This is a genomic window from Luteimonas sp. BLCC-B24, from assembly GCF_028550595.1.
In the GTDB taxonomy this organism is placed as follows: Bacteria; Pseudomonadota; Gammaproteobacteria; order Xanthomonadales; family Xanthomonadaceae; genus Luteimonas.
The window spans coordinates 1-57,056 of record NZ_JAQQGN010000007.1; the positions used below are offsets into that span (position 1 = coordinate 1).

Below are 57,056 nucleotides of genomic sequence, written 5' to 3' on the forward strand. Positions count from 1 at the left end.
TCGGCTGGACGGGGACATGGGATGCGGTCGCGCATGCATGCAGATACCGCCGTTTTCGAAGCGAAATGCATCGGCGCTCGGCGCCGCCGTCACGGCGTGCCGCACCACGTCGATTAATGCGAGGCCCGCAGCCGAGCGCGGTGAGTAATCGCGGGTCGACTCTCGCAGGGGCGATCTCGCGTCTCTCGCGCCCGCGGGGTCGACGGCTGCGAGTTGATGCGCCCGGTCATTTACCTCGAACGCCGACGGGCCTGGCACGTCTTGCTGCGTCTGGTGGCAGGTGCGGGAGCGGCACGCCGGGCTTGGACCGGGCTGCAATCGTGCAGCCATGCGTGCACTGGCGTCGAATCCCGGGCGACGAACAAGTGCGAAGCGCTTCGCGAACTCGGTCTGCCACCCGGGTCGGAAGCAGGCTCGGGACCCCGGGACTCGGACGGCGGCACACCGGTATCCCGGTCCGTCGCTGCGTGTGCATTGCGGCGCTAGCCCCGTGGCTTACAGCGCACCCGGCCGACTTGCTAGCATTGCCGGCCCGCGGGCCTATAGCTCAATGGTTAGAGCAGAGGACTCATAATCCTTTGGTTCCAGGTTCGAGTCCTGGTGGGCCCACACGTCTGCTTCGCGTGAACCTTACATGCGGGCCGCTACAGTGCTCCAACCTGAATACGACCTGGGGTGCCTGTGAGACGACGCGAACTGCTGGCTGCGGCGATCGGAACGCCGCTGCTCGGACACGGGTGGTCGGCATTCGCGCTCGAGGCGTCCGGCGTCGCCTCGCCGTTCGACGACGGCACCGTGGCGGCGCTGGCCCAGGCGCTGGCCGCGCGCGACTACACCGCGCCGGACACGGCCCTTCCCGCGGTCCTCGAAGAAGCAAACTACGACGCCTACCGCGATTTCCGCTATCGGCCGGACCGTGCGTTGTGGCGTGAGCACGGGGACGCGCGGTTCCAGGCCCAGTTCTTCCATCGCGGTTTTCTCTTCCGTCCGAAGGTGGAGCTGCACGTGGTCGAGAACGGGCAGGCACGGGCGTTGCCGTTCTCGACCGACCTGTTCGATTACGCACCCAACCCGGCGCCGGCGCTCGGCGACATCGGATTCGCCGGCTTTCGACTGCACGCGCCGCTGAATCGCGCGGACTACTTCGACGAACTCTGCGTATTCCTGGGCGCGAGCTACTTCCGCGCGGTGGCACGCGGCCTCGGCTACGGGCTGTCGGCGCGAGGTCTGGCCCTCGGCAGCGGCGAACCCGCGGCCGAGGAGTTTCCGGCGTTCCGCGCGTTCTGGCTGCATCGCCCCGAAGCCGGGAGCGCGTCGATCACCATCGACGCGCTGCTCGACAGTCCGAGCGTCGCCGGTGCGTTCCGCTTCGTGGTGACGCCCGGCGACGAGACCGTGTTCGACGTGGATGCGCGCCTGTATCCGCGCGTCGCGCTCGACAAGGCGGGTATTGCGCCGTTGACGAGCATGTTCCACTTCGACGCCTCCGGGCGCCGCGACGTCGATGATTACCGACCTGCCGTGCACGATTCCGACGGGCTTGCGGTCTTCGCCCGTACCGGCGAGCAGATCTGGCGGCCGCTGCACAATCCGCGGTCGATCCAGCACAGCGGCTTCCAGGGGCGTGCGCCCGTCGGCTTCGGCCTGATGCAGCGCAAGCGCGACTTCGCCGATTTCGAGGATGCCGAGGCCCATTACGAGCGTCGGCCCTCGGCATGGATCGAGCCGCTCGGCGACTGGGGCGACGGCGAGGTGCATTTGGTGGAGATCCCGACGGCGGATGAGTACCACGACAACATCGTGGCGTTCTGGCGCCCGGCGTCGCCGCTGCCGGCGGGCCGGGAAAGCCGGTGGCGGTACCGCGTGCACTGGACGGCCACGCACCTCTGGCAGCCGGCGTTGGCGCATGTCGTCGCCACGCGGATCGGCGCTGTGCCCAAGACCACACGCGGTGCGCGGCTGATCGTCGTCGATCTCCATGGCGGGCCGGAACCGGGCGTCCCGGCGCTCGGCGCCGAGGTGCGCGCCTCGACGGGGGCCGTGCGCAACGCCGTGGTCCATGCGCGGCCCGGCGGCGGCTGGCGGGTCGGATTCGAATACGAGCCCGACGGCGCGACCGTCGCGGAATTGGCGATGCGTGTCGTACTGGAGGGGCGTGCGGTGTCGGAAACCTGGTTGTACCGGTGGCAGGCGTGACCGGCCTCACCTCCGCATCGCGCGACGCCGTGACGATGCCGCCCGAGTCGGCCCTTCCGATGCCGGTGCAGAGCCTGCGGGACGGGCGCCTGGCGGAGACGCCGTTGCCGACCTCGCCCCCCGGCATGGCGTGGCGACGCGGGTCGATTCTGGTGACCACGGCGGTGTTGACGCTCTTCGCGGGCTACCAGATCTGGTGGCTGCTGCGCGTGGGTGGGATCGACGTGCTCGAAGGCCTGCTGCTGCTGGTGTTCGTGCCGCTGTTCGCGTGGATCGTGCAGTCGTTCGTCAGTTCGCTGGCAGGCTTCGTCCTGGTGATGCGGCGGCGCCCCGCGCGACTGGGCATCGATCCGGACGCGCCGCTGCCCGCGCTGCGGGGACGCACGGCCCTGCTGATGCCCACCTACAACGAGGACCCGGGCCGGCTGTTCGCCGGCCTGCAGGCGATCTGTGAGTCCTTGATCGAAACGGGGCAGGCGGAGGCGTTCGATGTCTTCGTACTCAGCGACACGCGTGACGCCGGCATCCACGGCCGTGAGCAGGATGCGTTCATGCAGCTGCGGGAGGCGTGCCCCGGCATCCGCCTGTACTACCGCCGGCGCGACGACAACCGCGAGCGCAAGGCGGGCAACATCGCCGAATGGGTGCGCCGCTGGGGCGGCGCCTATCCGCAGTTCCTGATCCTCGACGCCGACAGCCTGATGACCGGCGACACCCTGGTGCGCCTGGCCGCCGCGATGGAAGGCCACGACGATGTCGCGTTGATCCAGACCCTGCCGGTCATCGTCAACGGCGCAACGGTGTTCGCCCGCATGCAGCAGTTCTCGGGCCGCATGTACGGGCCGGTGATCGCGCACGGCGTGGCCTGGTGGCATGGCGCGGAGAGCAACTACTGGGGCCACAACGCGATGATCCGCACGTCGGCGTTCGCCGCGCACGGCGGGCTGCCCGCGTTGCAGGGCACCACGCCGTTCCGCGGCACCGTGCTCAGTCATGATTTCGTCGAAGCGGCCTTGCTGCGCCGTGGCGGCTGGGCCCTGCACATGATTCCCACGCTCGGCGGCAGCTACGAGGAAGGCCCGCCGACCCTCACCGACATGCTGGTGCGCGATCGCCGCTGGTGCCAGGGCAACCTGCAGCACGGCGGCGTGCTGCCGGCGCGGGGCCTGCACTGGGTGAGCCGCTGGCATCTGCTGATCGGCATCGGTCACTACCTCACCGCACCGCTGTGGGCGATGCTGGTGCTCGTGGGTCTGGCGGTGCCGCTGCAGCACGGCATGCCGGGGGACGAAGGCTTTTCGGTGGCGCGTTACTGGATGGAGATCGACGACGGGCGCTTTCTGGGGGTGTTCGTGTTGACGATGACGATGCTGTTCGCACCGAAGATCCTCGGATACATCGCGACCGTGAGTGACCCGCAGCTGCGCCGCGGATGCGGCGGCGCGGGACGCGGCCTGGTGAGCCTGCTGATCGAAAACGTGCTCGCCGCCCTGATGGCACCGGTCACGATGTACGTGCAGTCGCGCGGCGTGGCCGAGGTGCTGGCGGGGCGTGACTCGGGCTGGGACGCGCAACGGCGCGACGACGGACGCCAGACCCTCGGCGACCTGTGGCGCAACTACCGGGGCACGACGCTGCTCGGCGTGCTGATGGGCATCGCCGCGTGGCTGATGTCGCCCGGATTGGCGCTGTGGATGTCGCCGATGATCATTGGTCTGGCCGGATCGATTCCCATCGTCATGCTGACGTCCTCGCGCCGCGTGGGCTTGGCCATGCGCCGGCATCGTCTGTTCGCCACGCCCGAGGAACAGGCGCCGCCGCCCGTGCTCGCCCGCGCCGGTGCCCTGCGTGAGCGGACCGCGGCGGCCGCGCAGCCGGACGTGCCCCCGGTGGCGATCGTCGTGCCCGACTGAGGGCCCGCACGGGCGACCGCTTACACTGGTGGGCGAACGTACCGAACGGGACCCGCATGAACGACTCCGCCGCACTGCTCGACTGCATCGAACGCGAGACCGGCCCTTCGCCTACGTGGGCGGTGATCTGGCTGCACGGCCTCGGCGCGGACGGACACGACTTCGTGCCGCTGGTGCCGGAATTCGTGCGCCCGGGTTGGCCGGCCATCCGTTTCCTGTTTCCGCATGCACCGGTGCGCGCGGTCACGATCAACAACGGCACGCGCATGCGCGCGTGGTACGACATCGTCGACTTCGATCTCGCCAACCGGGCCGACGAGGCCGGCGTGCTGGCGTCGGTCGCGCAGGTCGATGCGCTGATCGCGCGCGAAGGCGCCCGTGGCATTCCCGCCTCGCGCGTGATCCTGGCCGGCTTCTCGCAGGGCGGCGCGGTCACGCTGGCAGCCGGTCTGCGTCGCCATGAGCCGCTGGCGGGCCTGGTCGGCCTGTCGACCTACCTGCCGGCCGCGAACCGCGCCGAGGCCGCCCTGGTGGACGGCGCTCACCGGCAGCCGGTCTTCATGGCGCACGGCACGCAGGATCCGGTGGTGCCCTCGTTCGCCGGCCAGCAGAGCGCCGCGCTGTTGAAGCAGTTCGGATTCGACGTGCAGTGGCACACCTATCCCATGCCGCATTCGGTCTGTGCCGAGGAGGTGGCGGCACTGGGCGAGTGGTTCGGAACGCGGTTCGCGGCCGGCTGATCGGTGAGCGCACCCGTGTCCGACGGGATCTGGCTGCCGGACCTGTGCCGGCTGCCGCGCCTGTTGACGATGCTCGGCCTGGCGCAGCTGACCGTCGTGCTGGTGATGCTGGTGCCGATGGCGACACCGCCCTGGGATGGCGGGCAGTTCGTGTCGGCCAGCGGCTATGCCCTGTGGCTGGCGCTGTCGGTTTCGGTGCTGCTGTGCGCCGGTCGCCGACGGCTTTCGCGGCTGCCGATGCGCGTCGGTGCGGCCGCGGCGCTCGGGCTGGCACTCGGCATTGCAGTGGTGGCCTCGGCGGTGGTCCACGGGCTGTTCGCGAGCATCGCCGAGGATCCGGCGCTGCCGGGCTTCGGCCGTTTCGTCGGGGGCAGCGCCGCGGCCGTCGTCCTGCTGACCGCGATCGCACTGCGCTACTTCTACGTCATCGATCGCTGGCAGGCCCAGGTCGGTGCACAGGCACGCGCCGAAGCCGATGCGCTGCAGGCGCGCATCCGGCCGCATTTCCTGTTCAACAGCATGAACATGATCGCGACCCTGTTGCGCCGGGATCCGGACGTCGCGGAGCGCGCGGTACTGGATCTGTCCGATCTGTTCCGCGCGGCACTCGGCGCCGGTGACGGCACGTCGACGCTGGCCGACGAGGTGTCGCTGACGGAGCAGTATCTGTCGATCGAGCAGCTGCGCCTCGGCGACCGCCTTGAGGTGCACTGGGACACGGGCGCCGACCTGCCGTGGTCGATGCCGATGCCCCGGCTCGTGCTGCAGCCGCTGCTGGAGAATGCCGTGCTGCACGGCATCTCGCGCCTGCCCGAGGGCGGCACGATCGACGTGGTCCTGGCCGCCCGTGACGGCGTGCTCGAAATCGCCGTGTCGAATCCGTCGCTGCCGCCTGCCGATGCACCCGCACAGGGCGCTGGACACGCGCAGGCGAGCATTGCGCATCGGCTCGGCTATGCCTTCGGGCCGCGCGCCTCGATGCGCTACGGCTGGAACGCGGGTCGCTATGCGTGCACCATCCGGGTGCCGGTGGCCGATTCCGCACCGGTGCTTACGGGGAGCGGACGACCATGAAGGTGGTGATCGCGGACGACGAGCCGCTGGCGCGGGAACGGCTGCGTCTGCTGCTCGCGCAGCTGGGCGGCATCGACATCGTGGCCGAGGTGGGCGACGGCCGCAGCGCGCTGGAAGCGTGCGCCGCGCACGATCCGGCGCTGGTGCTGCTGGACATCGCGATGCCCGGCATCGACGGCCTGGAGGTCGCACGCCATCTGAGTGCGTTCGAGCCGCGGCCAGCCGTGGTGTTCTGCACCGCGTACGACGCGCATGCACTCAAGGCCTTCGAGGCGGCGGCGGTCGACTATCTGGTCAAGCCCGTGCGCCCCGAGCGCCTGCAGGCGGCGGTGGAGCGCGCGCGGACGTTCACCGCGGGGCGCGCGTCGAACGGCGAGGGCCGCGGCGCCAAGCGCCGCAGCCACCTGTGCGCGCGGCTGCGCGGCAGCCTGCGTTTGATTCCCATCGAGGAGATCCGGTATCTGCAGGCCGAAGAGAAATACGTCGTCGTGCACCACGCGCGCGGCGAGGATCTGGTCGAGGAATCCCTGAAGTCGCTCGAGGACGAATTCGGCGACCGCTTCGTGCGCATCCACCGCAATTGCCTGGTCGCGCGGCACGAACTGGTGGAACTGCGCCGCGATCTGGACGGCCACGTGCACGCGGTGCTGCGTCACGGCGACCGTCCGCTGGAAGTCAGCCGTCGCTGCGTCACCCAGCTGCGCGACACGATCCGGCAGCTCTGAGCGCGCCGCCAGGGCGCGCGCGTCCCGTCGCATCGGCCGATCGCCGATAATGCCGGCATGGACCATCTGCGTATCGCCACCCGCAAGAGCCCGCTCGCGCTGTGGCAGAGCGAACACGTTGCCGATGCGCTGCGCGCGACGCATCCGGGCCTGCACGTCGAGCTGGTGCCGTTGAGCACCCGCGGTGACGAGATTCTCGACCGCTCGCTGGCCGCGATCGGCGGCAAGGGGCTGTTCCTCAAGGAACTGGAAATCGCCATGCAGGCCGGCGATGCGGATTGCGCGGTGCATTCGCTCAAGGACGTGCCGATGACGCTGGAGCCCGGCTTCGCGCTGCCGGCGATCCTGCTGCGCTCCGATCATGCCGATGCCTTCGTCAGCGACAGCGCGGCATCGATCGACGATCTGCCCCGGGGCGCGCGTGTCGGCACGTCGTCGTTGCGGCGCCAGGCCCAGCTGCGCGCGCGCCGGCCGGACCTCGACATCCGCGACCTGCGCGGCAACGTCAACACGCGCCTGGCCAAACTCGACGCGGGCGAGTACGACGCGATCGTGCTGGCATGCGCCGGCCTGTTGCGCCTGGGCCTGGCGACGCGGATCCGTGCGCGGCTCGATGCCCCGGACTGGCTGCCGGCCCCGGCCCAGGGGGCGATCGCGATCGAATGCCGCGACGATGCGCCGCAGATCCACGCGCTGCTCGCCGCGCTCGACGATGGCCCGACGCGGCGCTGCGTCGAGGCCGAGCGCGCGATGAACCGGGCGCTGCACGGGAGTTGCCACGTGCCGGTCGCCGCCTACGCGCGGCTCGAGGGTGACCGCCTGCTGCTCGACGGGCTGGTGGGGTCGGCAGCCGATGGCCGCACCGTCCGTGCCAGCGGCGAGGGCGCCCCCGCCGAGCGCGAAGCGCTGGGCAGCATGGTGGCCGCCCGCTTGCTGGAACTGGGCGCGGGCGCGTTCCTGCCGGGCTGAGCGCCGGGCTCAGAAGGTGTAGCGGACCTTGACCGAGCTTTCGGTATCGGTGCGCCCGCGCCCGCCGTTGCCCAGCGTGTCGTGGCGCAGCTCGAAATCCGAGCGCAGTGTCCACTGCGGGAACATCTCGTAGTCGAAGGCGAGGGTCTGGCGCAGAAAGGTGTTCTCGCGCCCGGCTTCCACCTGCACCTGCTGGGTGAACGAGGCATGCCGGCCCAGTTCCTGGGACAGCAGCAGCCGACCACGCGCCACCGGGCCGGGAAGGGCAGTGCCGTAGTCGGTGTAGGGCTCGATGCGCAGTCCGGTGCCGAACTCCAGCTGCAGCAGCGTATCGGGACTGCGGATCGCCTCCAGGCCGTAGCTGGTGTCCCACTTCACGTGATTGCCGCCCGAGCGGATGTGCTCACGCGGCGCATAAGGCGAATGCAGCGGGGCGAGGCGCCGGTCAGGCCGTTTCACCACCGCGGGAGCGACAGCGCGGGGGCGCACGCCGGGCGCGCGCGGCGACCAGATGCGCTGGTACGACGCGACCGGCGTCCACTCGGCATCGGTGCAGGCCAGTCGATAGCACGGCAGGCGCAACGGCACCTGCCGCGCGGCGACCGCGACGACGGCGGGGTGGTCCGGTGCGGCCGGGAGCGGTGAGGTGTGGACGGGTAGGCCTGCGATGGCCAACCACCAGCCGGCGATCATGACAGCCATTCATGTAATCGATTCCATTCGATTATGCCGAGCCGGGATGACGCTTCCAAGCGCGACCGCCCGCGGGATTCAGGTTCCGGAATTTCCGGCCGCGGCGGGCGCGACCGGACACCTCTAGGCGGCGGCGTGCTCTGCTGTCGTCCTGTCGAGCAGCGCCGCGGCCAGCAGCGTGAGCGTCGCGAAGGCCAGCGACACCATCGCCGGCAGCCAGGCACTGAGCAGCAGTGCGAGCATCGGGCCGGCGACCAGCAGGGCGGGCACGCGCGTGCCCCGCCGCGACGCGCGCACCGGTCGATGACGGGCGGCGCCGGGCCGGCCGTCGATGACATGGCACACGGCGAGGACGGCGCCCAGACCCAGCAGGGTGGTCAGCATCAGGCGGCCGTCGCCCGCAGCGCCGAGACGCTGCTCCATCAGCAGGTAGAGCAGTCCCAGACCGGTCGCCATCGCGAACAGCAGTTGGATCGGCGCCTGCAGGGGACGCACGCGCGGCGCCGCGCGGTCCGGCACGACCGATGCCGCGGCGATCGCACCGAACGCGAGCAACAGCAGCACCACGCCCGCCACGCCCACCGCGTTGGGCGCACGCAGGGCGAGGCCGACATGCAGGGAGACCGCCAGCGCGGCAGCCATCAGGATCGCGCCCAGGCCCAGTAATCGGCTGCGCTCGCGCCAGGGCCGCGTCCGGCGCGTGGCCACGCTGCCGCCGGCCGCCAGTAGAACACCGAGCAGCAGGCCCGGGCCCTGGATGAGCGACAGCGCCGTCGCACCGCCCGGCCGCAGTTGCAGCAAGGCCGTCGTGATTCCGCACCACATCAGCAGCCCGAAGCCGGCCGCCGCCGCCGCGCCGCCAAGCGCCATTCCCGTCGATCGCATGTGTGCCCCGTCCGTGTCCCCGCCGCACAGCGTGCCATGTGCAGGCCGTGGGCAATACCGCCCCGGCGCCGTCGACCGACGAAGTCCCCCGGCGGGCCGACACGCGGATGGGATACTGGGCGGCCGCCGCCTGCACACGAGCCCGATGACCGACCTTCCTGCCGACGCCGTCGACATCGCCATCCTCGGGGGCGGCGCTGCCGGCGCGCTGGTCGCGCGGCATCTGCTCGCGCGCCGCGGCGTCCGCGTGGCGGTGGTCGAGCCGCGCGGTACGGCCGGGCTGGGCGCGGCCTATTCGACGGTGCGTCCGGAGCATCTGCTCAACGTCAATGCCGCGCGCATGAGCGCGTTCCAGGACGAGCCCGACGATTTCCTCGGGTTTCTCGCCGCGCGTCGCGGCGTGGCCCCGGCGGACCTGGCCGGCGTCTTCGCGCCGAGGCGCGACTACGGTGCGTATCTCGAGGACCGGCTGGCCGCCGTCGTCGCCCAGACCGGCCTCGATCTGCGGTCGACGTGCGCGCTCGATGTCCAGGCCGGGGCCGAGGGCTACTCGATCCGCCTCGCCGACGGCCACACGCTCGCGGCGCGGGCGGTCGTGCTGGCGCTGGGCAATCTGCCGGCGGCATTGCCGGCGCCGGTGCACGGTGTCCCGGCGAGTGCGACGGTCGAGGCCTGGGACTACCCGGCCATCGCCGCGATCGACCCCGCCCACGACGTCGCCATCGTCGGCGCCGGGCTGAGCATGGTCGACACCCTGCTCACGCTGCAGGCCAACGGGCATCGGGGGCGGATCGTCGCGGTCTCGCGTCATGGCCTGATGCCCCTCGCGCATGCGCCCGGCACCCGGCCGCAGCCGGGCGGCGTGGACGCCCTGCTGCCACTGGGCGTGCGTGCGCGCATGCGCCTGCTGCGGCAATGGGCCGCCGAGGCGGAGGCCCGCGGCGGGCGCTGGCAGGATGCGCTGGAGCGCCTGCGTCCACACGTCCAGGCACTGTGGCAGGCCTGGCCGGTGCACGAGCAGCAACGCTTTCTGCGCCACGCCGTGCGGCTGTGGGACATCCATCGGCATCGCATTGCGCCCGAAGTCGGCGAACGCATCGCCGCGCTGCAGGCCGACGGCCGGTTCCGGCTGCATGCCGGACGGCTCGACGCCATCGCGTCGACGCCCGACGCACGGCTGCGGGTCGGCTGGCGGCCCCGCGGCGGCATGGACCGCCGGCACGTCATCGTCGATCGCGTCGTCAATGCGACCGGCGCCGAGAAGCGCGTGGCTCGCGCTGCCGGCCCCCTGCTGCCGGCGCTGCTGGCGCGCGGGCTGGTCCGGCCCGGCCCGCACGCGATCGGGATCGATACGGACGCCTCGGGCCAGGTACTCGGCGCCGATGGCCTGCCCGTGCCGGGGCTGTGGACGCTCGGCGCCCTGCGCACCGGCACGCTCTGGGAGAGCGTCGCGATGCCGGAACTGCGCGGGCAGGCGGCAGGTCTCGCCGAGGCGGCACTCGCCGGCATCGACGCGCGGCGCTGAGCGCCGCTACAGGCAGTTCCGTCGCAGCCGTTCGAGTTCCCCTTCGGCCTGCGCCCGGCGGGCCCCCATGTCGGCGTTGGCGAGGTGTTCGCGGATGCGCGGGCAGGGATCACTCGGTCCGCCGCCGAACAGCGCGCCGATGCCGTTGACGACATCCTGCGCCGACACCGGACCCTGCATCGCGAACCGGCCGTCGGCCCGGGGCGGCGGCCGATGACGCAGCGGATCGGGGGCGAAGTCGCCCGCGGGCGTCGTGTCGCGAGCCAGCGCCCGGGCCTGGTCCTGCAGCGAGGGACGGCGCGGCGGCACGTCGACGACCGGCGGTGCGGGCACGTCGACGGCCTGCAGCGCAGGGGGCGGTCGTCGCGAGGGAGGCGGCGGAGCGGCTGCCGTCGCCGGCCGGCTGCGTGGCGGCGTCTGCGCCGCCGTGACCGGTGGCGGTGACGGCGGCGGGGCGTCGATCCACACCACCCGCAGCGCGGACTCCGGCCGCGCCGGGCGCGGCGCGTCACCCGTCAGGCGCCACAGTGCGACGCCCAGCGCGAGATGCACCAGCAGCGTTGTGCCCAGCGCGACCGCACGCGCGCGTCCACGTCCTTGCGACATCTCCGTCCCCGTCCATGGCCCTGTCGGCCGGCGCGACTGTAGACGGGGCGCGTTAATCACCGGTTATGCACGCCGCCGCCACGCCGCGCGCGCGGCGCTCGGGCCATAATCCGGCGCATGGACCGATACGAACGCATCCTCTCGCTGCACCGCATCCTCAAGACCTCGCGCTATCCGGTCACCGTGACCAAGTTGCAGGACGAGCTGGAATGCTCGCGTGCGACGGTCTATCGCGACCTGGCTTTCCTGCGTGATGCGCTGATGGCGCCGATCGTCGGCGACGGCGATGCCGGCTTCCGCTACGACAGCGACGAGGGGGGGCGCTTCGAACTGCCGGGCCTGTGGCTCAGTTCCGAGGAACTGCACGCGCTGCTGGCGGCGCAGCAGCTGATGTCGCGCAGCAGCGGTGGGGTGCTGTCGAGCGCGCTGGCGCCGTTGCAGTCGCGCATCGAGAAACTGCTCGACGAACACTCGGCCGGCAAGCAGTGGCCGGTGCAGCGCGTGCGGGTGATTCCGCATCGTGGCCGGCGCATGGACGAGCATGCGTTCCGCAACGTCTGCTCGGCGGTGCTGCAGCGCAAGCAGCTGTCGTTCGAATACCGCGCGCGCTCGACCGACGAGCGCACCAAACGCACGGTCTCGCCGCAGCGCATCACCCATTACCGCGACAACTGGTATCTCGACGCCTGGGACCAGGACCGCGACGCGCTGCGCAGCTTCTCGGTGGACCGGATCACCAACGCACGCGTGCTGGGCACCGATGCGCGCGACATTGACGACGCCGAGCTCGACACCCATCTGGCCGGCAGCTACGGCATCTTCTCCGGGCCGCCCAAGGGCGTGGCGACCATCCTGTTCAGCGCCAAGGCCGCGCGCTGGGTGGCGGACGAACACTGGCATTCGCAGCAGCAGGGCCGGTTCCTGCCCGACGGCCGCTATGAGCTGAAGGTGCCCTACAGCGGCGCGCGCGAGTTGCTGATGGACGTGCTGCATTACGGCGCCGATGCAGAAGTCGTCGAGCCGGTCGCGCTGCGCGAGCAGGCGCGATCGCTGCTGATGATGGCGCTGCAGAAGTACGAGGGCTGAGTCCCGTCCATCCACCTCGGCGCGCGCGTCCGCGCGCTCCGGCGGATGTGCGGGCACAGGTGCGCCATGTCACGGCGCCGGCCCGACGGTCGGCCCCGGAGGCCGGCCCGGGGGCACGCGCCGATCGGGTCGCAGCCTGTGAGATGACCGCCTCGCACACTCGCCGCACGGCCCGATCCGGGCATGAGACGAGGCGTCGGTCATGTCGAATGTCGAAACCACCCCGCTCGAGGCGCGCGCGCCGCTCGGTGCCCTGTTGCTGGGCCTGATGGCCGTCGGCGCGGTGGTGCTGCTGTCGTTTCCCGGCGCCCGCGCCGGCACCAGTGCGTTCGGTTGGCCGCCGCTGTGGCTGCTCGGCCTGCCGGCGACGTCCTGGCTCACGCTTCAACTGCTTCGCCTGCCACGCCGTCGCGGTCCGGCCTCGTCAGCGGGTCCGCGGCGGCGTCGGCCGGGCGTTTCGGTGCAGGCCCGTCGGCGTCCGGCGCGCCCCCGGCGCTCCGGTCTGGCGGCACGTGCGGCGATCGCGGCGGCCGGCCTGCTGCACGGGCTGCGCTGAGCCCGGCGCAGTGCACCGCCGCGCCAGTGACGTTGGTCATGGGGGCGGGGCGCGAGGCGCGTGCTAGCGTTGCGGGCTATCGCCAAGCGCCCTTCGGAGCCGCCATGTCCCAACTGTCCAAGCTCTGCCGCGCCGCGGCTGTCGCCGCCGGCCTGTCGATGGGCGCCGCATCCGCCCAGGAGGCCAACGTGTCCGATCCGCATCAGTGGCTCGAAGCCGTCACCGACGAGAAGGCCCTGGACTGGGTGCGCGCGCAGAACGCCCAGGCCGAGGCCGAACTGGCCGCGACGCCCGAGTTCAAGCAGCTCGAATCCGACCTGCTCGCCATCTACGACTCCGACGACAAGATTCCGGGCGTCTACAAGCAGGGCGAGTGGTATTACAACTTCTGGCGCGACCGGAACCACGAGCGCGGCATCTGGCGCCGCACCACGCTCGAGGAATACCGCAAGCCGCAGCCGAAGTGGGAGACCGTGCTCGACCTCGACGCCCTGAACCGCGCCGAGGGCGAGAACTGGGTCTGGCACGGGGCCAACTGCCTGCGCCCGGCGTACACGCGCTGCCTGATCGCGCTGTCGCGCGGCGGCGCCGACGCCGACGTCACCCGCGAGTTCGACGTGTCGACGAAGTCGTGGGTCGAGGGTGGCTTCTTCCGCGAGGAGGCCAAGGGCGCGCTGGGCTGGATCGACCAGGACAACGTCTACGTCTACACCGATTTCGGCGACGGCTCGCTGACCTCGTCGGGCTACCCGCGCATCGTCAAGCAGCTCGCGCGCGGCCAGTCGATGGACCAGGCGACGCTCGTCTACGAGGGCAAGCCGGACGACATGTACATCGCCGCGATGCGCGACGACACGCCGGGCTTCGAGCGCGATTTCGTCAGCCGCACGCTGGCCTTCTACAACGACGAGCTCTACCTGCGCGGCGCCGACGGTACGCTGACCAAGGTCGACGCACCGAACTCGGCCAACAAGTCGGTCCACCACGACTGGCTGATGCTGGAACTGCGCGAAGCCTGGAATGTCGGCGGTCGCGAGTATCCGGCGGGCTCGCTGCTGGTGACGAAGTTCGACGACTTCATGGCCGGCAAGCGCGAGTTCGACGCACTGTTCGAGCCGACCCAGACGACCTCGCTCGCCGGTGCGACCTGGACCAAGAACCACCTCGTGCTCAACGTGCTCGAGGACGTCAAGAACACCTTGACCGTACTGACCCCGGGCGCGAGCGGCTGGACGCGCAGCGCACTGACCGGTGTGCCGGAGCTGGGCACGGTCGCCGTGAGTGCCGTCGACAGCGACGAATCCGACGCGGTGTGGATGACCGTCACCGACTACCTCACGCCGAGCACCTTGATGCTGGCCGAGGTGGGCGGTGATCGCGCACCGGAGACGCTCAAGACCATGCCGGCGTTCTTCGACGCCAGCACGCACGAGGTCGAACAGCACTTCGCCACGTCCAAGGACGGCACGCGCGTGCCGTACTTCCTGGTGCGTCCGAAGAACATGCCGCTCGACGGCAGCAATCCGACCCTGCTCTACGGTTACGGCGGCTTCGAGATCTCGCTGACACCAGGCTACTCGGGCGGCGTCGGCAAGGGCTGGCTGGAGAAGGGCGGCGTGTACGCGGTCGCCAACATCCGCGGCGGCGGCGAGTACGGGCCGCGCTGGCACCAGGCGGCGCTCAGGCAGAACCGCCACAAGGCCTACGAGGATTTCGCCGCCGTCGCGCAGGACATGATCGACCGCAGGATCACGTCCCCGGCGCACCTGGGTATCCGCGGCGGCAGCAACGGCGGCCTGCTGACCGGCAACATGCTCACGCAGTATCCGGAGCTGTTCGGCGCGGTCGTAATCCAGGTGCCGCTGCTGGACATGCAGCGTTATCACCAGCTGCTGGCGGGTGCGTCGTGGATGGCCGAGTACGGCAATCCGGACAAGCCGGAAGAGTGGGAATTCATCCGCACCTTCTCGCCCTACCACCTGTTCGATCCGGCGAAGGACTATCCGCCGACGCTGATCCTGACCTCCACCCGCGACGACCGCGTGCACCCGGGCCATGCCCGCAAGATGCACGCGCTGATGTCCGCGGCCGGCAAGGACGTGCGGTACTACGAGAACATCGAAGGCGGCCACGGCGGCGCGGCGAACAACCGCCAGCAGGCGCACATGGATGCGCTCTACCTGACGTTCCTGTGGCAACAGCTGGGCAAGTGATTCCATCCTGCACCGGCCGCTGCGGGGCGTGTCACCGCTTGCCGGACAGGCCGCGCCACGCCCGTGCGGGTCCAGGGCGAGGAAGAGGGAGGAAGTGGACGTCCGCACGCCCGAATGATGACGCTGCACTGGGTTTGCACGGGCGTGGCCCTCCGGGTCGGGCCTTGCAGGCCGCCATCCGGCGTCGCGCGGCTTGACCTGACGGCCAGTCAGGCGCTGCGCCACGCAACACCCGCTGACGGTCTGCGAGACCCGACGCGACCTGTCCGGCAAGCGGCGACACGCCCTTGCCGGTGTTCTTTTCAGCGTTGCATCCGCCGCGAGTGGACCCACCTATGAAGACTTCTTTTCCCCGCGTCGCGCTGCTGGCGATGCCGATCCTGACGAGCCTGAGCCTGATGAGTGTTTCTCCTGCCGCCACCGCGGCCACGCCGGTCCCGCCCGACGCCGAACAGCGTCCCCACACCGTCGAGGCGCCGCACGGCGCCAAGCGCGAGGACGTCTACTACTGGCTGCGCGACGACGCGCGCGAGGACCCGGCGATGCTGGCCTATCTCAATGCCGAGAACGCCTACGCCGACGCGATGCTGGCGCCGCTCAAACCCGTCGAGGATCGTCTCTACGACGAGATCGTCGGCCGCATCCAGCAGGACGACAGCTCGGTGCCGTACCGCGACCGCGGCTTCTGGTACTACTCGCGCTACGAGACCGGCAAGGACTATCCGGTGCACGCGCGCCGCGCCGATGGCGCGGGCGTGGACGCGTTGTCGATCCAGGCGGCGAATGCACGGGGCGATTTCAGCGGCGAGCAGATCATGCTCGACGTCAATCAGCTCGCCGCCGGCAAGGACTATTACGCGGTCGGCGATTGGGACGTGACCCGCGACAACCGCATCCTCGCCTACGCCGACGACACCAACGGCCGCCGCCAGTACACGGTGCGCTTCAAGAACCTCGAAACCGGCGAGGTCTACCCGGACGTCATCACCGGCGTGTCGGCGAACCTCGTCTGGGCCGACGACAACAGAACCCTGTTCTACGTCGAGAACGATCCCGACACCCTGCTGACCGTGCGGGTGAAGAAGCACGTGCTCGGCACGCCGGTCGCCGACGACGTGCTGGTGTACGAAGAAAAGGACGACAGCTTCTACATGGGCATCGACCGCACGCGCGACGACAAGTACATCGTCATCGGCGTCGGCAGCACCGTGTCGAGCGAATTGCGCTACGCGCCGGCCGAGGCCCCCGAGGCCTTCACCGTGCTCGCTCCACGCGCGCGCGACGTGGAATACGACGCCGATCATCACGGCGGCCGCTGGGTGATCCGCACGAATGCGGACAAGGCGACCAACTTCAAGCTCGTCACCGCGCCGAGCGATGCCACCTCGCGCCGCCAGTGGACCGACCTGGTGCCGCACCGCGACGACGTCTACATCGAGGGTTACGAGCTGTTCGACGGCTTCACCGCGATCGAGGAGCGCGCCGAGGCGCTGACCCGCGTGCGTGTGCTGAAAGCGGACGGCCGCGACGACTTCGTCCAGGCCGATGAGCCCGCGTACGCGATGGGCCTGTCGGTCAACTCCGAGCCCGACACCGACTGGCTGCGCTACAGCTACACCTCGCTGACGACGCCGGCGACGACCTTCGAGGTCAACACCGCGACCGGCGAGCGTCGCCAGCTCAAGCAGCAGACCGTGATCGGGTACGACCCGGGCAATTACGTCACCGAGCGCGTGTGGACGACGGCGCGCGACGGCGCGCGCGTTCCGGTGTCGCTGGTCTACCGCAAGGGCTTCGAGAAGAACGGCACCGCGGCGCTGCTGCAGTACGGCTACGGCAGCTACGGCGCGTCGATGGATCCGGGCTTTTCGGTCACCAACGTCAGCCTGCTCGACCGCGGCATGGTCTACGCCATCGCGCACATCCGCGGCGGCGAGGAAATGGGCCGCGCCTGGTACGACGACGGCAAGCTGCTCAACAAGATCAATACCTTCACCGACTTCATCGACGTCACCGACGATCTGGTGCGCCAGGGCTATGCGGCCCCGGACCGCGTCGCGGCCTACGGCGGCAGCGCCGGCGGCCTGCTGATGGGCGCGATCTCGAACATGGCGCCGGAGAAGTACCGCGTGATCCTGTCCCAGGTGCCGTTCGTCGACGTGGTCACGACGATGCTCGACCCGACCATCCCGCTGACCACCAACGAATACGACGAGTGGGGCAATCCGGAAGAGAAGCGGTATTACGACTACATGCTCTCGTATTCGCCTTACGACAATCTCGAGGCCAAGGCCTATCCGGCGATGTTCGTCGGCACCGGCCTGTGGGATTCGCAGGTCCAGTACTGGGAGCCGGCCAAGTACGTCGCCAAGCTGCGCGACGTCAATACCGGCGCCCATCCGGTGGTGTTCCGCACCAACATGGAGGCCGGGCACGGCGGCAAGTCGGGGCGCTTCCGTCGCTACCGCGAGTCGGCCGAGATGTACGCCTTCATGCTCGGCCAGCTGGGTCTGGGGGCCGTGCCGGCGACGCGCTGAGATCGCACGGCGGGCGGGGCGTCGATCCGGCGTCCCGCGATGGATTGACGCCGGCGGCGCGGAGTAGCAGAATGCGCGGCTCGTCGCGGATACGTCCGCACGACGCGATGGCTATGTAGCTCAGCCGGTTAGAGCACAGCACTCATAATGCTGGGGTCGGTGGTTCGAGTCCACCCATAGCCACCATTGCGACGATGTCCGAAAAGCCCGCCACGTTGCGGGCTTTTTCGTGGCTCCGCCACCAACGTTCAGCTCGAACTTGTCCACGTGCGCAGGGCGTGGCAGAGTCGAAGCCAGTGACGCAAGTCAATCGCATTTAGGAGTCCGCATCGTGATCGATCCGGACGGGTTCAGGCCCAACGTCGGTATCGTGCTGATGCGCCCGGATGGCCGGGTGTTCTGGGCGCGCCGTGTCCGCCGCGACGGCTGGCAGTTCCCGCAGGGCGGGATGAACACCGACGAGACGCCGCTCGAGGCCATGTATCGCGAGTTGCGCGAGGAAACCGGGCTGCTGCCCGAACACGTCGCCGTGCTCGGCGCGACCCCGGGCTGGCTGCGCTACCGGCTGCCGCAGCGTGCGATCCGCCGTAACGACCGCATCGTCTGCGTGGGGCAGAAGCAGGTGTGGTTCCTGCTGCAATTCGTCGGCGATGACGATCATCTGCGGCTCGACCTGACCGAAAAACCCGAGTTCGACCACTGGCGCTGGGTGGATTTCTGGTATCCGCTGGAGCACGTGGTGATGTTCAAGCGGGGGGTGTATTCGAGTGCGTTGCGGCACCTGGCGCCGCTGGCGCGGCAGGTGGCGGGCATGCAGGCCATCCCGGCGCCGCTGGTCGATGCCCGCCCACGGACACGGCGGCCGCAGCGGCGCCAGCGCAGCGGCGTGCAGGGTCGGACCCGCGACTCCGACGGCGCGAGCTGAACAACTCTCATTTGACAGTGATTCTCGTTTCTGGCGAAATGGCGGCCTGCCCCATCGTCAGGACATCGCCTTGTTCGTCTGCATCTGCAACGGCGTCACCGATTCCCAGATCCGCCAGGCCGCCGCCAACGGCTGCCGCGAAATGTCCGAACTGACGATGCGCACGGGCTGCGGCGCCACCTGTGGCAGCTGCATGGACATGGCGACCGGCCTGCTCGATGCGTATCACGCACGCGCTGCAGCGCCCACGATCGACCTGCCGCTGATCGCCACCGCCGCCTGACGCGGCCCGCGGGCGCAGCCAAACAATGCGCACGATTCGCGTTCCGTCATCGGCGTGCGCAAGCCGCTAGAGTGGCGCGATCCGACGTTCCAGGAGTCCGCCGATGAAAGGCGACGCGCAGGTCATCCGCTTTCTCAACCAGGCGCTGTACAACGAACTCACGGCGATCAACCAGTACTTCCTGCACGCCAAGATGCTGAAGAACTGGGGCCTCAACGTGCTCGGCAAGCGCGAGTACACGGCCTCGATCGACGAGATGAAGCACGCCGACGCGCTGTCGGAACGCATCCTGTTCCTCGAAGGTCTTCCCAACTTCCAGGCGCTGGGCAAGTTGCGCATCGGCGAGACGCCGCGCGAGCTGCTGGAATGCGATCTCGCGCTGGAACTCGAAGGTCTGCCGGTGCTGCGTGAGGGCATCGCGCATTGCGAACAGGCCGGGGATTTCGTCAGCCGCAAGCTGCTCGCCGACATCCTCGCCAGCGAGGAGGAGCACGTCGACTGGCTGGAAACCCAGCTCGACCTGATCGCCCGCATCGGCGAAGAGAATTACCTGCAGAGCCAGATCGACGACGACTGAGTCGTCCGTCGCCGTTCCCGCCGCGGTCGCCGTGACCGGGCCCGTTCTCAGGACGTGGGCGAGGGCTGGCGGACCTCGAGCAGAGCACGCCGCGCCCGTGCGAATTCGTTGGTGACCAGGGCGACGGCCACGGCCGGGCGCGCGAGTTCGCGCTCGCGTGCGCCGGATTCGATGCGGCGCGCCGCCGCCGACAGCGACATCGCGCCGAGGTTCGCGGCGGACGACTTGAGCGAGTGGGCGGCCTCGCGCAGGGCCGCGTAGTCGGGCCCGTCGACCGCATTTTCCAGCGACGCCAGCAGGCGCGGCGTGTCTTCGAGGAAGACGTCGATCAGGCGATCGACCTCGTCCCCGAGCAATTCGCGCAGATCCTCGAGCACCTCGGGATCGATCACCGGAGGCAGCGGCTCGGGCGGACGTGCCGGCGCCGCGGCGCTGACGATCGGAGACGCCGCGGCGGACGCACCCGCCGCCGCAGCGGCGACCTGCGATGGCACGGGCGCGACCCCGGCTGCGGTCGGCGTCGCCGGGGGCGCGCTGGGCACGGCGGGCACCGCAGGTACTGCGGGCGCTGGAGGCGCAGGCGTCGGAGTCATGGATCTGGTCTCGAGGGTGGCGGCCGGCGCCGGCGGTTCGGGATCGGCGCGCCTGACGTCCGCCGCGAGCCCGGACTGCGCCGCCGCGTCATCGCCGGCGCGTCGGGCCGGGGGCAGGAATGCGTCGGCCGGTCGCGACGGCTCGACGGCGGGGGCCGCCCGGTCCGCCGCTGCCGCGGGCGAGGGGTACACGGCGACCGTGGCGGCGTCGGCGGCCGCTTGGACGGCCGGCATCTCCGCGGTCACGGTCACGGTCCCGGCCGGTCGGACCGGACCGCCTGCGGCCTCGTCGTCGCCATCGTCGACAGCCGACGGCGCCAGGACCGTGGGGTCCCACCAGCGGTGCAAGCAACGCTCGAGTTCGCTGCGCGTCACGGGTTTGGCGAGGTAGTCGTCCATGCCGGCGTCGAGGCATTTCTGGCGGTCGCCGGCCATCGCGTTCGCGGTCATGGCGATGATGGGCAGACGCCGGTCCGCCGCGCTCGCCGCCTCGTGCTCGCGCCAGCGTCGCGTGGCCGTGTATCCGTCCATCACCGGCATCTGGCAATCCATCAGCACGATGTCGTAGCGGGCATCGCCGATCTTGATCAGTGCGGCTTCGCCGTTGCTGGCGGTGTCGCAGGTGATGCCGAGCACGGAAAGCAGGCGCTGGCCCACCATCAGGTTGACCGGGTTGTCCTCGACCAGCAGCACGCGGGGCTTGCGCGGCGGCGATGCGCGCACGGGCTCGGCGACGCTCCGCGCGGTTTCCACTGCGCCGGGCACGGGCGGGGTGGTCGTGGTCGCGTTGGCCGTCGTCGGCGCCTCGGCGGCGCTCGGAACGGCGTGCGCCGACGGGCCCGGAGGCAGGTCGAGCATGGCGTGGCGCAGATCGGCATCCGGCGCCTGGCGACTGAGCAACGTGGCGCCCTGGCGAAGTTCGTCGGCGACCGGCTCGTCGCCATACAGGCAGACCAGGCGCAGATCGCCGTACGCGGCCTGCCGGGTGAGGTTGCGGTACAGCGCGACCGCGGTGTTGCGCATGCCCGACAGGTCGGCGACCACCAGCGAATACGCCCAGGGCGTGCCCTGGCTCGCGGCGGTGCGCAGCCGGTCCAGCGCTTCCTGCGTGGTCTCCACGGCGCTCACCCGCAGGCCCCAGTTGGGCAGCAGCATCGACAGGCGCAGACGCAGGCGCGGGTCGGCGCTCAGCAGCAGCGCGCGGCCGCCCTTGGAGGCCGCTTCGTCGACCGGCATGTCGCCTTGGGCCTTGAGCAGCGGAATTTCGAACCAGAACGTCGAGCCGGCGTCGGGTTCGGATTCCACGCCGATTCGCCCGCCCATCAGTTCGACGATGCGCCGCGAGATCGCCAGGCCCAGGCCCGTGCCTCCGTACAGGCGCGTGGTCGAGGCGTCGGCCTGGTTGAAGGCCTGGAACAGGCGTGCCTGCGCCTGCGGCGCGATGCCGATGCCGGTGTCGCGGACTTCGAAGCGCAGCTGGTGCTGGCCCGCGGTTTCGCCGAGCCGGCGCACCGAGACGGTGATGTTGCCGCGTTCGGTGAACTTGACCGCATTGCTGAGCAGATTGCCCAGCACCTGGCGCAGCCGCACCGGATCGCCGCGCACCGGCAGACGCACCGAGGGATCCACATGCAGGCCGATTCGAAGGCCTTTGCTCTGCGCTGGCCGTTCCATCAACTGGGTCACGCCGTCGAGCAGTTCGCGCAGGTGGAAGCCGGTGGTCTCGAGCTCCAGCTTGTCGGACTCGAGTTTCGAGTAATCGAGAATGTCGTCGACGATGCGCTGCATCTGCTGCGAGGACAGGAACGCGGTGCGCACGAGCTCGGCGTGGTCCGGCGCCAGCGGCGCGTGCATCAGCAGATCGAGCATCGGCGTGATGCCGTTGAGCGGCGTGCGGATCTCGTGGCTCATCGTCGCCAGGAACTCGCCCTTGGCCATGACCGCCGATTCGGCGGCGTTCTTGGCCTGGCGCAGTTCCTGTTCGAGCCGGGTGCGCTCCTCGAGTTCCCGCTGCAGCTCGCCCAGCGCCAGTTCGTCCTGGCGCAGGCGCTCGTCGGCGGCTTCGAGTTCGCGCACGCCCTGGTGCAGGCGCACGCTCACCGCGATCGAGGCCAGCACCGCGAGCAGCGCGAGGACCAGGGCGATCGCCTGCCAGGGGCCGGGGACGTCGAGCGTTTCCAGCGCCATGGTGAGCGCGGCACCGGCCGCGGCCCCGAGGGCCGGCCAGCGAAGCATCAGAGCAGACGGTCGCCGGCGGATGATCATAGGCGTCAGAGCACCGAGTGATGGAAGTCGAAGTCGAGCGCATCGGCGACGCGCTGGACCAGGTTGCCCTGGATGTAGTCGATGCCGCTCATCCACAGCGTGGCGGCCGCCTGGGGATCTTCCACCTGCTGGCCGATCACCTGCAGGCCCAGGCGATGGGCACGTTCGACCGCGCCGCGCATCTCGTCACGCACCCTCGGCTCGTCGAGCTGGCGCGAGTACCGCGCCGCCAGCCGCACGAAGCCGAGCGGCAGCTGGGCCAGCAGGGCATCGGCATCGTCGCCGGCCGCGTACTGGCCCAGACACAGCTGCACGCCGGCCGGCACCATGCTCGCGCAGAACTCCTGCAGCGACAGCGCATGGATCAGCGCGTCCTCCTGGCGCACGTCGATGACCAGCGACGCGCCGCCGACGCCGGCGGCCTCGATCTGCTGCAGCAGCCAGTCGGCATGGCCGGCCTGGATCAGGCTGCGCGAGGACTGCGAGACGAACAGGCGCATCGCACCGCCGCGCTTGCCGCGCTCGACCAGCGTGGCCAGTGCGAGCTCGATGACCCGGCGGTCGATGTCGTAGAGCAGGCCGGCGCTTTCCGCTGCCGGCAGGATGCGGGCAGCGGAATGCAGCTCGCCGTCGCGTCCGCGCAGGCGCAGCAGCGTCTGGTACTGGGCCTCGTCGCCGCCGGCGACCGCGACGATCGGCTGGAAGGCGAGTTCGATGCGGTTTTCCTGCAGTGCATCGCGAAGATCGTGGGCGAACGCGTCGGGCGCATCACCGGCTGCGGGCGCCGCGGCGGGCAGATGCACCGCGATACCGACGGGCGTGCCGCGCGCTTCGCGCAATGCCTGCTCGGCCGATGCCAGCGCGTTGCCGGGATCCTCGTAGCCGTGGGCCAGGTCGGCATAACCGACCAGCGCGCGCAGGCGGATGTTCTGGTCACCGAGCGGAAACGCGTGGCTGCCGATGCCGTCACGCAGCCCGCGCGCCCAGCCGTCGAGTGCCGTGCGCGCGACATCGGGCGCGAACACGAGGAAGGTGTTGTCGTTGAGCCGGGTGGCCGGCGCGTCACCCACCAGCTGACGCAGATGCCGTCCCGCGTCGGTGAGGATGGTTTCCAGACCCGCGTAGCCGTAGCGGTCGCGCAGCGCGGTGACGCCCTCGATCTCGATGAAGCCGAGCGCGCCTGCGGGCCGGGCCGGGATCGCCTCGGCCAGCCGCTGCAGGAGTTCGATCCGGCTGTGCAGACCGGTCACCGGATGCCGCCCGGGATCGGGCATCTGCTGCAACGCGCGGGCGCGGCGGATGCGGTTCTGCACCGCGGCGACCAGGTGACGCGGACGCACGGGCTTGGTGAGGAAGTCATCGGCGCCGACTTCCATCACCTCGAACTGGCGCTCGGGATCATCGTCACCGGTGAGGAACACGACCGGAATGTGCGCGAGTGCGGGCTGCTGGCGCAGCAGCGTCGTGAGTTCCGCACCGTCCATGCCGGGCATGTGCAGGTCCATCAGCACCAGCGCCGGCTGGAACTCGGCGGCAGTGACCAGGAATTCCGCGGCCACACCGACCACGCGCGCCTCGAATCCCGCGCCGTTGAGCACGCTTTCGGCGAACAGCGCCTGGCTGGGATCGTCTTCGACGATCAGCACGCGATGGACGGGCTCCGGCGTCGCCGTGGGTGTCGAGGCGGCAACGGGCGCCGTGTCGCCACGCAGGGCATCGGCCGGGTCGGCGGGCAGCGTGGGCTGCCCCGCGTCGGCGGCCCAGCGCCGCCAGTAGGCGGTCGGCGGGAACTCGGCGCGGTGGCGGCTGTCGGCATCGGACATGGACGGACTCTGACGCGGTGGGGGCAAGCAGGCAACTTTAACCGGTGGCACCCGTGAGGACGCGGCAACGTCGCCCGCGCCCCGCATCTCAGGCCGGGGGATGACGCGACGCGCTGCGGGGCCTGCGCAGCCGGCGCACCAGCCACAGCAGCGCCAGCGCCAGCAGCCCGGCGGCGCCCACGGCCAGCGCCAGTGCCAGCCAGGGCGACACCAGCATCAGGCCGAGCGCGCCGAGGGCCAGCCCGTCTTCCGCGGTCGACACCGCGACGTTGCTGACAGGCTCGGGCGAGGCGTTGACCAGCAGTCGCGTCCCGGCCTTGACCGCGTGGCTGGTGAGCGCCACGCCGGCGCCGGTGGCCAGCATGCCCGCGCCGAGTTCGCCATCCGGGGACAATGCGGCGGCGGCGAGAAACGCGCCTGCCGGCACGCGCGCCAGCGTCTGCAGCAGGTCCCAGCCCGAGTCGACGCCGGGCATCTTGTCGGCGAAGAATTCCACCAGGGCGAGGCTGCCCGAGACACCGAGCACCCACGGCGACGTCGTCGCCTCCAGTGCTGGCGGAAGATCGAGCCAGCCCAGGGCGCCGGCCACGCCGATGCCGAACACGGTCAGATACACGCGCACGCCGGCCAGCCAGGCGAGGACCACGCCGGTGGCGAACAGGTGGGCGTCCGACATCGCAGCTCCCGCTCGGGGCGAACGCCAACCGTCGCCCAATGCCGGCGAGTATAGGCAGGGCCCGCGCTTGACGCCGCTTCGGCGGCCTCGCTATACCGTGGCGATGACTGAGTCCGCCCCTACCGGCCCGACGCCTGCGCCCGGCGCCGCCGTACCACCGCCCACGCCGGGCATGCGCTGGATGCTCGGTGCCATCGCACTCGTTCTCGTGTCCCTGCTGTTCGGATTCTGGGGGGCCTGGCAGCTGTTCGCACCCGGCAGCGACAATCCGCAACGGCAGCTGGCCGAACAGGCCACGCAGATCGAATCCCTGCAGCAGCAGGTCGCCACGCTCACCCGGTCCGACCAGATCAGCCGCGACGCGAACCGCGAAGTGCAGAACACGCTCGCCGAGCGCGACGAGGAGATCGCGGCCCTGCGCGCGGACGTCGCGTTCTACGAGCGTTTCGTCGGCTCGACCGCGCAGCGGCGCGGACTCACGGTGCATGAGTTGCGCCTGCAGCCGCGCACCGATCAGGGCTGGCACTACACGGCCACTCTGACCCAGAGCCTCAATCGGGACGCGGCCAGCACCGGCGAGATGCGCCTGGCCATCGAAGGCACCCGCGACGGGCGGCTCGAAACGCTGGACTGGTCGGATCTGCGCCAGAGCGCGGATGCGCAAGGCGTCGAGTTCTCGTTCAAGTATTTCCAGCAGGTCGAAGGCGACATCGTGCTGCCGCCGGGCTTCCAGCCGCTGCGGGTGACGGTGCGGCTGGCGCCGCAGCGCGGCAGCGCCGTGGAACGCGCGTTCAGCTGGGCCGACGTGACGCCGCGTTCCGCACCCGACGCTTGAAGCGGGGGGCCACGGCCCCCATCCTGTGCGCCATGAACAACGATGTCTTCTCGCTCGAAGCCCCCGGTTACCAGTCGCTGGAGCGGCCGCTCGAGTTCACGCCGGCGGCGGCCTCCAAAGTGCGCGAGCTGATCGAGGGCGAAGGCAATCCGGCGCTGAACCTGCGTGTCTACATCCAGGGCGGCGGGTGTTCCGGGTTCCAGTACGGGTTCGAATTCGACGAGGAGCGCGGCGAGGACGATCTGGCGATCGTGACCGACGACGTGACCCTGGTCGTCGATCCGCTGAGCCTGCAGTACCTGATGGGTGCATCGGTCGACTACGTCGAGAGCCTGCACGGCGCCCAGTTCACGATCCGCAATCCGAACGCGAAGTCGACCTGCGGCTGCGGCAGCAGCTTCACCGTCTGAATCCGCGCGCAGGCGCGCGCGCCATCGCCGGTGTGATGCCCCGCTCGACGCGATGTGGCGATAATCCGCCGATGGACTTCAGCTTCGTCGAGGCGCCGCTCGATCGCGCCGAACATCTGCGTACCGACACCGACGCGCTGGCCAGACTCTGGCCGGACGCGCGCGTGCTGGTCCTGGACGCCCGCGGCGATGCTGCGGTGGATGCCGACGGCGCGCCGCCGCAGCTGGTGGGCACCGCGGTGGGGCCGCGCCCGGAGACGGCGGTGTTTCTCGGCCTGCACGGCGAGCAGGGCTGGTTCGCACTGCCCGCGGCGGATGCCCCGGCGTCGCTGCCGGCGCACGGCATGACGGACCTGCGCAGCGCGGCCGCGCAGTGGCCGGCGCGTGAGGCCACGGCGTTCGCCCAGGCCCGCGCCGTGTTGCACTGGCGCAGTCGCCATCGCTACTGCGGCGCCTGCGCGGCATCGCTGGCCTGGGCGCGCGCGGGGTGGCTGGGCCGCTGCACCGGTTGCGGCCTGGAACACTATCCGCGTACCGACCCAGCGGTGATCGTCGCGGTGACCGACGGCGAGCGCCTGCTGCTCGGCCGCCAGGCGGCATGGCCGCCGCATCGGTATTCCACGCTCGCCGGCTTCGTGGAACCGGGCGAGACGCTCGAGCAGACGGTGGTGCGCGAGGTGTTCGAAGAAAGCGCCGTGCGCATCCGCAGCTGCCGCTATCTGGCTTCGCAGCCGTGGCCGTTTCCGTCCTCGCTGATGCTCGGCTTCATCGCCGAGGCCGAACCCGATGCCCCGCGCGTCAACGACGAGCTGGAGGACGCGCGCTGGTTCGACGTCGACGCGATCGGCCGCGCGCTGGACGATGCGCATCCCGAGCTGGCGCTGTCACCGCGCTCGTCGATCTCGCGCTGGTTGATCGCGCGGTGGCACGCGGACCGCGTGCAGCGCCGGGGATCGGCGTGATCAGCCGCCCGGCGCAAGCCAGGTGAACGGCGCCCACGGCAGATTGCGTGCCACGCCGTAGAGCGCCAGCAGACCGATCCAGAACGTCGCCGTGGACATCAGGCGCGCCATGGGCTGCAGGACACGCGCCCGCCAGCCGAGGCGCCAGGCCACGAACACAGGTGTCAGCAGCACCAGCACCAGCAGCAGCGGATTCATCGCCATCGCTTGCGGCAGATCGCCGTGGGCGAGTGCGTGCAGGCAGCGGGTGAGACCACAACCGGGGCAGTGCCAGCCGGTCGCGGTGTAGAACATGCAGGGCGGAAACGGATTGCCCGGTGCATTCGGATCGAACGTGCGCAGCAGCCAGACGCCCGCGCCCACGGCCGCCGCTCCGGCGCCGGCGAAGGCGACGAGACGCGCGGCGGGAAGGCGGGGCGCCCGGCTGCCGGCGGCGTGCATCAGACGCCGCTCTGCATCTGTTCGAAGATCATCCGGTACTGCTCCATGCCACCGCCGAGCGTCAGCGAGTAGACGGTCCACAGCAGGCCGATGATGCACAGGCCCGTGGTCACCCAGCACCACACCTTCGCGGTGTTGGACGCGCGCTGGGCACCGGCCAGGTCACCCTGGCCCAGCAGCGTATTGACCTTGGCGGCGAACACGATCGCGACGATGCCCGGAATCGTGCCGACGACGCAGCACAGGCACAGCGACAGCACGGTCGCGATGATCGCCCACGCCAGGTAGTTGGGCACGGTGCCCGGAGCGATCGGCGTGCCGGGCATCGCGGCGGGTGCGCCGTAGGGATCGCCCGGCGGCGGAGGCGGTGGCGGTGCCGCGGGCGGGACGGGTGGGATCGAACTCATTGCGGTCTCCTGTGCAAGGCAAGAATGCAGACGGTCCCGTCATCCGGAGAGTCGGGGCGGCGCTACTGTAACGCCCGCGCGTGTCGCGTGGCTTCAGGCCGCATCACCGCGCAGGCTGCGCACCTGCGTCTCGAGCGTGGCCGCGCCGAGCCCGGCGGTGTCGTCGATCCGCGGTCCGGCGACGACGTCGATCCGTGCCCGGAAGCGCCGCGGCACGCGCATGCGCGCCAGGCGTCCGGCACCGGCTGCATCGGCGCGGCGGCTCCACATGCTCGCCCACATGCCGCGCAGCGCCATCGGCACCACGGGCACCGTCTGGCCGCGTTCGGCCGCGCGCGCGAGGATGCGTTCGACCCCGCTCTTGAACGGTCCGATGCCGCCGTCGCGGGTCAGCTGCCCCTCGGGAAAGATGCCGATGAGTTCGCCGTCAGCGAGCGCGGCGTCGATCGCATCGAACGCCTTCTGCATCAGCACCGGGTCTTCCTTCGCACCGGCGATCGGAATCGCCTTGGCGTGGCGAAAGATCCAGCGCAGGCCTGGGATGGCGAAGATGCGGTGGTACATCACGAAGCGCACCGGACGTGGAATCGCCGCCGCCAGGATCAGCGCGTCCATGTAGCTCACGTGGTTGCAGACGATCAGCGCCGGGCCGTCGGCCGGAATCGCCGGATCCACGTCGCGCTCGCGCAGCCGGTACAGGGTGCGCACCAGCAGCATGCTCGCCAGGCGCATCAGGAACTCGGGCACGAGGGTGAAGATCCAGATCGCCACCAGCAGGTTGGCGATGCCCAGCGCCAGGAACACCTGCGGAATGCTCAGGCCGGGCAGTGGAATGCGCAGGCCGGCGACGGTGACCCCGTCCATCTGCACCAGCACGCCGAGCACCGCGGCTGTGACGATGAACAGCGAATTCTGGATGTTGAGGCCGGCGATCACCCGCGACAGTTCCGACTTCGGCGTGCGGCTCTGGATCAACGCGAACAGCGGCACGACGAACACGCCGGTGAACAGACCGATGCCGGTCAGGTCGATCGCGATGCGCCAGCCGCCCGGCGCCTGCAGGAACTGCGCGATGGTCAGACCGGTGGCCGGGGGCAGGCCGGGCCGCGCGAGATAGAGATCCAGCAGAAAGGCAGTGATGCCGAACGCACCCAGCGGCACCAGGCCGATCTCGACCGTGCGGGCCGAGAGCTTTTCGCACAGCAGCGAGCCCACGCCGACGCCGACGGAGAACAGGGCCAGGGCGAAGATGTACAGCGCGGTGTCGTTGACCACGCCGCCCAGATACACCTCGGCATAGGTGGGCAGCTGCGCGGTCAGCACGGTGCCGACGAACCAGAACCAGGACACGCCGAGGATCGCGTTGCGCACGGCGAGCTGGCGGCGCGCCAGACGCAGCACCGCGCGTGACTCGGGGATCGGGTTCCAGTTGACTTCGAGCGCGGGCGCGCCGGCATCGACCTTCGGAATCAGCCGCGCGACCACGTTGCCGGCCACCGCCAGCGTGACCACCGACAGCGCCGCCGCTTCGGGCCCATAGCTGCCGGCGAGCTTGAATACCAGGCCGCCGTAGATCATGCCGACGAGGATCGCGATCGAGGTGCCCATCTCGACCAGACCGTTGCCGCCGGTGAGTTCTTCCGGGCGCAGCACCGAGGGGAGGATCGAATACTTCACCGGCCCGAACAGCGTGGACTGCATGCCGGTCAGGAACAGCGCGACCAGCAGCAACGGCATGTTCTCCAGCAGGAAGCCCGCGGCCGCGACCGACATGATCACGATCTCCATCGTCGTCGTGATCACGATCAGCCGGTGTTTCTCGAGCTTCTCGGCGATCTGGCCGGCGATCGCCGAGAACAGGAAGTACGGCAGGATGAACAGCGCCGGCGCGAGATTGGTGTAGAGCGTGCGCTCGGCCGTGCTGACGCCCAGAAAGAACAACAGCGCGATGATCGATTGCCGGTAGACGTTGTCGTTGAACGCGCCCAGGGCCTGGACGGTGAAGTAGGGCAGGAAGCGACGCTGCCGCAGCAGCGCGAACTGGGACTGGCCGGCCATGCAGGCTCCTCGACGGATGCGCGGAGCCTAGCAAAGGCCTGTGGCGCTGCGCGCGGCGTCAGCCGGCGACGTAGTCCGTCGTCTCGCGCACGGCGCGGTAACGCTGCTCGAGCTCCTGGCGGATCTCGCGCCGCTGGCGGCCCTGCGCGAACCGGCGGTGCTCCTCGGCGGTCTGCGGCTCGCGCGGCGGCACCGGGGTCGGGCGCCCGGCCTCGTCCATCGCCACCATCGTGAAGAAGCAGCTGTTGGTGTGGCGCACGGCGCGGTGGCGGATGTCCTCGGTGACGACCTTGATGCCGACTTCCATCGACGTGCGCCCGGTGTAGTTCACCGAGGCGAGAAAGGTCACCAGTTCACCGACGTGGATGGGCTCGCGGAACGTCACCTGGTCCACCGACAGCGTGACCACGTAGCGTCCGGCATAGCGGCTGGCGCAGGCATAGGCCACTTCGTCGAGATACTTCAGCAGCGTGCCGCCGTGCACGTTGCCGGAGAAATTCGCCATGTCCGGCGTCATCAGCACGGTCATGCTCAGCTCGGCATTGCCTGGATTCATGGCGGATCTCGGTGTGGACGTCAGGCGCCGGCGCGTTCGCGTTCGATCGCGCGCCAGCCGATGTCGTGGCGGTGGAATTCACCCGGCCAGGCAATACCGGCCAGCTCGCCATAGGCGCGCGTCTGCGCGTCGGCCACCGTCTCGCCCAGCGCCGTCACGCACAGCACGCGGCCGCCGGCGGTCACCGCCTGGCCGTGCGCATCGAGCGTGGTGCCGGCATGGAAGACCTTGGTGTCGGCCAGCGGCGGCGTGTCCCAGGTGTTGATGACGTCGCCGGTACGCGGCGTGCCCGGGTAGTGTTCGGCGGCCATCACCACGCCGAGCGCGGGGCGCGGGTCCCAGTCGGCCTGCACGGCGTCCAGGCGGCCGTCGATGCCGGCGTCGATCAGCGCGGCGAAATCCGAGGTCAGCCGCATCATCACCGGCTGCGTTTCCGGATCGCCGAAGCGCACGTTGAACTCGATGACCTTGGGCGCGCCGCTCGCATCGATCATCAGGCCGGCATAGAGGAAGCCGGTGAACGGCACGCCGTCGGCGGCCATGCCGCGCACCGTGGGCGCGATCACCTCGCGCATGATCCGCGCATGCACCTCGGGCGTGACCACGGGCGCCGGCGAGTAGGCGCCCATGCCGCCTGTATTGGGGCCGGTGTCGCCGTCGCCGACGCGCTTGTGGTCCTGGCTGGTCGCCATCGGCAATGCCGTCGTGCCGTCGACCATCGCGATGAAGCTGGCTTCCTCGCCATCGAGGAACTCCTCGATCACCACGCGCGCACCGGCTGCGCCGAAGGCATTGCCCGAGAGCATGTCGGTGATCGCGGCTTCCGCCTCGTCCAGCGTCGTCGCGACGATGACGCCCTTGCCCGCCGCCAGGCCGTCGGCCTTGATGACGATGGGCGCGCCGTGCTGGCGCACGTATTCCACGGCGGTGTCGGCATCGCTGAACACCGAATAGGCGGCGGTGGGAATCGCGTGGCGGGCGAGAAAATCCTTGGCGAAGGCCTTGCTGCCCTCGAGCTGGGCCGCGGCCGCGGACGGCCCGAAGATGCGCAGCCCCGCCTGCTGGAAACGGTCGACGACACCGGCCACCAGCGGCGCTTCGGGGCCGACGACGGTGAAGGCGACGCCCTCGTCGCGTGCGAGGGCCAGCAGCGCGTCGAGATCGGTCGCCGCGACGGCCACGTTGCGGCACTTCGGCTCGCGCGCGGTGCCGGCATTGCCCGGCGCGACCAGCACTTCGCCGACGTGGGCCGATTGCGCGAGCTTCCACGCCAGCGCGTGTTCGCGGCCACCGGCGCCGATGACGAGCAGCTTCTGCATGAGACCACCAGGTTGAAGGGGAGCCCGATTTTAGCGGCTGGCGCCACGCCGCGCCTGCCGGGCCGCCGGCCGCCGGCACGCGCACGGGCATCCGGACGCACACGGCACGGATGCTAGGCTCGGGCCCCTTTCCCGCACCGGAGTCCGCCGCGCCGATGGATGTCGTCCCGCTGATCGAATCCGCGCTCGCGCCCGTCGTCGATGCGATCAACGGCGTGCTCTGGAACTACGTCCTGGTGGGCGTACTGCCGCTGGTCGGTGTCTTGTTCAGCGTGCGCCTGGGCTTCATCCAGTTCCGCCGGTTTCCGAAGATGCTCTCGGGCCTGGTGCGCGGCACCGACGGTGACCGCGCCGGCATCTCGCCACTGCAGTCGCTGTGCACCAGCCTCGCCTCGCGGGTGGGGACGGGCAATCTCGTCGGCGTGGCGATCGCGCTGACCGTGGGCGGCCCCGGCGCAATCTTCTGGATGTGGCTGGTGGCCTGCTTCGGCATGGCGACGGCGTATGTCGAAAGTGCGCTCGCCCAGCTGTACAAGCGCCGCGACGCCGCCGGGCATTACCGCGGCGGCCCGGCGTTCTACATGGCCCACGGCCTGCGCGCACCCTGGCTGGGCGCGATCTTTTCGGTCTGTCTCATCCTCGCGTTCGGACTGGTCTTCAGTGCCGTGCAGGCCAATTCGATTTCCGAGGCGGTGACCGGCGCCTGGGGTGTCACGCCCGGATGGACAGCGCTGGTGCTCGTCGCGATCGCGGCGCCGGTGATCTTCGGTGGTCTGCGCCGCGTGGCGGCGACCGCGGAGCTGGTGGTGCCGGCGATGGCGCTGGCCTATCTGCTGCTCGCCGCCTGGGTGATCGTGACCAATCTCGGCGACGTGCCGGCGATGCTGGCGCTGATCGTGCGCAGCGCGTTCGGTCTCGATCAGGCCGCCGGCGGTGTCCTCGGCGGACTGGCGGTCGCGTTGCTCAACGGCGTCAAGCGCGGCCTGTTCTCGAACGAGGCCGGCATGGGCAGCGCGCCCAACATCGCCGCATCGGCCACGCCCTCGCCGCATCATCCGGCCAGCCAGGGCCTGCTGCAGGCCTTCGGCGTGTTCGTCGACACGCTGGTGATCTGCACCGCGACCGCGTTGATGATTCTGCTCTCGGGCGCGCTCGACACCGCCGGCGGCGACGGCGCGGTGCTCACCCAGCAGGCGATGGCCATCCACTTCGGCGGCTGGGGGCCGACCTTCATCGCGATCGCACTGGCGTTCTTCGCCACGACCTCGATCCTCGGCAACTACGCGTATGCCGAGAGTGCGCTGGTGTTTCTGCGCGGCGGTCGCGTCGCGCTGCTGCTGCTGCGCCTGGGCTGCCTGGGCATGGTGGCCTGGGGCGCATTCGCACGTCTGGACATCGTGTGGAACACCGCGGATGCGGCGATGGGCCTGATGGCGATCGTCAATCTGCTGGCGATCGTGCTGCTGTCGGGCGTCGCCGTGCGCCTGACCCGCGACTACGACCGCAAGATCCGCGCCGGCGAGACGTCGCCCCGTTTCGATGCGGCGGCGTTCCCCGAACTCGGCGACACGATCGACCGCAGCATCTGGACCGCGACGAAGACCGTCGCCCCGGGGGCGGCGCCGGCGGGCACGTCCCCCGCCTGACGGCGCGCGCTCGCGCGCAAGCGCGCCTACACGGGAACGCGGCGCTGCGCGCGCATCCGCGCAGCGCGCGCCGCATGTCTCGGGTGCCGGCGGGCGCCGACACCGCGACCTGCAGGCGTGCGTGCGATGGGCGGCGGCTGTCCGCGGTCGCGGGCGGCCCAGACGTCGAGTCCCCGCCACCGGACGGGACCGTCGCAACGCGCTCGGCGCATCGGCGCGCCTGTCGGGGACGGTGCGCCGAAACGCCGGTCGTCCCCGTGCACGCCGACGTGCACGGGCAGGCCACGCTCAGTGGCGGAAGTGGCGCACCCCGGTGAACACCATCGCGATGCCGTGCTCGTCGGCAGCGGCGATCACCTCGGCGTCGCGCATCGAGCCGCCGGGCTGGATCACCGCCCGGATGCCCGCCTCGGCAGCCGCATCGATGCCGTCGCGGAACGGGAAGAACGCATCCGACGCCATCACCGAGCCCGGCACCACCAGGCCCGCATCACCGGCCTTGATGCCGGCGATGCGCGCCGAGTACACGCGACTCATCTGGCCGGCGCCCACGCCGATCGTGCGGTGGTCCTTGGCGTAGACGATCGCGTTGGACTTGACGAACTTGGCGACCTTCCACGCGAACAGCAGGTCGTCGAGCTGCGCATCCGTCGGCGCGACCCGGGTGACCACCTTGAGCGCGTCGCGTGCGACGTCGTGGTTGTCGGCGTCCTGCATCAGCAGGCCAGAGCCCACGCGCTTGACGTCGATCATGTTGCGTCCGTCGCCGTGCGGGATGCGCAGCACGCGCACGTTGGCCTTCTTGGTCGCGTAGTCCAGTGCTCCCGCTTCGAAGTCGGGCGCGATCAGCACCTCGACGAACTGGCGGTCGAGGATCACCTTCGCCGTCGCGGCGTCGAGCGTGCGGTTGAACGCGATGATGCCGCCGAACGCGGACGTGGGATCGGTCGCATACGCGAGTTCGTAGGCATCGCCGCAGGCGGCGCCCACCGCGACGCCGCAGGGATTGGCGTGCTTGACGATCACGCAGGCCGGCGCGTCGAACTGGCGCACGCACTCCCAGGCGGCATCGGCGTCGGCGATGTTGTTGTACGACAGTTCCTTGCCCTGCAGCTGCTCGAACGTGGCCAGCGTGCCCGGCACCGGATACAGGTCGCGATAGAACGCCGCGCGCTGGTGCGGGTTTTCGCCGTAGCGCAGGTCCATCAGCTTGATGAAATTGCCGTTGCTCTGCGCCGGGAACGGGCCGCGGCAGACCGCGCCCGCGTCGGAGACCTCGGCGATCGACGACAGCACGTCGCTGATACGCGCGTCGTACTGCGCCACGCGGTTGAACGCGGCGACCGCCAGCGCGAAGCGGGTGGCGCCGGCGAGCGCGCCGTCGTTGGCGTCGAGCTCGGCCAACAGCGCGTCGTACTGCGCCGGATCGGTCGCCACCGCGACGTGGGCGAAATTCTTCGCCGCCGCGCGCAGCATCGCCGGGCCGCCGATGTCGATGTTCTCGACGATGTCGTCGAACTTCGCATCCGGCGCGTAGGCCACGCGCTCGAAGGGATAGAGGTTGAGCACCAGCAGGTCGATCGCGCCGATGCCGTGCTCGGCCATCACCGCGTCGTCGGTGCCGCGCCGGCCGAGCAGGCCGCCGTGTACCTTCGGGTGCAGGGTCTTGACCCGGCCGTCCATGATTTCCGGAAAACCGGTGATCTCGCTGACGTCGCGCACCGGCAGGCCGGCGTCGCGGATTGCCTTGGCGGTGCCGCCGGTCGACAGCAGCTCGACGCCGCGCGCGGACAGTGCGGTCGCCAGCGGAATCAGGCCGGTCTTGTCGGAAACGGAGAGCAGGGCGCGGCCGATCTTCACGGGCGCGCCGGCAGGCACGTGGGCGGTCATGGGCGAGGGGACGAGGCGGATGGACGCGCGATTATAGCGGCCGCCGGCATCGCACCCGGGCGCTCAGACCAGGGCGTACTCGCGCAGCTTCTTGCGCAACGTGGCGCGGTGGATGCCGAGCATCGCTGCGGCGCGGCTCTGGTTGCCGTCGCAGAAGTTCAGCACTTCGACGAACAACGGAATCTCCAGCTCGCGCAGGGCGACCTCGTAGAGATTGTCGGTGTCGTTGCCGTTGAGGTCGCCCAGATAGCGCTGGATCGAGACCGCGACATGCTCGCGCAGCGGTGTACGTGGAACCTCGCGCGGACTGCTGTTGGATCGGTCTGCGTTCAAAGCGGATCTCGGCGGATGACGACGACGTGGCCGCCGGCGCACTGCGCCGACGCTCCGGGACGGCGGGCCAGTCTAGCGCGCGCGCCGAGACCGGAACAACGCCGGCGCGCCGTGCGGCATCAGATGAAATCGAAGGCGAAGGACACCGCGCGGCCTTCAGGTTCGCGCAGCACGAGGCGCACCTGCGCGCTCTGTCCGGCGGCCAGGGGGGCGCCGCGCGCGTCGGCGTCGAGATACTCCTCGGGCGCGAAGGTGCGGCTGCCGACGGGGCGGCCGTCGATGTCGGAGAGCGTCAGCCGCAGATGCGGCCAGCCCTGTGCCCAGCGCGCATCGTTGCGGAACGTCGCGCTGACCAGCAGCTGCGACGGTGCGGCGGGATCCGGGCGGACGTCACGCGCCAGCAGGGTCAATGCGGCGGGTTCGCGCCACGGCGGCAGGCTGCAGCGCAGCGCGCCGCAGAGCGTCGTCAGCAGCGGACGCCAGCCGGGGTCCCGGGCGAGCCGCGCGCGGTCGGCCAGCAGGACCTGCAGCACCAGCAGCAGCGACAGCGCGGCGACGCCGGCGGTCAGCAGCCGGCGCTGGCGGCGTGATTCGCCGGCACCTCCGCTGCGCATGCGGCGCACGAAACTCGGCGACGGGCGGGCGATGCCGGGACCGGACAGGCGATTGGGCGAGCGCCGGTCGGGCACCGTCACCAGGGGGGCGGGCTCGGAGGGCGGTGATGATGTCGGCGCGGCGGGTGCTGGCGCTTCGGACGGCGCCGGCGAGGCGGCTGCGGGTGCGGGCGGCGTGGCAGCGACCGCGGTTTCGGCCGGCGCGCGCGCCGGCTCGGGGCGCGGCGATTCGGTCGCAGACCGTGACGGCGTATCGGGCGGCGGCGACGTGGCAGGGGCTGCGGGCGGCGCTGGTGCCGGCGTCGTCGGGGGCGCAGGCGCGGTCGCGGCCTGCGCCGGCTTCAGCAGCGTGGCGACCGAAGGCGCGGCCGGTGCATCGGCCGCGCGCAGGACACCGCGACAGCGCGGACAGCGCTCGGGCGGCAGATCGGTCACCGGATCGGTGGCCACCAGCGTGCCGCAGTGCTTGCAGTTGATGAACATGGAGCTATTGAATCACGGCGCCCGGGCCGCAGTGCCGCTCAGCGACGGACGCCGTCGATCCGGACCCAGTCGCCCTCGCGGGTCACCGCCAGCTGTTCGAACCAGGGCCGGTAGCGGCGCAGCAGCTCCTCTTCCTGGCCGTCGAGAATGCCCGACAGCGCGATGCGTCCGCCCGGCGCCACACGCTCGGCCAGCACCTCGGCCAGCGCGTCGAGCGCCGAGGCGAGGATGTTCGCCAGCACCACCGGATACGTCGTCTGCGGCGCCTCGGCCGGCAGGCACACCTCCAGCGCGGAACCGACCGCATTGCGTTCGGCATTGTCGGCCGAGGCCAGCAGGGCCTGTGGATCGTTGTCCACGCCGACCGCGTGCGCGGCTCCGAGCTTGAGCGCCGCGAGCGCGAGGATGCCGCTGCCGCAGCCGTAGTCCAGCACCGTCCGTCCGTCGAGCGCGCCCTCGGCCGCCAGCGCATCGAGCCACTGCAGGCACAGCGCGGTCGTGGGATGGGTGCCCGAGCCGAAGGCCAGGCCCGGATCGAGCCGGATGATCGCCGCGTCCGCTCCGGCCTCGTCCGGCACGTCCAGATTCCACGGCACGATCCAGGTGCGCGCGCCGAAGCGCAGCGGCACGTACTGGTCCATCCACGCGCGTTCCCAGTCCTGGTCCTCGACGCTGCGGAAGCCCGCCCGCGTCCAGTCGAGCTCGCCGTCGAAGGCATCGAGTGCGGCGAGCAGCGCCAGCGCATCGGTCTCGGCGTCGAACAGCGCGGTCAGTACCACCGAATTCCACAGCGGCGTTTCGCCGACGCCGGGCTCGAGGATGGCGTGCTCGTTGCCGGTATCGGCATCGGCGTCGAGCATGGTCACGGCCAGGGCGCCGACATCCTCCAGCGCGCGCGCATACCGCGGCTGTTCCGCCTCGGTGCACTGCAGGGTGAGTTCGAGAAAGGGCATCGACGCGGTCCGGGGGAAGCAGGGGCGGCATGGTGGCCGGCGGCGCGGTCGGCGTAAACCCCCGGATGCGCGCGGCTCGGCCGCCGCCCGCCCCCGGCTCAGCGCGCGGGCGGTTCCGCAGGCGGGGTCGGGTCGACGGCATCCTCGGTCGGTGCCGACGTGCGGGTGCCGTCGACATCGCGCGCGGTCACGCCGCCGGCCTCGTCCGGGCTGCGGTTGGCGTTGGGGTCGGGCGGGCTCGTGGTCTGCGGATCGCGCGATGCGGCGGGCGGCTGCGGATGCGGATTGCAGGCGACCGTCAGCATCGCAACCAGGATCAACGCGGGCACAGCACGGACGGAGAAACGCATGGTGGACTCCCGGCAACGGCGATGCCCCACCTTGGGGCCGCCGCTGCATGCGGCACGTCAACGCGGGCCGAGCGATTTCTGGCGGGCCACGGCCTCGCGGGCGAAATGCTCGCGGGTGCCGACGACCATCTCGGTCAGCCAGTCGATCAGGTAGGCGGTGTACTGCTGCTGATGGCGCTTTTCGGTCAGGGCGTGGTCGGCGCCGCGGATCATCCGCGAGGTCAGCGAACGCGCGCTGCCGAAGGCGGCCTCGAAGTTCTTGGTCACGCGGTGCGGCACGATCGTGTCGTGCTCGGCCTCCACCAGCAGCACGTCGCCGGTGTAGGCGGCCGCGGCGGACAGCGCGAGGTTGTCGGCCGGCGCGAGTACGGATTCGCGATAGGGCATCAGCCCGGGGTCGGCGTTGAGCGCGGTCTTGGGTGCGTCCCAGCCCGGATCGGGATAGATCGCCGGTGAGCGCAGCGCCAGCCAGCGCACCCGGCGCAGGCGGGTCAACAGCGCCGCGAGATAGCCGCCGTAGCTGATGCCCACGACGGCGATCGCATCCGGATCGACCGCCGGCACTGCGGCCAGGGTGTCGTAGGCGGCGACGAGGTCGTCGAGATTCTGCGCGCGCGAGACGTGATCACGCTGCGCGGCATCGCGTGCGTGGCCACGCAGATCGAAGGTCAGACAGATGCATCCCAGGCCCACGGCCTCGCGCGCGCGCACCAGATTGTGCTGTTGCCGGCCGCCCCAGCCGTGTACGAACAGCACGCCGGGCACCGACTCGGCCGGCGCCAGCAGCGTGGCGCTGAGGCGCTCGTCGTCGACCGGGATCTCAAGCGTGGAAAGACGTGCTTCCATCGAAGGCCTCGAATGCGGACAGGGCGCCGGGATCGGCACCGGCGTGGCGGAACTTGGTGATCAGGCCGCAGCGCGGATCGTCGAGCACACAATAGACCTCCGCCTGCGCCGGCACCTGCACCGGGCCGTGACGTTCGACGGTCGAGGCGAGCACGCGGGTAATCCCCGGCTCGCGGTCGAGCAGGTCGAATGCCGCCAGTTCGGCCGGCGTCGCGCCGCCGACGCGCCACGATTGTTCGAGCACGCCGCCCTGTGGGCGTCCCTGCGCGTCACGGCCCCAGAGCACGTCGTAGTTGCGGCGCGAGCACACCAGCTGCGGATAAGCGGCCTGCGCGCAGCGGTCGTAGGCGATCGCCATGTCCACGGTGCGTCGCAGGCGCGGCTGGTGGACGACCTCGAGCAGTTCGGGCAGGCCGCCGCGCACCACCGACAGGGTCGATCCACCGTAGACCGGACGTCCGAGACGGTCGCGCCCGAGTCCCTGGGTGCCCACGTAGGCGATGCTGCGTCCGCCCAGACGCAGCGTGCCGACGCTGTAGGTCGCCGGTTGCGCCACGTCCGCCTCGACGACGACGCCGGCATCCAGATCGGCGGGCGTGAGCAGGCCGAGGCGATGCCGGCAGGCGTCGAGATCGTGCACGACGAACTGGCCGCCACCGCCGATGCCGTCGGCGAGCTTGATGCGCACCGCACGTGCCGATGCCAGCAGCGTGGCGGCCGCACGCAGCAGATCGCCGCCGGCGAACACGCTGAAGCCGGGAACGGTGACGGCCTGCAACTGCGCCCCGAGCGCCGCGTTCCAGCCTGCCGGCGCGGCGGCGTCGGCGGCGACGAGGCCATGCGTGATGAGCTTGGTGGCCACGAACGCCGCCGGCACCACGCCGCCCAGCAGGTCCGACGCCTCGACGACGCCCCAGCGTGCGGCGGCGCCGGCATCGAGCGTCTCCTGCGGCACGAGAAACGCATCGTCCTGCGGGGATGGCAACGCATCGGCGAAGCCGTCGAACGGCAGTTCCAGAATCCGGGCGACCTGGGCGGCGATCCAGCCGAGCGTGGCGCGCTCGTGTCCCGGGCGGGCGGCGGTGGTGCCGGGGACGGCGATCACCCGCGTCGGGCGGGAACGGGACGGCTGAGGTGCAAGGGAGGTCGGAAGCATCGGCGCGCCTGCGTGATCGGCGCCCGGGGACGGCGGCGCCCGCTGCCGCACGCGTGCGCGCGCGGCCCGGTCCTCCCGCGTCCAGCATAGCGGTCGGCCGGCGACTGTGGGCGGGCCGCCTCGTGCACCGCGTGAAACGTGCCCGGGCGCGTGTCGCCCGGCCTGCAGCGACTTCCCGCAGGCGGGGTGACGGCGCGCACGCTTCGCCCGACACCGCCGCGGGCGAGGCCCGGTGATCGGCTAGAATCCACGCTCCGTGCCTTGCGCCGGGCTGCCGCGGCCGCAGCATGGCCGTCATCCGCAGGACCGCACGTGTTGGTCAGAGTGTTCGCCCTCATCGCGCTCGTCGGAGCCGTGGTCACGTCGATGACGACCTGGCGCGCGGCCACGCCCGTGGACGCGGCGGCGACGATGGCCCACGCGGCGCCGGACGTGGTTCGACCCGCGCCGATGCCGGCCTTCGACGATCCCGATCCCGACCGCGCGCCACCGGCCGCGCTGGGGCGCGTGACGGTTCCGGCGAAGGCGCCGGCGCGATGGAGTTCGCGCCGTCAGGAATTCGAACGCAGTGACGACCTGTTCGCATTCGCCCGGCGGCTGCAGCCGGCGGCCGACGCGGGCGATGCCGAAGCGCGCTGGCTGGTGAGCCGCGTGCACGACTACTGCGGCGCGTACGCGCAGGCGCCCCTCGATTACACACGCGACACCGCGCTGATGGCGCGGGTGGCCCCGCGCGTGGCGCGTGCGCTGGAGGGCGCGCGCGATCGCGTGGCCGCGCGCTGCGGCCGCTTCCTGCCCGGTGACGTGGGCGGCTTCCTGCAGCTGGTCGCACAGCGCCAGGAAGCCGCGCTGGCGGGCAGCCTGGCGTCGGAAGCCGCTCTGCTGGCCATGGGCGAGCCGCTGGTCGACGACGAACTCTATCGTCGGGATCTGGTGGCGCGGGTGCAGGCCTCGCGCGATCCGGACGCCTACATGGCACTGGCACCCGCGATGGGGCTGGCCGCCGCCGGTGACGCCGCGCTGGCCGGTGCCGTGTCCGGCACCCGGATGTCGGAACTGGCCTGGCAGCTCGCATCCTGCCGGCTCGGTCTCGACTGCAGCCAGGGCGGGGCACTGATGACGCAGTACTGCGCCAACGGCGGCATCTGCGCGCGCGCGCCGCAGCAGGATTTTTCCACCTTCGTCCACCAGGCGGCGCTGTCGCCGGGCGAGGCGGACGAGGTCGACGAGATGGTGAACATGCTCCTGATGGAGCACTCGCATGAAGTGGTGATGAGATGACGAAGCGAATGACGTCGCGCCGTGTGCGCTTCTGGTTCTGGGTCGCCCTGTTCGGCGGCTATTCGGTCGCCGTGGCCGGCGTGGTGGTCGATGCGGTCGGCAGCCACTACCGCAGCCTGTCCCAGGTCGAGACCACCACCGTCGACGCGCCGGAGGCGCAGCGCCAGCTCGGCGCCGCCCAGATCGCCGCGCTTCACCGCGCGCAGAGCGACACGCCGTTCCGCACCCTGCCGGCCGGGGAGACGTTCCGCGTGGTCTGGCCGGACGGATCCAGCGAAATGGTGCGGATCGTCAGCCAGGCCGATGCGCACGGCACACGGCCGGTCGACGGTGAAGCGACGCTGCCGCTGGGGCCGATCGAACTCGAAGTCCAGCCGGTGTCGACGACCGCGCCGCGCCGCGATCCGTCATGGATGGCCGAGAGCATCGGCCACTGAGGTCCTGTGCGAGGTCACGCGCTCAGCGCGTGACCGGGGCGGGTGGCGCGGTGCGCGCAGGTGCGGCCGTCGGCGACGCTGGGGGCGGCGCATCGGGGGACAGGTCCACCACCTCGCCGCGGGCGAGGTCGAGGCGCACGTGCGCGGTCGGCGCCCCTGCCGACAGGCGGCCGACGATCGCGAGCAGCGGGCCGATCCGTTTCCGCACCAGTGCGACCACCGGCGTGCCGCCCGCGAGTGCCAGGCCGGGATCGGGCGGGCCGGCGCCGTCGGCGGAGAACAGTTCCGCCAGCAGCGCGTACTGCGCCAGGCGCGCTGCCGGGATGTCGTCGAGCGCGAGATCACCGGCGTTGGCCAGGCGCATCATGTCGACCGCGAGGTCGAACATCGTCCAGTCGGCCAGCGCGCCGAGCGTGAGCCCGCGTGCGCCGGCCAGTCGCGCCGCGCTGCGTCGCGCGGATTCGATGCGCGCGGCCGTGCGCGTCCCGGCGCGACCTGCGGATGCGTCGCCGGTCTCGTCCAGGCAGGCGGCGAGCGCGGGCGGCGCGCCCGAGTCCGGCGCGGCGAGCCAGTCGCGCAGCGTCGTCGCCCGGGGCAATTGCGAGAGCACCAGCAGGTCGGCGCCCGAGACCGGCCCCTGCACCAGCGCATGCAGATCGCAGAGCCAGTCACTGTCGAGCAGGCGCAGACGCACCAGTTCCGTCAACGCGTGGCGCGCGAAGCTGCGGTAGTCGCCGGCGTCGAGGATCGCGGGGTCCCAGCGCGCATCGGCCGACGCCGCGTGTTCCTCGCGGTAGAGATCGAAGAACTCGTCGAAGCGCGGAACCGCGCTCACACGGATGGTCTCCACCTCGATCCGATCCGCGCCTTCGACCGTCATCAGCGTGTAGGCCGGTACGTAGGCAGCCAGCGACGGCGTCTGGATGTTGAACAGCGTGTGGCCCTCGGGCGTGCGGTGAACGGCGATGTCGTTGAGGTGCATGTGCCCGCCGACATGCACCCGCAGGCCGGTCCGTGCGAGTGCGCCGGTCGTGGTGTCCGCCGGGCGACGTGCCAGCTGCATGGCCTCCGCGCCGAGCAGGCGAGCGATGTCGTCGGACGCGCCGTTGAAGAACTCGCCCATCGGAAAGTGGCTGAAGGCGACGACCTGCTTGCCCTCGGCTGCGCCGCGCGCCACCACGTCCGCCAGCCAGGTGATCACATGCGGCTTGTGCCGCAGCATGCGGTCGTAGCCGTGGTTGCCGGACCCGCTGAACGTGGTCGCGCCGGTCGGCAGGTAGACGTTCGCATCCAGGCCCACCAGCCACAGGCCCTCGACCGGCTCGACGACGTAGGAGGCATCCGGCAGCCGCGCGCAGAGCGGGCCGTCCGTCCGCGGTGTCTCCTGATCCGCGAGGTCGTTGCAGACCGTGGACGCGCGCCTGGACCATTGCGCCTGTTCGCGGGCGCGCGCGAACGCGTACTCATCCGGTGCCACGGGGCTGTAGGGCGTGGCGTAGTAGCGGTCCTGCGGCTTGGGCATGAAGCCGTGCCCGGCGAGTGCGGCGGTGATGCCGGCATGGCCCAGATGGCGCACGGCGTCGGTGCAGTGCACGACACCGTCGGGCGTGGTCCGCGTGCCTGCCACGCCGTCGCAGGCGGCGTGCGCGCCGGCGCTGTACACCGCGACCGGTCCCGGACGCCCCGTACGGGGATCACGGCCGAGATAATCAGGTTTTCCGCCGGGCTGATCGAAGGGGCGTACCGGATCGTGATTGCCCGGCACCGCGAAGAACTCGACGCCGTGGCGCGCGGCGTAGTCGTCGAGGATGCGCACCAGGCCGCGCATGTGCACGGGCTGGCCGTCGTCGGAAAAATCGCCGGGCAGCGCGATGATGCGTACCCCGCGGGCGACCGCATCGTCGAGCGCGGCGAGAAAGGCGAATGCGTTCTCGTTGAACAGGCGTGTCGAGGTCAGCTGCGCCTGCATCGTGCGTATCGTCGCCCGGCGTCCGGTGCGCGGGTTGAGCACACCATCGAAGGTGCCGGGCTCGAACGTGGCGTGGACGTCGTGGAAGTGCACATCCGGCATGAACGCGATGCGCACCGGGGCCTGCGGCCCGGCCGGGCGCGGCGCATCCTCCGCATGCGCGTCCGCGCCGGCCGCCGCCAGGCCGCACAGCAGCAGGGCGGCGGTCAGCACGCGCGACCGCTTCGGAACGCGCGCGGGCCGGCGAGGCGAGAGGTCCGCGCCCGCGTGCCCGCTCCGGGGCGTGGAGCGGGCGCGCCGTCCGCCAGGTGCCATGCTCAGAAGTCCGCGCGCAGGCCCAGGCTGATGCGGCGGCCCGAGAGTTCGTACATCGTCGGAAACGCCGGGTCCATCGTGTAGCCGGTGGTCGCCTCGTCGGTGAGGTTGATGCCCTTGAGACTCAGCTTGAGGTTGTCGGCCAGGCGCACGCCGATCGACACGTCGAGCTGGCCGTAGGCATCGCGGTAGATCGGATACATGTTGTAGCCGATCGACTCGACGTACTCGCTCTTGTGGTTGTAGGACACGCGGGCGTCGAAGCGCGGATTCTCGTAGTACGCGGTGAGGTTCCAGGTGCGTTCGGCCAGACCCGGCATCGGGGTCTGGATGCCCAGCGCGGATTCGCCGGCCAGCGAGCTGTCGAGCAGCGTGTAGTTGGCGTTGATGCCGAAGCCCTCGAGCGCGGTGTGCAGCGTGGACAGCGGCAACTGGGCGATCAGCTCCACGCCGTCGACCTCGTAGGAGCCCGCGGCATTGACCGGCTGGTAGACATCGAAATCGTAGATGCCGTTGAGCGTGCCGTTGGCGTTGTACACCGGCACGTCCGCGACCACGCCGGTAAGCGCGTTGATCACCACGCCGTCGATCTTCTTGCGGAAGTACGAGGCCGCCAGCAGGCCGCCATTGGCCAGGTATTTTTCCAGGCCGACTTCCCACTGGTCGGCGTAGGTCGGCTTCAGTCCGGGGTTGCCGTCGGTGAACCGGTAGGAGCTCCAGCTCGCGGTGCGCTTGTAGGCGATGTCGGTCATCGCCGGACGGATCAGCGTCTCCGATGCGGCGGCGCGCAGCAGCAGGCCGTCGGCGAGTTCGGCGGTCAGATTCACGCTGGGCAGCACATCGCTGTAGTCGCCGTCCATCGAGATCGGCGCATCGGTGTAGCCGGTGCTGCCGTCCGGGTTCTGCACCGGGTGGTAGCCGAACGAGGTGACCGAGGTGTCGATGTAGCGCGCGCCCGCATTGAGGGTGACCGGAACGCGGCCGAGGTCGAAGCCGAAATTGGTCATCGCATACAGCGCCGTCGTCGTCTCGTCGACCCGGTAGTACTGCGCGTCGTCGAACGGCGTGTAGAAGCCGGCATAGCGGAAGGTGTCGCGTGCATAGGCGTTGGAGATCATCTGCCAGTCCAGATCGCGCGCGCTGTAGGCACCGCCCGGCACGATGTCGGCGATCGGCCGCAGCTGGCTGTCGGCCAGCGTGCGCGTGTTGACCCAGCGGTTGTCGCCGGCGGCGGGACCGCCGATCTTGGCTTCGCCGTACTCGCGTTCCTTGGACTTGTCGGTGTGGCGCGCGCCGAACTGCACGTCGCGCAGCGCGGGCAGGAACGCGAGGTCCAGCGTCTTGCGCAGATTGACCTGGGCAGCGTACTTGTCGTCGCTGATGTGCTCGCGCGTGGTTTCGTAGGCCTCGAACAGGTAGCGCTCGGGCGAGGCATACATGTCGAAGCCGGCCGAGGACGCGCTCGGGATCGTCTCGCCGCTGTTGCCGCTCCAGCGCGTGCGCGAGGGGGCATAGGCCACGTGCTTGAGATTGGCGTAATCCAGGGTCTTGCGCGCACCGGAATACCCGAGCAGCGCATCGATGCTCCAGCTGTCGCCGCGCCAGTCCAGCGCCGCGCTGTACTGGCGGAAGTCGGTCTCGTTGATCCGCTCCTTGCTCAGGAACTCGTGCTGGGTGGCGGTGTAGGACACGTCGCGCAGTACCAGGATGCCGTGCTGGGCCAGCGTGGTGTCGTCGTATTCGTGGATGGTTTCGAGCGTGCTGCGGCTGGAGGCCGAATACGCGGCGGCATCGTACTCGTCCTCGGTGGAGTCGTAGCCGCCGACCAGGGCATCGAAGGTCAGGCTGAAATCGCGGTTGGGCTTGAACTGCAGCGACGCGGTCGCGCCCCACTTGTCCTGCTCGTTGAGGAACACGCGATCGCCGACCTTGTCCTGGAACACGATCAGGTTGGACTCGGCGGTGTTGGCGCGGTTGGCGATCTGGCGACCGGTGTCACGCTCGATCACGGCCTCGGCCTGTGAGCCGCGCACGCCGGAGGCGCCGAGGAAGCGCGACATCGGACGGAAATTGATGCCCGAGGTGGCGTCGGTGCGGTTGGTGCGCTTGGCCGACGAGACCGACACCAGCGCGCCCCAGTCGCCCCAGGTGTCGGACGCGAGGAACGAGATCTTCGGATCGGTTTCCTCGGAGATCGAATTCCACGCGCCTTCGAACGACGCCACCAGCTGGCGCGCGCTGTAGTCGAACGGGCGCGCTGTGGAGATCTTCACCGAGCCGGCGATGCCACCTTCCTCGTCGGCCGCGGTGGGGGATTTCTGCACCGTGACCTGCTGGATGATCTCCGAGGCGAAGATGTCGAACTCGACCTCGCGGCCGCCGCTGCCCGAGGCCGTGGCCAGATCGTTGATCGAGACATGCGTGTAGTCCGACGGCAGGCCGCGCACGTTGACGCGTGACCCCAGGCCCTTGTTGCGCTCGATGGTCACGCCCGGCATGCGCTGCAGCGCTTCGGCGAGGTTCTGCTCGGGGAAGTCCGCGACATCGGTGGCGACGATCGAATCCGAGAAGCCGATGTTGTCGCGCTTGAGGTCGACCGCCTGCTCGAGGCTGCGGCTGTAGGTGCCGGTGACCACCACGCTGTCGAGCTGCTGCACCGCACTGGCCGTTTCGGGGGACTGCTGCGCGGATGCCTGCAGTGGCACCGTTGTCATTCCGGCGACCAGCGCGCCGTGGATCAGCAGGCTGAGGGTCTTGCGCGGGGGGGTACGGAGGGAAGTGAACCGGCGGCGGTGGGTCATGAGGGGCTCGTTAGGGACGTCGGAAAAACGCACGCCGACACAGCGGGTGGGAGGTGCCCGGCCGGTCGTCGTGCGTGAAGCCGCGCAGGCTAGGGAGCGAATGTGATGCTTTGATTTCGCCGGGATGGCGATCCCGAGACGCGGGCATCGCGCGGGTCGCGCATGCGTCGGCGGGGCGACAGGTGCGATGCCGCGCGCGCCGTCTGCGGACGTCTTCGCGGTCGATGCCTCGCGGCGCGGCGCGGGGCCTGCGCGCGACCGGCGTCCACGTCCCGGCCCACCTGCAGCTCCGCGGCCTCTGCGCGCGCCGAGGCCGCCACCGCCTCGCCAGGACGTCCGGAGGCGGTCGCTGCACAGGCCGGCAAGGCCCGGCGCGGGGGCACGATCGGGGCGCCGCGGCGATTCCGCGAGCGGCCGCGCCGTCGTCGAAAAATCCGCGCGCGTCGCGATCCGGTCAGGACATGCGCGCGTCGGGGTGGGCCGTCAGCGCGTGGCGCGTGATGTCGCGCCGAGGCGTCGCCGGCGCCGCGCCTCGGCGATCCGGGCCCAGACGCCGATCGACTGGAACTGCAGCACGCACAGTCCGAGCAGCGTCCAGCCGATGTCGAGGTTGAGATACACACCGGCCGCGCGATTCAGCGCGGCGGATTCGGCGCGTCGCAGCGCCGGATTGCCCTCACCCAGCAGCATGTGCAGCGCCTGCGCGGTCGAGATCGACAGCCAGTCGCCATAGCGGGCCAGGCCGTAGGCGCCGTAGACCACACAGGCGGCGGTCGCCAGCGCGAGTGCGCCGGCGCACCAGGCCAGCAGGCGGCCGGCGTCGCGGACGCCCGGAAGCAGCTGGATCGCCGCCACGCTCCAGACGGCGAGGGCCACGGCGAGGGCGTAGAGAAATACCATGTACAGCTCCGGGGTCGCAGACTTGCGGATCGCCGCGCGGGTGGACCGCGGCCGGCGTTCCAGGGCGCGACGCGCCCGTGTCGACATCGCCCGGTACGCTGGCATACACCGCGTCGCCACCGCATCGTCGTCTCGCGCCTCCGCGCCGCGACCCGCACACCAGGATTCCGATGACCCCGCTGGACCCCGCCTCGATCCGCCTCTCCGTGGCCCCGATGATGGACTGGACCGACGTCCATTGCCGTCAGTTCCACCGCATCCTCGCGCCCGGCGCGCGGCTCTATACCGAGATGGTGCACGCGAACGCGGTGATCCACGGCGATCGCAGCCGGCTGCTGGCCGCCACGCCCGAGCAGACGCCGCTGGCGCTGCAGCTGGGCGGCAGCGAGCCGGCGTTGCTGGCCGAGGCGTCGCGGATCGCGGCCGCGCATGGCTTCGACGAGATCAACCTCAACTGCGGTTGTCCCTCCGACCGCGTGCAGGCCGGGCGTTTCGGCGCCTGTCTGATGCGCGAGCCGGCGCTGGTGGCCGACTGCATCGGGGCGATGGCCGCCGCGAGCCGCGTGCCGGTCACGGTGAAGTGCCGGCTGGGGGTGGACGAAGACGACGACTACGCGGTCTTCCGCGCCTTCGTCGACGGCGCCGTCGCGGCGGGGGCTGCGCTGGTGGTGGTGCACGCGCGCAATGCCTGGCTCAAGGGGCTGTCGCCGAAGGAGAATCGCGAGGTGCCACCGCTGCGCTACGACTGGGCGCATCGCCTGAAGCAGGAGCGGCCCTCGCTGCCGGTGGTGATCAATGGCGGCATCGCCACGCTGGATGCGGTGCAGGCCCAGCTCGCGCACGTCGACGGCGTGATGCTCGGACGGGCCGCCTACCACGATCCGTACCTGCTTCATGCCGCCGACGCGATGCTCACCGGCCGTGAACGCCAGCCGCGCGCCGCGTTGCTGCGCGCGCTGCGGCCGTATGCCGAGGCACGCATGGCCGAGGGCCTGGCGCTCAAGCACATCACGCGGCACATCCTCGGCTTGTTCCACGGCCAGCCCGGTGGCCGCATGTTCCGGCAGATCCTGAGCGAGGGCGCACACCGCCCGGATGCCGACTGGGGTCTGGTCGAACGCGCCATCGAGGCGACCGACACCGCGCGCCCGCGCGCAGCGGCATGATCACCCGCGACGCCGGCGCGTTCTTCGCGTTCGCACGCGACTGCGCGCCGGATGCCCGCGGTGCGACGCCGCGGGCGGCGTTCCTGGTGGCGCCGGACCGGTTCGTGCGCGCCGACGAGTCGGCCCACGACAACCGGTACATGGCCGATGCCGCCGCGTTCGACGGTGGTCTCGCCCAGGCCCAGCACCGCGGATTGCAGGCGCGCATGGCCGCGGTCCTGCCGACGGTGTGCTTTCCCGGCGCCGACGACACGCCGGATGCGGTGTTTCCCAACAACGTGTTCGCCACCGTGCCGGGGCGGTCGATCATCGGCCGCATGCATCACCCGGTGCGTCGGCGCGAGGCGACACGCGCCGACATCCGGGGGTTTCTGCGTGATCTGCTGGGGTATCAGGAGATCGACCTGTCGGACCAGCCGCATCCCTGCGAACTCACCGGGGCGCTGGTGATCGACCGTGCGCGCGGCCTCGGCTTCTGCGGCCTGTCCTCGCGCTGCGACGAGGCCGGCGCCCGCCGGATGCACGCCGCGTTCGGTCTGCGCGCGACGCTGATGTTCGACCTCGCGCCGGGCGAGTACCACACCAATGTCGTGCTCGCCGTGCTGGCCGGCCGTGCAGCGCTGGTCTGCCGCGACGGCTTCGCGGATCCGGGGGTGGCCGATGCCATCACGGCCTTCTATCCGTACGGCATACCGCTCTCGCCGCAGCAGAAGGCCGCCTTCAGCGGCAATGCGATCGCGTTGTCCGCGGACACGGTGTGGATGAGCGCGGGTGGGGCGCAGGCGCTCGACACGTCGGCGTACCGCACGCTGGCCGCGGCGGGCTTCCGGGTCGAGGCCGTGGCCCTCGATGCGATCGAGGCCGCGGGCGGATCCCTCCGCTGTTGCGTTGCGGAAATCTACTGAGCCGCCCATCATCGGACGCCGTCCGAAGCTGAACGACGACTGTGATGTCAACGAAAAGTTAAGGACGGATTCACCGCTTTCCCCCGACCATTCAATACCTTATCGCCGTCGTCCCGCCAGGAGTGGCCGTGTCCGGTTCGTCGTCTTCCGTGTTGCCGTCCTCACTGCTCGCCGTCGCGCTGCTGGCGGGCGGGTCCGTGCAGGCGGCCGGTTTCGACGATCCGCCCGCACAGGCGGGGCCGCGCGGGGCGCCCGACATGCGCGCCTCGCTGGGACGCCCCGATGCCAATCGGGGCCGCGCGCAGGATTCGATGTCCGATTCGGTGCGCAGGATCGAACGCAGCACACGTGGGCGCGTGCTCAGCGTCGAGCGCATGCACTCCGACGGGCGCGATCTCAACCGCATCAAGGTGATGGACGACAGCGGGCGCGTCCGGGTCTACGTCGATGATCCGCAGCAACGCGGACGGCCGATGCGTGCACGCGGCGACGACGATTGATCCTGCATTCTCGCCCCATTCACGGCCGGTCCGGCCGTTCGACCGGAGTTGACCCATGCGCATCCTGCTCGTCGAAGACGAAGCTCCTCTACGTGAGACCCTCGCCGCACGCCTGAAGCGTGAAGGCTTCGCCGTCGACGCCGCCCAGGATGGCGAGGAGGGCCTGTACATGGGCCGCGAGGTGCCGTTCGATGTCGGCATCATCGATCTCGGCCTGCCGAAGATGTCGGGCATGGAGCTGATCAAGGCCCTGCGCGAGGAGGGCAAGCAGTTTCCGGTGCTGATCCTGACCGCGCGCTCGAGCTGGCAGGACAAGGTCGACGGCCTCAAGCAGGGCGCCGACGACTATCTGGTCAAGCCGTTCCACGTCGAGGAACTGCTGGCACGCATCAATGCGCTGGTGCGCCGCGCGGCCGGCTGGAGCAAGCCGACGCTCGAATGCGGCACGGTGACGCTCGATCTCGCCGCGCAGACGGTGAGCGTCGACGGCAAGAACGTCGATCTGACGAGCTACGAGTACAAGGTGCTCGAGTATCTGATGATGCATGCGGGCGAACTGGTCTCGAAGGCCGATCTCACCGAGCACATCTACCAGCAGGACTTCGACCGCGATTCCAACGTGCTCGAGGTCTTCATCGGTCGCCTGCGCAAGAAGCTCGATCCCGACGGCACCCTCAAGCCGATCGAGACCGTCCGCGGTCGCGGTTACCGCTTCGCGATTCCGCGCAATACCGAAGGCTGATCCTCGCCGGCGTCGCCGCCTCCGGTGCCGCACCGCGGTGCCGGAGCGTGAGGCGCCGGGCTACGATGCGTCATGGGTGGTGAACGACGACATCCCGCGCGCTGGCGTCCGCGCTCGCTGCAGGCACGCCAGGTGCTGGCGGCGAGCGTGGGCCTGCTGGCCTTCCTCGCGCTGGCCGGCTACGCCCTCGACCGGGCGTTCATCGACGTGGCCGGCGAGGGCCAGCGCGAGCGCCTGCGCAACTACGTCTATGCCTACGCCGGGGACATCGAGTTCCTGCGCGGCGGCGAGATCTATCCCTCGGAATCGCCGCCCGACGACCGCTTCCTGCGGCCCGGCAGCGGACTGTATGCCGAGGTGGTGCTGCCGAACGATCGCTGGAATTCGCGGTCGGCGTCCGGCCAGGAACTGCCCGAGGCCACGATGCTCGGCGCCCGCGAAGAACGCTTCGACGGCCCCCTGCCGATGGTGCGCAGCGACGGCACCCCGGGCGAGGTCTACCGCTACGGCATCGGCCTGGTGTGGTCGCCGGAAGGGCGGCCCGACAGCGAGTTCGCCTACACCATCTACGTCATGGAGGATGCGGGCATCGTGCCGCGCCAGGTGCGGGTGTTCCGCGCCGCGCTGTGGGTGAACCTCGGCATCGCCGGCGTGATCCTGCTGTTGCTGCAGGCGCTGATCGTGCGCTGGAGCCTGTGGCCGCTGCGCCGGGTCGAGCACGAGCTGGTGCGCGTGCAACGCGGCCAGGCCGATCGCATGGGCATGCAGCATCCGCGTGAGCTGCAGCCGCTGACCGAGAGCATCAACGCGCTGATCGAGAGCGAGCGCGAACATCTGGCCCGGCAGCGCAACACGATGTCGGATCTCGCGCACAGCCTGAAGACGCCGCTGGCGGTGCTGCGCTCGCGGCTCGATGCCGGCACCGGCGAGGCCGAGCTGCGCGAGGAAGTGGAAGCGCAGCTGCAACGCATGACCGATCTGGTGACCTACCAGCTGGCGCGTGCGGCCTCCAGCGGGCACCAGCTGTTTTCCGCCGCGATCGAGATCGAGCCGCACGCCGAGCAGATCGTTCGCGGGCTCGAGAAGATCTACGCTGCCAAGGGCGCGGTGTGCGAGTTCGAAATCGATCCCGCCGCGCGCTTCCACGGTGAGCCCGGCGACCTGCAGGAGCTGCTGGGCAACCTGCTCGAGAACGCATTCAAGTGGGCGAAGAGTCGCGTGCTGCTGACCGTGAAGGAAGGCGAGCGGGCCCCGAATCGCCGGCCGGGCCTGATTCTCGTCGTCGAGGACGACGGCCCCGGTATCCCGGCCGACCGGGTGACGGCGGTGCTGCAGCGCGGCGTGCGCGGCGACGAGCGCGTGCAGGGTCACGGCATCGGCCTGTCGATCGTGCAGGACATCGTGCACAGCTATCGCGGCGAGCTGCAGGTGGGGCGTTCCGACGAACTCGGCGGTGCCTGCTTCTGTGTGCGGCTGCCGCCGGGGTTCTAGGCGGCGCGCTCAGGCGAAGGGCGACCGTCCGTAGAAGCGTTCGAGATGCGCGGCGACCGTCGGCAGCGCGGCCCGCAGCACGGCGGGTGCGCTGAAGTGGTACTCGCTGCAGACGGCGAAGAATTCCTCGGGCGCTTCGGCTGCGTAGGCGTCGATGTCGACGTCCGCGCCCGCGTCCACGCGTTCGACGAGGGCGTCGTAGGCGGCCTGGAACTCCCGCGCCCAGGCGCTCTGCCAGGCGCGCGGCAGGGGCGGTGTGCCGTCGACCACCCCATCGAGCGCGTCGAGTTTGTGGACCATCTCGTGGACCGCGACGCAGAAGCCCGCGTCGGGCTCGGCGATGTCGGCCTGCACGTCGGCCCAGGACAGCACCAGCGGGCCGCTGTCCCAGGCCTCGCCGATCAGTTCGTCCTCCCATTCGTGCATCACGCCGGCCGCATCGACATGGCTGCGGTTCACCCGGAACGCGTCGGGATAGACGATCAGCTGCGACCAGCCGTGCAGCCCTTCCTCGCCGAACTCCAGCAGCGGCAGGCAGCACAGGGCGGCGAGGGCGATGCGGTCGTCGTCGGCGAGCTGGAGATCGCCGACGGGCGTGATGGTCTTGCGGTGCAGGAAGGTCGCGGCCAGGCGTGCGAGACGGGCCGCCCGCGACGCATCCAGCGCCGCGACCCACGGCAGGCGGTGCACGGTGGCGGACCAGGCCTCGGCCGGAATCGCCGGTGCGGCGCCCGGGAACAGGCGGCGCAGCAGTGCGCTCACCACCGTCCGGCCTCGCTCAGCGGAACATGCCCGGAAGGAAACTGTGCCAGCGCGGCCCGCGCGACGGCGTCTCGGTGTCGATGCCACCCGCCGACGTGCGCGCCTTGGCGCCGCTGGGCGCAGGCGCGCGGCGCTGGGTACCGATCGCGGGGTCGATGGCCTCGGCGCCCGCTGCGGTCGCGCCGCACGGCGCCGATTCCGCGGTCTCCTGCGCGCGGACGTCGCGGGCGGTCGCGGGCAGGCAGGCGGCAAGCAGAACGCCGCAGAGAATCGGTCGGACGGACATCGGCACCCCGGAGAGAGATCGCGCGCGTACAGCCCCGAACTATAGCGCAGGATGCCGGCACCGCCGGCGCGGCCGGCGACAGGCGCCGCAGGAGTGGTCGATAATCGCGCCATGCCTGTCCATGCCGCTTCGATGTGGGGTGCCGTGCGCGCCGTTCCCGGCCCGTTCCGGCGTCGGCGCCGATGAACGCCGAACGCGCGCTGCTGCTGCGCCTCGGCGACGGGCCGGTGTCGGGGGACGTGCTCGCGCGCGAATGCGGGCAGACCCGCGCGGCAGTCTGGAAGCGCATCGCCCAGCTGCGCGCGGCCGGGGTGACCGTCGATGCGCGGCGCGGCCACGGCTATGCCCTGCGCCATCGGCCCGACCTGCTCGATGCCGATGCGATCCGCGCGGCGCTGCCCGCGCCCGTGCAGGCCGGGCTCGGCGGCCTCGACGTGGCGTGGTCGCTCGATTCCACCAATGCCGAACTGCTTCGACGCCCCATGCCGGGTGCGCTGGCGGACGTGCTGCTGGCCGAGCGCCAGACCGGCGGCCGCGGTCGCCGTGGCCGCGTCTGGCAATCGCCGCTGGCGGCGCATGTCTATCTGTCGCTGCAGCGCGGATTCGACGGCGGCCTGGCCCGTCTGGGGGGGCTGAGTCTCGTCGCCGGCATTGCGGCGGTCGAGGCGATGCAGACCCTCGGCGTCGCCGGTGTGGCGCTGAAATGGCCGAACGATCTCGTCGTCGCCAGCGGCCCGACGTTGCGCAAGCTCGGCGGCGTCCTGGTCGAAGGGGGCGGCGAACACGCCGGCCCGGTCCGCGCCGTGCTCGGCATCGGGGTCAACGTGCGGATGCCGGACGCGGCGGCGGCCGGAATCGACCAACCCTGGATCGATCTCGCCGCGCTCGCCGCCGGCGCACCGCCGGCGCGCAATGCGGTCGCTGCCGCCCTGCTGTGCGCCTGGTTGCCGGCGCTGGCCCGGTTCGACCGCGAGGGCCTGGCCCCGTTTCTGCCGCGTTACCACGCGGTGGATGCCCTGCGGGGGCGGCGGATCGAGGTGCTGACGGGACGCGAGCGCGTGGCGGGCGTCGCCGAGGGCGTCGCGGCGGACGGCGCCCTCGCCGTGCGCATGGCCGACGGCACGCGTCAGGCCTTCCACGCCGGTGAGGTGAGCGTGCGCGCGGAGGGTGCCGGGTGAGCGTCTGGCTGCTCGACCTCGGCAACACGCGCCTCAAATATGCGCTGTTGCACGACGACGGCATCGGCCCCGTGTCGGGCACCGCGCATGCGGCCGGTGGCCTGGATCCGGCCTGGATCGATGCGTTGCCGCCGCGGATCGGCACCGCGGTCGTGGCCAGCGTGGCGTCGCCGGCCGTGCATGCGGTGTTGCTGGACGCCCTGGCCGCGCGCGGGGCGGCGGTGATGCAGGCGCGCACGCGGCCTGCGCTCGACGGCGTGACGATCGCCTACGCCGACCCTGCGCGCCTGGGCGTGGACCGGTTTCTCGCCCTGCTCGCCGCACGTGCGGAACGGCACGGACCGGTCGTGGTGGCGGGGGTGGGCACTGCGTTGACGATCGATCTGCTGGATGTCGACGGCCGCCATCTCGGTGGGCGCATCGCGCCGTCGCCGACGCTGATGCGCGAGGCTCTGCACCGCCGGGTGGCCCAGCTCGCGCCGACCGGCGGGCGCTATGCCGAATTCGCGGTCGATACCGAGGACGCGCTGGTGTCGGGCTGCGAGGGCGCCGCGGTGGCACTGATCGAGCGCAGCGTCGACCAGGCGGCAGCCCGCGTCGGCACCAGGCCGGCCCTGCTGCTGCACGGCGGCGGCGCGCTCGCCCTGCAGGCGCTGTTGCCCGAAGCGCGGATGCGGCCCGATCTCGTCCTCGCGGGACTGGCGCGCTGGTATCGCGCCACGACGGCCGCAGCCGCCTAGAATCGACGGCATGTGGCTCCGCGCGCTTCTCGTCCTGCTGGTCATCCTGAACTTCGGTGTCGCCGCCTGGTGGGCGGCGCGCGGCGAGGCGGGGGATGCGCATGCGCTGGCCGTGCAGGATCGCGGCACGCTGACGCTCGCCTCCGAACCCCTACCCGACGCCGTGTCCGCGGGACCGGCCGCGAGCACGCGCGTGGACGGGCCCGCGCTGCCGCCCGCGCCTGCGGCGCCCGCCGACGCCGAAGTCGGTGCCGAGGTCGACGCGGCGCCTGCGCGCACGGCTGCACCGGCGCTGTGCGTCGCCCTGGGGCCGTTCGCCGATCCGGCGATGCGCGATGCCGCGCGGGCACGCCTGGCCGGGGTCAGCGTGCGCACGGCGGTCCGCGAGGTCGGTGAAACGCCGCGTGGCTGGCGGGTCTGGATGGCGCCGCTTGCCGACCGCGCCGCGGCCGACGCCGTGGTCGCGCGGCTGCTCGAGGCCGGCTTCACCGACTACTACGTCATCGGCGACGGCCCCGAGGCCAACGCCGTCGCGCTCGGCCGGTTCGGCAGCGAGGCGCCCGCGCAGGGGCGGGCCGCGGCCCTGCGCGAGGCGGGGTTCGAGGCCGAGGCCCAGCCGCTGGGCAGCGTGCTGGTGCGGTATTGGATCGATGCGATGGCGGCCGACGGCGTCAGCGCCCAGACCCTGCGCGCGCACGCGGCGTCGGCGCGCGCCGAGACCCGCGACTGCAACGCCGCCTGGGATGCGGGTTAGAATTCCCGCGCGGCCCCGCCGCATGTCATCGCCGGCATAGCTCAGTTGGTAGAGCAACCGCCTTGTAAGCGGTAGGTCCCCAGTTCGAACCCGGGTGCCGGCACCACTCCGACGCAGCGTCCCGCGCGCCTGCCGCCCGCGCCGCCGGGCCGTCACCGTCCGCCGCGTGACGCTGGGTCGCATCCGATGCCGAGGAGCGCCCATGCAGCAGTTCGACCGTCCCGTTTCGATCTTCGGCGTGCCCACCGATGTGGGCGCCGGCCGGCGCGGCGCGTCGATGGGGCCGGAGGGCCTGCGCGTGGCCGGCCTGGTCGAAGCCCTGCTCGCGCGCGGCATCGACGTCGTCGATCGCGGTGATCTCAAGGGTCCGAAGAATCCGTGGCAGGGGCCCGAGGCCGGCTACCGGCATCTCGACGAAGTCGTCGCCTGGAACCGCGCGGTGCTCGAGGCTTCGACCGCCGAACTCGCCCACGGCCGCATGCCGGTTATGCTCGGCGGCGACCATTGCCTGGCGATCGGCTCGATCGCCGCGGTCGCCAACCACTGCCGCGCTACCGGCAAGACGCTGCGCGTGCTGTGGCTGGATGCGCACACCGATTTCAACACCTCGCAGATCACCCCGTCGGGCAATGTCCACGGCATGCCGGTGGCGTGTCTGTGCGGCATCGGTCCGGACGCGCTGACCTCCCTCGGCGGCCACGTGCCGTCGA

Annotated in this window: 51 protein-coding genes, 3 tRNA genes and 1 pseudogene (1 of these 55 running past the window's edge); 32 read left to right on the forward strand and 23 right to left on the reverse strand. The window is 70.9% G+C overall.

Translation table 11 applies throughout. The features are described 5' to 3' along the window. Positions 1–536 precede the first annotated feature (536 nt). The 7 genes from PQS31_RS13495 (at position 537) to hemC (ending at position 7,617) form a co-directional block, all read left to right on the forward strand. Positions 537–609, forward strand: a tRNA-Ile gene (locus tag PQS31_RS13495). 72 nt (positions 610–681) lie between these two features. Continuing rightward, positions 682–2,196: a glucan biosynthesis protein gene (locus PQS31_RS13500; protein WP_272763263.1), complete on the forward strand. Its 1,515-nt coding sequence runs from the start codon at positions 682–684 to the stop codon at positions 2,194–2,196. Then, entirely contained in the window at positions 2,193–4,109 is a 1,917-nt protein-coding gene (gene mdoH, locus PQS31_RS13505; RefSeq protein WP_272763264.1) for a glucans biosynthesis glucosyltransferase MdoH, read from the forward strand. Before PQS31_RS13500 ends, mdoH begins: the two co-directional genes overlap by 4 nt. 56 nt (positions 4,110–4,165) lie before the next feature. Next, positions 4,166–4,849: an alpha/beta hydrolase gene (locus PQS31_RS13510; protein ID WP_272763265.1), complete on the forward strand. Its 684-nt coding sequence runs from the start codon at positions 4,166–4,168 to the stop codon at positions 4,847–4,849. Between the two features lie 69 nt (positions 4,850–4,918). Beyond that, positions 4,919–5,923 (forward strand): sensor histidine kinase, encoded by a 1,005-nt coding sequence (locus PQS31_RS13515; RefSeq protein ID WP_272763423.1) that lies wholly within the window; start codon positions 4,919–4,921, stop codon positions 5,921–5,923. Then, entirely contained in the window at positions 5,920–6,648 is a 729-nt protein-coding gene (locus PQS31_RS13520) for a LytTR family DNA-binding domain-containing protein (protein ID WP_272763266.1), read from the forward strand. Before PQS31_RS13515 ends, PQS31_RS13520 begins: the two co-directional genes overlap by 4 nt. 57 nt (positions 6,649–6,705) lie before the next feature. Beyond that, a complete protein-coding gene (gene hemC / locus PQS31_RS13525) occupies positions 6,706–7,617 on the forward strand; it encodes a hydroxymethylbilane synthase (RefSeq protein WP_272763267.1) in 912 nt (303 codons plus the stop codon). Between the two features lie 9 nt (positions 7,618–7,626). On the opposite strand, the gene PQS31_RS13530 is transcribed toward hemC, so the two are convergent. Then, positions 7,627–8,319: a DUF481 domain-containing protein gene (locus tag PQS31_RS13530; protein WP_272763268.1), complete on the reverse strand. Its 693-nt coding sequence runs from the start codon at positions 8,317–8,319 to the stop codon at positions 7,627–7,629. Between the two features lie 114 nt (positions 8,320–8,433). Beyond that, positions 8,434–9,195 (reverse strand): hypothetical protein, encoded by a 762-nt coding sequence (locus PQS31_RS13535; RefSeq protein ID WP_272763269.1) that lies wholly within the window; start codon positions 9,193–9,195, stop codon positions 8,434–8,436. Between the two features lie 145 nt (positions 9,196–9,340). Here PQS31_RS13535 and PQS31_RS13540 point away from each other — a divergent pair, with 145 nt between their 5' ends. Next, positions 9,341–10,720: an FAD/NAD(P)-binding protein gene (locus PQS31_RS13540; RefSeq protein ID WP_272763270.1), complete on the forward strand. Its 1,380-nt coding sequence runs from the start codon at positions 9,341–9,343 to the stop codon at positions 10,718–10,720. A gap of 6 nt (positions 10,721–10,726) precedes the next feature. Here the strand turns inward: PQS31_RS13540 and PQS31_RS13545 are convergent, their stop codons facing one another. Further along, entirely contained in the window at positions 10,727–11,326 is a 600-nt protein-coding gene (locus tag PQS31_RS13545; RefSeq protein ID WP_272763271.1) for a hypothetical protein, read from the reverse strand. A 117-nt stretch (positions 11,327–11,443) separates the two neighbouring features. On the opposite strand from PQS31_RS13545, the gene PQS31_RS13550 reads away from it, so the two are divergent. The 8 genes from PQS31_RS13550 to bfr all read left to right on the forward strand — a co-directional run bounded on the left by PQS31_RS13550 (position 11,444) and on the right by bfr (position 19,503). Beyond that, positions 11,444–12,412, forward strand: a complete 969-nt coding sequence (locus PQS31_RS13550; protein WP_272763272.1) for a YafY family protein — start codon at positions 11,444–11,446, stop codon at positions 12,410–12,412. A gap of 202 nt (positions 12,413–12,614) precedes the next feature. Then, positions 12,615–12,968, forward strand: a complete 354-nt coding sequence (locus PQS31_RS13555; protein ID WP_272763273.1) for a hypothetical protein — start codon at positions 12,615–12,617, stop codon at positions 12,966–12,968. A 104-nt stretch (positions 12,969–13,072) separates the two neighbouring features. Continuing rightward, positions 13,073–15,181, forward strand: coding sequence for a prolyl oligopeptidase family serine peptidase (locus PQS31_RS13560; protein WP_272763274.1), 2,109 nt, complete (start codon positions 13,073–13,075; stop codon positions 15,179–15,181). 335 nt (positions 15,182–15,516) lie between these two features. Next, the gene (locus PQS31_RS13565; RefSeq protein WP_272763275.1) at positions 15,517–17,718 is read left to right on the forward strand and encodes a S9 family peptidase; all 2,202 of its coding nucleotides are present in this window, start codon (positions 15,517–15,519) and stop codon (positions 17,716–17,718) included. A gap of 109 nt (positions 17,719–17,827) precedes the next feature. Next, positions 17,828–17,904, forward strand: a tRNA-Met gene (locus PQS31_RS13570). A 145-nt stretch (positions 17,905–18,049) separates the two neighbouring features. Further along, entirely contained in the window at positions 18,050–18,643 is a 594-nt protein-coding gene (locus PQS31_RS13575; RefSeq protein WP_272763276.1) for an RNA pyrophosphohydrolase, read from the forward strand. Between the two features lie 70 nt (positions 18,644–18,713). Then, the gene (locus tag PQS31_RS13580) at positions 18,714–18,926 is read left to right on the forward strand and encodes a (2Fe-2S)-binding protein (protein WP_272763277.1); all 213 of its coding nucleotides are present in this window, start codon (positions 18,714–18,716) and stop codon (positions 18,924–18,926) included. Positions 18,927–19,029: 103 nt separating this feature from the next. Further along, positions 19,030–19,503: a bacterioferritin gene (bfr, locus tag PQS31_RS13585; RefSeq protein ID WP_272763278.1), complete on the forward strand. Its 474-nt coding sequence runs from the start codon at positions 19,030–19,032 to the stop codon at positions 19,501–19,503. Between the two features lie 47 nt (positions 19,504–19,550). Here the strand turns inward: bfr and PQS31_RS13590 are convergent, their stop codons facing one another. The 3 genes from PQS31_RS13590 to PQS31_RS13600 all read right to left on the reverse strand — a co-directional run bounded on the left by PQS31_RS13590 (position 19,551) and on the right by PQS31_RS13600 (position 24,860). Next, positions 19,551–22,331, reverse strand: a complete 2,781-nt coding sequence (locus PQS31_RS13590; RefSeq protein WP_272763279.1) for a hybrid sensor histidine kinase/response regulator — start codon at positions 22,329–22,331, stop codon at positions 19,551–19,553. Positions 22,332–22,366: 35 nt separating this feature from the next. Next, positions 22,367–24,184: an EAL domain-containing response regulator gene (locus PQS31_RS13595; protein ID WP_272763280.1), complete on the reverse strand. Its 1,818-nt coding sequence runs from the start codon at positions 24,182–24,184 to the stop codon at positions 22,367–22,369. An 88-nt stretch (positions 24,185–24,272) separates the two neighbouring features. Continuing rightward, positions 24,273–24,860: a DUF4126 domain-containing protein gene (locus tag PQS31_RS13600; protein ID WP_272763281.1), complete on the reverse strand. Its 588-nt coding sequence runs from the start codon at positions 24,858–24,860 to the stop codon at positions 24,273–24,275. Positions 24,861–24,963: 103 nt separating this feature from the next. Between PQS31_RS13600 and PQS31_RS13605 the strand changes: the two genes are divergently transcribed. From PQS31_RS13605 to nudC, 3 genes are all read left to right on the forward strand, one after another. Next, the gene (locus PQS31_RS13605; protein ID WP_272763282.1) at positions 24,964–25,695 is read left to right on the forward strand and encodes a DUF6776 family protein; all 732 of its coding nucleotides are present in this window, start codon (positions 24,964–24,966) and stop codon (positions 25,693–25,695) included. A gap of 32 nt (positions 25,696–25,727) precedes the next feature. Beyond that, a complete protein-coding gene (gene erpA / locus PQS31_RS13610; protein WP_272763283.1) occupies positions 25,728–26,105 on the forward strand; it encodes an iron-sulfur cluster insertion protein ErpA in 378 nt (125 codons plus the stop codon). 71 nt (positions 26,106–26,176) lie between these two features. Next, positions 26,177–27,067 (forward strand): NAD(+) diphosphatase, encoded by an 891-nt coding sequence (gene nudC, locus PQS31_RS13615; protein ID WP_272763284.1) that lies wholly within the window; start codon positions 26,177–26,179, stop codon positions 27,065–27,067. On the opposite strand, the gene PQS31_RS13620 is transcribed toward nudC, so the two are convergent. The 5 genes from PQS31_RS13620 to purD all read right to left on the reverse strand — a co-directional run bounded on the left by PQS31_RS13620 (position 27,068) and on the right by purD (position 31,848). Beyond that, positions 27,068–27,430 (reverse strand): DUF2752 domain-containing protein, encoded by a 363-nt coding sequence (locus PQS31_RS13620; RefSeq protein WP_272763285.1) that lies wholly within the window; start codon positions 27,428–27,430, stop codon positions 27,068–27,070. A gap of 77 nt (positions 27,431–27,507) precedes the next feature. Continuing rightward, positions 27,508–27,834 (reverse strand): CD225/dispanin family protein, encoded by a 327-nt coding sequence (locus PQS31_RS13625; RefSeq protein ID WP_272763424.1) that lies wholly within the window; start codon positions 27,832–27,834, stop codon positions 27,508–27,510. 174 nt (positions 27,835–28,008) lie between these two features. Beyond that, complete coding sequence (locus tag PQS31_RS13630; protein ID WP_272763286.1) at positions 28,009–29,973, reverse strand: MFS transporter; 1,965 nt, start codon at positions 29,971–29,973, stop codon at positions 28,009–28,011. A 58-nt stretch (positions 29,974–30,031) separates the two neighbouring features. After that, complete coding sequence (locus PQS31_RS13635; protein WP_272763287.1) at positions 30,032–30,529, reverse strand: acyl-CoA thioesterase; 498 nt, start codon at positions 30,527–30,529, stop codon at positions 30,032–30,034. 20 nt (positions 30,530–30,549) lie between these two features. Then, complete coding sequence (gene purD, locus PQS31_RS13640) at positions 30,550–31,848, reverse strand: phosphoribosylamine--glycine ligase (RefSeq protein ID WP_272763288.1); 1,299 nt, start codon at positions 31,846–31,848, stop codon at positions 30,550–30,552. 155 nt (positions 31,849–32,003) lie between these two features. Between purD and PQS31_RS13645 the strand changes: the two genes are divergently transcribed. Beyond that, positions 32,004–33,494: an alanine/glycine:cation symporter family protein gene (locus tag PQS31_RS13645; RefSeq protein ID WP_272763289.1), complete on the forward strand. Its 1,491-nt coding sequence runs from the start codon at positions 32,004–32,006 to the stop codon at positions 33,492–33,494. Positions 33,495–33,782: 288 nt separating this feature from the next. Here PQS31_RS13645 and purH read toward each other — a convergent pair whose 3' ends face one another. The 7 genes and pseudogenes from purH to PQS31_RS13680 all read right to left on the reverse strand — a co-directional run bounded on the left by purH (position 33,783) and on the right by PQS31_RS13680 (position 40,068). Beyond that, positions 33,783–35,384, reverse strand: coding sequence for a bifunctional phosphoribosylaminoimidazolecarboxamide formyltransferase/IMP cyclohydrolase (gene purH, locus PQS31_RS13650; protein WP_272763290.1), 1,602 nt, complete (start codon positions 35,382–35,384; stop codon positions 33,783–33,785). Between the two features lie 63 nt (positions 35,385–35,447). Further along, positions 35,448–35,717 (reverse strand): DNA-binding transcriptional regulator Fis, encoded by a 270-nt coding sequence (fis, locus tag PQS31_RS13655; protein WP_272763291.1) that lies wholly within the window; start codon positions 35,715–35,717, stop codon positions 35,448–35,450. Positions 35,718–35,836: 119 nt separating this feature from the next. Then, entirely contained in the window at positions 35,837–36,814 is a 978-nt protein-coding gene (locus PQS31_RS13660; RefSeq protein WP_272763292.1) for a DUF3426 domain-containing protein, read from the reverse strand. 38 nt (positions 36,815–36,852) lie between these two features. Beyond that, a complete protein-coding gene (prmA, locus tag PQS31_RS13665) occupies positions 36,853–37,767 on the reverse strand; it encodes a 50S ribosomal protein L11 methyltransferase (protein ID WP_272763293.1) in 915 nt (304 codons plus the stop codon). Between the two features lie 98 nt (positions 37,768–37,865). Next, on the reverse strand, positions 37,866–38,117 hold the full coding sequence (locus PQS31_RS13670) for a hypothetical protein (protein ID WP_272763294.1): 252 nt from the start codon (positions 38,115–38,117) through the stop codon (positions 37,866–37,868). A gap of 69 nt (positions 38,118–38,186) precedes the next feature. Next, a pseudogene (locus PQS31_RS13675) lies at positions 38,187–38,963 on the reverse strand (alpha/beta fold hydrolase); the annotation flags it as partial. After that, complete coding sequence (locus tag PQS31_RS13680; RefSeq protein WP_272763295.1) at positions 38,938–40,068, reverse strand: DUF3182 family protein; 1,131 nt, start codon at positions 40,066–40,068, stop codon at positions 38,938–38,940. The gene PQS31_RS13680 and the pseudogene PQS31_RS13675, both read right to left, overlap by 26 nt. Positions 40,069–40,485: 417 nt before the next feature. On the opposite strand from PQS31_RS13680, the gene PQS31_RS13685 reads away from it, so the two are divergent. Continuing rightward, positions 40,486–41,400 carry a hypothetical protein gene (locus PQS31_RS13685; RefSeq protein ID WP_272763296.1) on the forward strand — a complete coding sequence of 305 codons (915 nt, stop codon included), beginning with the start codon at positions 40,486–40,488 and terminating at the stop codon, positions 41,398–41,400. An 8-nt stretch (positions 41,401–41,408) separates the two neighbouring features. Continuing rightward, a complete protein-coding gene (locus tag PQS31_RS13690) occupies positions 41,409–41,837 on the forward strand; it encodes a hypothetical protein (protein WP_272763297.1) in 429 nt (142 codons plus the stop codon). A 22-nt stretch (positions 41,838–41,859) separates the two neighbouring features. On the opposite strand, the gene PQS31_RS13695 is transcribed toward PQS31_RS13690, so the two are convergent. From PQS31_RS13695 to PQS31_RS13705, 3 genes are all read right to left on the reverse strand, one after another. Next, complete coding sequence (locus PQS31_RS13695) at positions 41,860–44,019, reverse strand: metallophosphoesterase (RefSeq protein ID WP_272763299.1); 2,160 nt, start codon at positions 44,017–44,019, stop codon at positions 41,860–41,862. A gap of 104 nt (positions 44,020–44,123) precedes the next feature. Next, entirely contained in the window at positions 44,124–46,922 is a 2,799-nt protein-coding gene (locus tag PQS31_RS13700; RefSeq protein ID WP_272763300.1) for a TonB-dependent receptor, read from the reverse strand. A gap of 483 nt (positions 46,923–47,405) precedes the next feature. Next, entirely contained in the window at positions 47,406–47,822 is a 417-nt protein-coding gene (locus PQS31_RS13705) for a hypothetical protein (RefSeq protein WP_272763301.1), read from the reverse strand. A 170-nt stretch (positions 47,823–47,992) separates the two neighbouring features. Between PQS31_RS13705 and dusA the strand changes: the two genes are divergently transcribed. The 5 genes from dusA to PQS31_RS13730 all read left to right on the forward strand — a co-directional run bounded on the left by dusA (position 47,993) and on the right by PQS31_RS13730 (position 52,626). Continuing rightward, positions 47,993–48,988 (forward strand): tRNA dihydrouridine(20/20a) synthase DusA, encoded by a 996-nt coding sequence (gene dusA / locus PQS31_RS13710; protein ID WP_272763302.1) that lies wholly within the window; start codon positions 47,993–47,995, stop codon positions 48,986–48,988. Further along, on the forward strand, positions 48,985–49,893 hold the full coding sequence (locus PQS31_RS13715; RefSeq protein ID WP_272763303.1) for an arginine deiminase-related protein: 909 nt from the start codon (positions 48,985–48,987) through the stop codon (positions 49,891–49,893). Before dusA ends, PQS31_RS13715 begins: the two co-directional genes overlap by 4 nt. Positions 49,894–50,021: 128 nt before the next feature. After that, positions 50,022–50,393, forward strand: a complete 372-nt coding sequence (locus PQS31_RS13720; RefSeq protein WP_272763304.1) for a hypothetical protein — start codon at positions 50,022–50,024, stop codon at positions 50,391–50,393. A gap of 55 nt (positions 50,394–50,448) precedes the next feature. Beyond that, a complete protein-coding gene (locus tag PQS31_RS13725) occupies positions 50,449–51,135 on the forward strand; it encodes a response regulator transcription factor (RefSeq protein ID WP_096210257.1) in 687 nt (228 codons plus the stop codon). Between the two features lie 72 nt (positions 51,136–51,207). Next, positions 51,208–52,626: a sensor histidine kinase gene (locus tag PQS31_RS13730; RefSeq protein ID WP_272763305.1), complete on the forward strand. Its 1,419-nt coding sequence runs from the start codon at positions 51,208–51,210 to the stop codon at positions 52,624–52,626. 9 nt (positions 52,627–52,635) lie between these two features. On the opposite strand, the gene PQS31_RS13735 is transcribed toward PQS31_RS13730, so the two are convergent. Both PQS31_RS13735 and PQS31_RS13740 read right to left on the reverse strand, forming a co-directional pair. Continuing rightward, entirely contained in the window at positions 52,636–53,316 is a 681-nt protein-coding gene (locus PQS31_RS13735; protein ID WP_272763425.1) for a M90 family metallopeptidase, read from the reverse strand. 88 nt (positions 53,317–53,404) lie between these two features. Further along, positions 53,405–53,674, reverse strand: a complete 270-nt coding sequence (locus PQS31_RS13740; RefSeq protein WP_272763306.1) for a hypothetical protein — start codon at positions 53,672–53,674, stop codon at positions 53,405–53,407. 182 nt (positions 53,675–53,856) lie between these two features. On the opposite strand from PQS31_RS13740, the gene PQS31_RS13745 reads away from it, so the two are divergent. The 5 genes from PQS31_RS13745 to rocF all read left to right on the forward strand — a co-directional run. Further along, positions 53,857–54,852, forward strand: a complete 996-nt coding sequence (locus tag PQS31_RS13745) for a biotin--[acetyl-CoA-carboxylase] ligase (RefSeq protein ID WP_272763307.1) — start codon at positions 53,857–53,859, stop codon at positions 54,850–54,852. After that, a complete protein-coding gene (locus PQS31_RS13750) occupies positions 54,849–55,592 on the forward strand; it encodes a type III pantothenate kinase (RefSeq protein ID WP_272763308.1) in 744 nt (247 codons plus the stop codon). The genes PQS31_RS13745 and PQS31_RS13750 overlap by 4 nt, the downstream gene beginning before the upstream one ends. Positions 55,593–55,602: 10 nt before the next feature. After that, positions 55,603–56,346: an SPOR domain-containing protein gene (locus PQS31_RS13755; protein WP_272763309.1), complete on the forward strand. Its 744-nt coding sequence runs from the start codon at positions 55,603–55,605 to the stop codon at positions 56,344–56,346. Between the two features lie 30 nt (positions 56,347–56,376). After that, positions 56,377–56,452: transfer RNA gene (locus tag PQS31_RS13760), tRNA-Thr, on the forward strand. A 96-nt stretch (positions 56,453–56,548) separates the two neighbouring features. Beyond that, a protein-coding gene (gene rocF / locus PQS31_RS13765) for an arginase (protein WP_272763310.1) crosses the window boundary here: on the forward strand, positions 56,549–57,056 show its 5' portion. It continues 416 nt past the right edge of the window; the window shows 508 of its 924 coding nt (coding positions 1–508); its start codon is at positions 56,549–56,551; the stop codon falls past the right edge of the window.

Coding starts and splice junctions, on each gene's coding strand:
- PQS31_RS13510 (WP_272763265.1), top strand. CDS start 4,166: ATGAACGACTCCGCCGCACTGCTCGACTGCATCGAACGCGAGACCGGC.
- PQS31_RS13515 (WP_272763423.1), top strand. CDS start 4,919: ATGCTCGGCCTGGCGCAGCTGACCGTCGTGCTGGTGATGCTGGTGCCG.
- PQS31_RS13520 (WP_272763266.1), top strand. CDS start 5,920: ATGAAGGTGGTGATCGCGGACGACGAGCCGCTGGCGCGGGAACGGCTG.
- hemC (WP_272763267.1), top strand. CDS start 6,706: ATGGACCATCTGCGTATCGCCACCCGCAAGAGCCCGCTCGCGCTGTGG.
- PQS31_RS13530 (WP_272763268.1), bottom strand. CDS start 8,319: ATGGCTGTCATGATCGCCGGCTGGTGGTTGGCCATCGCAGGCCTACCC.
- PQS31_RS13535 (WP_272763269.1), bottom strand. CDS start 9,195: ATGCGATCGACGGGAATGGCGCTTGGCGGCGCGGCGGCGGCGGCCGGC.
- PQS31_RS13540 (WP_272763270.1), top strand. CDS start 9,341: ATGACCGACCTTCCTGCCGACGCCGTCGACATCGCCATCCTCGGGGGC.
- PQS31_RS13545 (WP_272763271.1), bottom strand. CDS start 11,326: ATGTCGCAAGGACGTGGACGCGCGCGTGCGGTCGCGCTGGGCACAACG.
- PQS31_RS13550 (WP_272763272.1), top strand. CDS start 11,444: ATGGACCGATACGAACGCATCCTCTCGCTGCACCGCATCCTCAAGACC.
- PQS31_RS13555 (WP_272763273.1), top strand. CDS start 12,615: ATGTCGAATGTCGAAACCACCCCGCTCGAGGCGCGCGCGCCGCTCGGT.
- PQS31_RS13560 (WP_272763274.1), top strand. CDS start 13,073: ATGTCCCAACTGTCCAAGCTCTGCCGCGCCGCGGCTGTCGCCGCCGGC.
- PQS31_RS13565 (WP_272763275.1), top strand. CDS start 15,517: ATGAAGACTTCTTTTCCCCGCGTCGCGCTGCTGGCGATGCCGATCCTG.
- bfr (WP_272763278.1), top strand. CDS start 19,030: ATGAAAGGCGACGCGCAGGTCATCCGCTTTCTCAACCAGGCGCTGTAC.
- PQS31_RS13590 (WP_272763279.1), bottom strand. CDS start 22,331: ATGCTTCGCTGGCCGGCCCTCGGGGCCGCGGCCGGTGCCGCGCTCACC.
- PQS31_RS13595 (WP_272763280.1), bottom strand. CDS start 24,184: ATGTCCGATGCCGACAGCCGCCACCGCGCCGAGTTCCCGCCGACCGCC.
- PQS31_RS13600 (WP_272763281.1), bottom strand. CDS start 24,860: ATGTCGGACGCCCACCTGTTCGCCACCGGCGTGGTCCTCGCCTGGCTG.
- PQS31_RS13605 (WP_272763282.1), top strand. CDS start 24,964: ATGACTGAGTCCGCCCCTACCGGCCCGACGCCTGCGCCCGGCGCCGCC.
- erpA (WP_272763283.1), top strand. CDS start 25,728: ATGAACAACGATGTCTTCTCGCTCGAAGCCCCCGGTTACCAGTCGCTG.
- nudC (WP_272763284.1), top strand. CDS start 26,177: ATGGACTTCAGCTTCGTCGAGGCGCCGCTCGATCGCGCCGAACATCTG.
- PQS31_RS13625 (WP_272763424.1), bottom strand. CDS start 27,834: ATGCCCGGCACGCCGATCGCTCCGGGCACCGTGCCCAACTACCTGGCG.
- PQS31_RS13630 (WP_272763286.1), bottom strand. CDS start 29,973: ATGGCCGGCCAGTCCCAGTTCGCGCTGCTGCGGCAGCGTCGCTTCCTG.
- PQS31_RS13635 (WP_272763287.1), bottom strand. CDS start 30,529: ATGAATCCAGGCAATGCCGAGCTGAGCATGACCGTGCTGATGACGCCG.
- purD (WP_272763288.1), bottom strand. CDS start 31,848: ATGCAGAAGCTGCTCGTCATCGGCGCCGGTGGCCGCGAACACGCGCTG.
- PQS31_RS13645 (WP_272763289.1), top strand. CDS start 32,004: ATGGATGTCGTCCCGCTGATCGAATCCGCGCTCGCGCCCGTCGTCGAT.
- purH (WP_272763290.1), bottom strand. CDS start 35,384: ATGACCGCCCACGTGCCTGCCGGCGCGCCCGTGAAGATCGGCCGCGCC.
- PQS31_RS13660 (WP_272763292.1), bottom strand. CDS start 36,814: ATGTTCATCAACTGCAAGCACTGCGGCACGCTGGTGGCCACCGATCCG.
- prmA (WP_272763293.1), bottom strand. CDS start 37,767: ATGCCCTTTCTCGAACTCACCCTGCAGTGCACCGAGGCGGAACAGCCG.
- PQS31_RS13670 (WP_272763294.1), bottom strand. CDS start 38,117: ATGCGTTTCTCCGTCCGTGCTGTGCCCGCGTTGATCCTGGTTGCGATG.
- PQS31_RS13685 (WP_272763296.1), top strand. CDS start 40,486: ATGACGACCTGGCGCGCGGCCACGCCCGTGGACGCGGCGGCGACGATG.
- PQS31_RS13690 (WP_272763297.1), top strand. CDS start 41,409: ATGACGTCGCGCCGTGTGCGCTTCTGGTTCTGGGTCGCCCTGTTCGGC.
- PQS31_RS13700 (WP_272763300.1), bottom strand. CDS start 46,922: ATGACCCACCGCCGCCGGTTCACTTCCCTCCGTACCCCCCCGCGCAAG.
- PQS31_RS13705 (WP_272763301.1), bottom strand. CDS start 47,822: ATGGTATTTCTCTACGCCCTCGCCGTGGCCCTCGCCGTCTGGAGCGTG.
- dusA (WP_272763302.1), top strand. CDS start 47,993: ATGACCCCGCTGGACCCCGCCTCGATCCGCCTCTCCGTGGCCCCGATG.
- PQS31_RS13715 (WP_272763303.1), top strand. CDS start 48,985: ATGATCACCCGCGACGCCGGCGCGTTCTTCGCGTTCGCACGCGACTGC.
- PQS31_RS13725 (WP_096210257.1), top strand. CDS start 50,449: ATGCGCATCCTGCTCGTCGAAGACGAAGCTCCTCTACGTGAGACCCTC.
- PQS31_RS13730 (WP_272763305.1), top strand. CDS start 51,208: ATGGGTGGTGAACGACGACATCCCGCGCGCTGGCGTCCGCGCTCGCTG.
- PQS31_RS13740 (WP_272763306.1), bottom strand. CDS start 53,674: ATGTCCGTCCGACCGATTCTCTGCGGCGTTCTGCTTGCCGCCTGCCTG.
- PQS31_RS13745 (WP_272763307.1), top strand. CDS start 53,857: ATGAACGCCGAACGCGCGCTGCTGCTGCGCCTCGGCGACGGGCCGGTG.
- PQS31_RS13755 (WP_272763309.1), top strand. CDS start 55,603: ATGTGGCTCCGCGCGCTTCTCGTCCTGCTGGTCATCCTGAACTTCGGT.